Origin of the sequence: Lentzea sp. (assembly GCF_036380075.1) — a bacterium.
In the GTDB taxonomy this organism is placed as follows: domain Bacteria; phylum Actinomycetota; class Actinomycetes; order Mycobacteriales; family Pseudonocardiaceae; genus Lentzea.
Genome location: NZ_DASVFL010000117.1, coordinates 1 through 47,487, shown reverse-complemented (window position 1 = coordinate 47,487; position 47,487 = coordinate 1). Strand labels below are relative to the sequence as shown.

Genomic DNA, 47,487 nt, shown 5'->3' with positions numbered 1-47,487 from the left:
GACGGGTCGACGATGTCGATCTCCAGGAAGATCACGTCGGCCGAGCCGGGCACCGGGTTCATGCCGCGCTGCTCGGTCTCCTTCTCGTCGTACTCCGCCTTGTCGCCCGTCTGGCGGCGGTTCGCGATGAACGTGATCCGGCCGTCGTTCGCGATGGTGTCGGTGACGAACCGCCGGGCCTCGTCGTCGAACTTGATCTTGTCGACGCGCAGCTCCGTCGTGCGGGAGATGCGCGACACCAGCGAGATCACGACGATGCCGAGGATGAAGCCGAACGAGATCGTGATGCCGTCCGGCTTCTCGATGACGTTCTCCACCAGCGCGTACAGCAGCACCAGCGTCAGGACGGTGAAGCCGATCGACGCGCCGCGCTGCTTCTTGCGGAACGCCGACACCGTCACCGCGAACGAGCCGGACACCATCATCGCCAGGATGCCGGTGGCGTACGCGCCGGCCTGCGCGTTCACGTCGGCGTTGAAGATGATCGTGATGATGACGCAGATGACCGTGTAGACGATCACCACGGGACGGACCGCGCGGCCCCACTCCGGCGCCATGCCGTAGGAGGGCAGGTAGCGCGGCACGATGTTGATCAGGCCGGCCATCGCGGACGCGCCGGCGAACCACAGGATCAGGATGCTGCTGATGTCGTAGACCGTGCCGAACACCTCGCCGAGCAGCTCGTGCGCGAGGTACGCCAGCGCACGCCCGTTCGCCGGGCCGCCGGGCGCGAACTTGTCCTGCGGCACCAGCACGGTCGTGATGAACGACGTCGCGATCAGGTAGACCGACATGATCAGCGCGGCCGTCGTGAGGAGCTTGCGGGTGTTGCGCACGCGGCTCTCGAGACGTTCCTCGTCCGTCTTCCCGTCCGCGGCGACCAGCGGCATCATGCTCACGCCGGTCTCGAAGCCGGACAGCCCGAGCACCAGCAGCGGGAACGCGAGGACCGCCGGTCCGACCACCCCGAAGAACCCGTCACCGTGCGAGCCGAGCGCGGAGATCCAGCGGTCGAGGGCGTCCGGCGTCGCGAAGACGTCCACGAGCCCCACCACGGCCACGACCGCGTTGAGCGACAGGAACACCGCCACCAACGGGATCGCGACGCCCACGGCCTCGCTGAAGCCCATCAGGAACACGCCGCCGAGGACGAGCAGCAGCACGATCGTCACGACCAGCTCGGAGCCGTGCAGCGCCTCGGGGACGTACGGGTTCTCCAGCGCGTGCACCGAGGCGTCCGCGGCGGACAGGGTGATCGTGATGATCCACGACGTCGCCACGAACCCGAGCAGCACCAGCACGAAGATCTTGCCGCGCCAGAACGGCAGCAGGTCCTCCAGCATCGCCACCGAGCCCTGGCCGTGCGGGCTCTCCCGCGCCACCCGCCGGTACATCGGCAGCATGCCCAGCAGCGTCAGCGCCACGATCAGCAGCGTCGCCAGCGGCGAGAGCGCCCCGGCGGCCAGCGCGGCGATGCCCGGCAGGTACGAGAGCGTGGAGAAGTAGTCGACGCCCGTCAGCGTCATGACCTTCCACCACGCGTGCGGCTTGGCGTGCGACTCGTGGCTCACGGGACCCGACGGCGCCACGCGGTCCGCGAGCAGCCACCTCCCGACCGGCCCACCCGGTACCGGCTGCCGTTGCGGGCTCGGCACCTCGGCGGGGACGGCGTACTCCGTGCTCATGGCGCAGAGCATGCCACCACGAGGTGATCAAGGTCGGAAGTCGGCCGGGAAACCCGCTTCCTGCACGGACAAACCGGACGGACGCAACATTCCGATCGTGCCCTGGGTGTGCAGGTCGAGGAACATGTCCACAACGTCCGGATCGAACTGTTCGCCCCGCCCTGCCCAGAGTTCGCGGCGGGCGCGGTTCTCGTCCAGCGCCGTCTGGTGTGGACGGTTGGAGCGCATCGCCGCCCACGACACGCAGACGGAGAGAATGCGCGCCTCCGCGCGGATGTCCGCCCCGCGCAGCCCGTCCGGGTACCCGGTGCCGTCGTAGCGCTCGTGCTGCTGCCTGATCACGTGCGCCACGCCCGCGAACCCCGGCACCATCCGCGCGAGCCGGTAGCCGAAGTCCGGGTGCTGGCGCAGCAGCCGCCACTCCTCTTCGGACAGTGCGCCGGGCTTGGTGAGCACCACCTCGGGAATGATGATCTTGCCGATGTCGTGCAGGCGGCCGGCGAGCTGCGCGACCCTGGTCGTCGGCGCGTCCAGCCCGAACTCCCCCGCGGCGACACCGGCCCAGCGCGACACCGACCGGCTGTGGTCGTAGCGGTGCAGCCAGCCGTCCACGCGGTCCGCGACCTGGCAGAGGAACTCCGCCATCGCGCCGTCGGTGTCCGGGTCGACCGCGGGCAGCGGCTCCGGGCCGACCGCGATCCTGTTGCGCCCGGCGGCTTTCGCCGCGTAGAGCGCGCGGTCCGCGATCACCACGATGTCGTCGGGACCGTCGCCGTGCGTCGGGAAGCTCGCCGACCCGACGGACACCGTGACGGACAACGGGATGTCGTCGTTGCCCGGATTGACCGGGATGGGCCTCTCCGCCACGCGTTCGCGCAACCGGTTGGCGATCACGGACAGCCTGCCGGGGCCCGCGTCGGGGACGAGCAGCGCGAACTCCTCGCCGCCGTAGCGCGCGAGGACCTCGCCGGCGCGGGAGGCGGCGCGCAGCCGTGCCGCGACCTCCATCAGCACGTCGTCGCCGGCGGGGTGGCCGTAGTTGTCGTTGATGGACTTGAAGCGGTCGACGTCGATGATGAACACCGCGACCGAGCCGTCGTTGCGCCGCGCGCGGGAGATCTCCAGCGGCAGCTGGGCCTCGAAGAACCGGCGCGTGTGCAGGCCGGTGAGGCTGTCGGTGATCGCGAGCTTGCGTTGGTCGGCGACCAGCCCCGCGAGCCGGGCGATGATCAGCAGCGACAGCAGCGCGCTGCCCGCCGCGATGACCAGGACGTCCTGCGACGACTGGCCGACGTCGTGCACCAGCATCAGGATCGGCGCGGCCAGCGCGGCCGAGGACAGCGCGATGATCCGGCCGCGGCTCAGGCCGACGTCCTTGACGTGCGCCCGGTCGCCGAGCCGGGCCATCGTCGGGTGCAGCGCCGCCGCGCCGATGCACAGGTTGGCCGACAGCCAGATGGCGTCGAGGAAGTTGCCCGCGTGGTAGCTGCCGTCGAGGCGCTGCAGCACGTAGATGGTGTCCGCGGTCAGGATGCCCAGCAGGTTGCACGTCAGCAGGACGAACGCGCGCGGGCGCGGGCCGGCGCCGAAGATCAGGCGCAGCGCCACGACGAACAGCGCGAGGTCCATCATCGGGAAGCCGAGGGACGCGATCTTCACCAGTACCGGTGACGTGAGGCGCGCCTGCGGGCCGATCACGTAGAGCCAGGACGCCATGCCCGCGACGACCGCGAGCACCGCGGCGTCGAGCAGGCTCGGCAGGTCGAGGCCGGGGGTGCGGCGGCGGATCAGCATGATCACGCCCGCCACCATCAACGGGTAATGCCCCAGGTAGAAGATGTCCGCATAGGACGGGTAATCGGTGTGGCCGAAGATGTAGTGCGATGCGTAGAACGTGAGGTCCGCGATCGCGTAAACGACCTGGCTGAGTGCGAGGAACACCCACGGCCGCCGCCATTGCGGCCGGTTGCGCTTGACGCCCGCGAAAGTCGCGATCGCGGCGGAGGCGCTGATCGTGCAGTAGAGCACCACCCGTACCGTTTGACCCGTTGTCCCCGCAGGGCTGACCGGGATCAGGTAGTAGACGCCCAGCAGCAGATGACCTGCCACCAGGTACGTCCACCACGCTCCGGTCCGGCCGGCACGGAAGATGGTCACACGAGACCCCTCGTTCTACGACTTGGTCGAGCCAGGTGATGATGCCCGACTTGGGATGTTCGCGGCACCGCCGTTACTCCAATGAGGTGACCCCCTAATACGGACGCTACCGCAGAACGCTGTTCTGTTTTCCACGCGAAAGAAATCCGAGTGCCGCACTGGCAACCGGGTGCGCGTGGCCCGCGGTGGTCCCCCGTTCGATTTTGGCACGACTTTTCGCTGCTCGACGTGCATTCACACCACCCGGTGTGAATCCGCGCGTTCACACCCGGCTCTGTGGACGTCAGCGAGAGGTGCGCGAGCGGTCAGCGGGCAGCGCGATCGTGGGCGCATGACGTGGTTGCGCAAGCCTTGGGTGGGCCCGTTGGCCTTCGTGGTGGTGGCGTTCGTGGCGTTCTCGCTGCCGCCCTACCTGACCGGTGACCGACTGCAGTCCCGCGTGCAGTCGGACTGGGGACCGCACTATCCCCTGCTCGTGGTGCACGTCGTGTGCGCGTCGGTCGCGATCCTCACGTGCGTGGTGCAGATCTGGCCGTGGTTCCGCACGCGCTTCCCCGCGTGGCACCGCAGGATCGGCCGCGTCTACGTGTGGGCCGGTGTGCTGCCGTCCGGGCTGGCCGGCCTCGTGATCGGCTGGATGACGCCGTTCGGCCCGGTGGCGATGGTGAGCAACGTGCTGCTGGCCGTGCTGTGGCTGACCTTCACGTGGCTGGCGTGGCGCGCGGCCCGGCGGCGACAGTTCCGCGACCACCGCAAGTGGATGGTCCGCAGCTTCGCGCTGACCGTCTCGATCATCACGAACCGGATCTGGGGCGTCGTCGCGTTCCTGCTCGTCGCGGACCGGGTGCCGGAGGCGCAGCTGCCGCAGACGATCGCCGGGATCTCGACGTGGACCGGGTGGGTGGTGCCGCTGCTGGTCTCGCAGTGGTGGCTGGAGCGCAGACCGGCGAAGCGCCGTCCCGCGGTGGAGCAGCGCGAGGCCGTTCCGGTCTGACGGCCCGGCGACTACGGTCGGCTCGCATGAGGCTACTGGTCGCAGTGCTGATGATGGTCGTCCTCGCCCCGGTCGCGTCCGCGTCCCCGGCCGCCCCGCCGACGACGCGGTGCGAGTTCATCCCGACGCCGGAGAACCCGGCCGCCCGCCCGGTCCAGCCGCCGCGGGCCGTCGTGCCCGCCCGCGGCACCGTCAAGATCACCATCGTGACGAACTACGGCGTGGTGCTCGCGGACCTCGACCGCGCCGGCGCGCCGTGCGGGGTGGAGAACTTCGCCCACCTCGCGCGGAGCTGGTTCTACACGATGTCCCAGTGCTGGCGGCTGACGGACACGACGCGCCTGGGCGTGCTGCAGTGCGGTGACATCTACCGCGCCGAGGAGGGCGGGCCCGGCTACCGGTTCGCCGACGAGGTGACGGGGAAGGAGACCTACCCGCGCGGCACCATCGCGTACGGCAACCAGGGGCCCGGAACCAACGGCAGCGAGTTCTTCATCGTGCACTCGTTCGCCAACATCAGCCCCAACTACACCGTGATGGGCCACGTCACCTACGGCATGGACACGCTCGACCGGATCGTGAAGGCCGGGATCGTGCCGCAGCCGGACGGTCTGCTCGACGGTGCGCCGAAGAAGCCCGTCCGGATCCTGCACGTGCTCGCTGGTTAGTGTGTGTCAGTGCGAAAGATCCTGGTCATCGGTATCGGCGCGGGCAACCCCGACCACCTGACGGTGCAGGCCGTGAAGGCGTTGCAGACGGTCGACGTGTACTTCGTGCTGGACAAGGGTTCCGTGAAGCAGGAGCTCGTCGACCTGCGCGCGTCGATCCTCGCCGAGCACGTCACGCGGCCGTACCGCTGGGTCGAGGGCCGGGATCCGGAGCGCGACCGCAACCCCGCCGACTACACCGCGACGATCGACGCCTGGCGCCGTGACCGCGCCGACGTCGTCCTGGGGTTGCTGGCGGAGCTGGGCGAGGACGAGGTCGGCGCCTTCCTGGTGTGGGGCGACCCGTCGCTGTACGACTCGACCCTGGCGATCCTCGACGACCTGCTGGGACGTGGCGAGGAGTTCGAGGTCGAGGTGGTCCCGGGCGTGACGTCGGTGGCGGCGTTGACGGCCGGGCACCGCGTCGCGCTCAACCAGGTCGGCAGGCCGGTGCAGATCACCACCGGCCGCCGCCTCGCCGAGGGCTGGCCGTCCGATGTGGACGACGTGGCCGTGATGCTGGACGCCTCGCACTCGTTCGAGGGCGTCGACCCGGACACGTGGATCTACTGGGGCGCCTACCTCGGGATGCCCGACGAGATCTTGGTGTCCGGCCGCGTCGGCGACGTGGCACGGGAGATCCGCGAGGTGCGCGCGGAGGCCCGTGCGCGCAAGGGCTGGATCATGGACACCTACCTGCTGCGCAGGCGGTCCGGCTAGCTCACGAGCTTCTCGACCGAGCGGACCACCAGGTCGCGGGACGCGATCGGCGTCGAGAACGCCAGGATCGACATGTGCACGACGAGGTTCAGCAGCTCCTCGGCACCGAAGTCCGCCGGCACCCGGCCGTCGCGCTGCGCCTCCTCGATGGCGGCGACCTTCAGGGCGTGCGCCTCGGCCTCCGCCTTGCTGATCTCCTCGAAGCCGCTCTCCAGCCGGTGGTAGCCCGCCAGGCGGAGCAGTTCGGGCTGCCGCGCGTAGGTGTCGTAGAGGCGGCCCGCGAACCCCGGCAGGTCGTCGGGGGTGAGGGGGGTGGCTTCGTGCACCAGTGAGATCTGGATCTTCAGGACCTCGTCGAAGAGCTCCTCCTTGCTGCCGAAGTAGGCGTAGATCATCGCCTTGTTGCACCCGGCCTTGGCGGCGATGCGGTCGACCCGCGCTCCCGCGATGCCGTGCGCGGCGAACTCCGCCAGCGCCGCGTCCAGCAGTTTCGACTTGGTCGCCTCTTTGTCCCTCACCACGAACCCAGCTTAACCAACTGGTTGGTTGACAGCCAGCGCCTGCCGTGCCAGCCTTGGCAACCAACCGGTTAGTTGACAAGACGGGAGACGGACATGAAGGTCGCACTGGTCACGGGAGCGTCGTCGGGCATCGGCGAGACCACCGCCGTCGAGCTGCGGAAAGCCGGCTACACCGTGTACGCGGCTGCCCGCAGGGTGCAGCGGATGGAGGGGCTCGCCGCGCAGGGCATCCGGGTGCTGGAGATGGACGTGACGAGCGACGAGTCGATGGCCGAGGGCGTCGGGAAGATCATCGCGGAGACCGGCCGGATCGACGTGCTCGTCAACAACGCCGGGTACGGGTCGTACGGCGCGGTCGAGGACGTGCCGCTGGACGAGGCGCGGTACCAGTTCGAGGTCAACGTGTTCGGGCTGGCGCGGCTGGTGCAGCTCGTCGCACCGCACATGCGCGAGCAGCGGAGCGGCCGGATCGTGAACGTGTCGTCGATCGGCGGCCGGATCTACGAACCGCTCGGGGCCTGGTACCACTCGACCAAGTTCGCGGTGGAGGGGCTGAGCGACTCGCTGCGGCTGGAGCTCAAGCCGTTCGGGATCGACGTCGTCGTGATCCAGCCCGGCGGCATCAAGACCGAGTGGGGCGGCATCGCCGTCGAGAACATGAGGAAGACCTCCGGCGGCGGCGCCTACGACCGCCAGGTCCGGCAGCTGGCCGGGTTCCACGGGCAGATGAGCCGCGCGAGCGAGCCGAAGGTCATCGCGGACGTCATCACGAGGGCGGCCGAGGCGAAGAGGCCCCGCACGCGGTACTCGGCCGGGTTCGGGGCGAAGCCGATGCTGTTCGCCCGCGGGGTGCTGCCGGACAGGGCGTTCGACGCGCTGTTCCTCGGGTTGATGCGCCGGTTCGGCTGAGCCCGGAACGGAAGATCCGGGCAGGTACCTTCGGTTCAGAACCACCGAGGGGGTCGTGTGCACGAGGGGCTGTCGCCGGAAGCCGAGAAGCTGTACCTGGCGGTGTTGCGCGGGGGCCTTGCGGAGCCCGGCGCGGCGTACGACGAGCTCGAACGGCTCGGGCTGATCCGCGGCGACGAGGTGCGGCCGCCGCGGTCCGCGCTGGCGGCCATCGCGTCCGGCCACGAGACCGCCGCCGTCCGGGCGCGCGAGACCGCCGAGGTGCTGGCCGCCGCCTACGCCGAGCGCGGCGCGAAGGAGGTCGACTTCGTCGAGGTGCTCACGGACGCCCACGAGGTGATCAGCACCTTCGAGGAGATGCAGAGCAGGGCCGAGCGCGAGATCCGGGCGCTCGACCCCGGCTCGTACCTCAGCCCGCAGCCGGAGGCCAGTCCCGCGCAGCCGCCGGCGCTGGCCCGCGGGATCGGGTACCGGGTCGTGTACGACTCCGAGCTCCTGCAGACCGAGCTCGGGTTCGCCTCGGTGCAGGAGAGCATCGCGTTCGGCGAGCAGGCGCGGACGTTCCCCGGGGTGCCGTTGAAGCTCGTCGTCGCCGACTCGGACCGGGCGCTGATCGCGGTGCCGACGGTCACCGGCGGGAACGTCGTGGCCCTGCTCATTCACCCGTCCGTGCTCCTCAGCGCCTTGATCGAGCTGTTCGAGGCGTTCTGGCGGATGTCCGTGTCGATCACGCCGGGCGGCCAGGAGGACACGCAGGAGGAGCCGACGACCGCGACCAGGCGGTTGATGGCACTGCTCAGCGCCGGTCTGACCGACGAGTCGATCGCCCGCGAGCTCGGCGTGAGCGAACGGACCGTGCACCGCCGGGTGAGCCGGTTGCAACAGCTGCTGGGCGCGCAGACCCGGTTCCAGCTCGGCGTGCAGGCGTCACGGCGCGGGTGGCTTTAATCACTCAAAGTCACGAGCACGCGAACCTTCATCACTCCGTGTGCCTCTTTCGTGACGGTTTTCAGACATGGCGACTTTCTGCCACCACCCAGGAGTGTCAATCGAGGCCTTCTCCCTTTCTCCTCTGGTGCAAGCGCGGCCTCCACCGGCCGCGCGGGGGCAGGAAGGGATCCACCAGTGAGGAAGTACTTCAGAGGCGGCATGGCCGCGGTGGCAGGGGTGTTGGTCGCCACCAGCGTCGTGCTCACGCCGACGGCGAGCGCCGCCGCCCAGGCCGACCCGGACACGCAGGCACTCGCGGGCGCGCTGGCCAAGCAGAAGATCACCTGGGAGGAGTGCGCGTTCCCCGGCGTCGCCGAGGAGACCGTCAAGCAGTTCAAGACCGTCAAGGGCCTCGCCTGCGCGACCGTCCAGGTCCCGCGCGACTGGCACGACCCCGCCGACGGCAACACGATCGGCATCCGGGTCTCGAAGACCCAGACCGCGTTCAAGGGCACCAGCCGCCAGGGCATCGCGCTGGTCAACCCCGGTGGCCCCGGCGGCTCCGGCCTGCCGTGGGGTCCCGCGATGGCCCTGCGCGCACCGGTCCTCGCGAGCCAGTACGACTTCATCGGCTTCGACCCGCGCGGCGTCGGCCTCTCCACGCCGCTCACCTGCAGCTACACCGTCCCGGACAGCACCGACGCGAACGTGCTGAACAAGGCGAAGGTCGACGGCTGCCTCGAGAACCCGCTGACCAGGTTCATCACCACCGAGCAGACCGCTTACGACATGGACTTCATCCGTGTCCTGCTCGGCGAGAAGAAGACGAGCTACATCGGCTACTCCTACGGCACGTGGCTGGGCACCTGGTACGCCTCGACGTTCCCGTCGAAGGTCCACCGCATGCTGCTCGACTCGGCCGTCGACGCCTCGCAGTCGACCCTCGAGAACACCTGGGACCTGCAGCCGCGCACGCGCGACCGCCAGTTCCAGGAGGCGCTGCTGCCGTTCATGGCGCGGCACGACGACAAGTACGGCCAGGGCACCGACCCGATGGAGATCCGCCGCAAGTGGGAGAAGGGCGGCGGCACGCGCGAGTTCGTCGGCCAGCTCTTCGTCGCGTGGTTCGTGCTGCCGGCGATGTACGACACGTCGCAGTACCACGCCGCCGCGTCCGCGGTCGCCTCGGTGATCGACGCGACCAACCCCGTGGGCACCGACTCGGAGAAGGTCGAGCAGGTCGTCGCGAAGATGCTGACCTACCCCGGTCTGACGGACGACAACAAGGCGTTCATCGCCAAGGGCAAGCAGAACGCGCTCAACGCGATCGCCAAGAAGGAGCGCGTCGCGGCGAAGTCCACGACCGCCGCCGCCGAGGTCGAGACCTGGGACGCGACGTTCGAGGCGATCCGCTGCCAGGACGGCCAGTGGAACCAGAACCTGCACTACTGGAACTACTGGCTGGCCGACCTGACCGTGAACGCGCCGTTCATCGCGCCGTTCATGGAGACGCCGCTCTGCGCCTACTGGCCGACCACGAACTCGATGCCGAAGCCGGACAAGAAGACGTTCCCGCGTCTGCTGGTCGCGCAGTCGGAGCTCGACGCCGCCACCGCGTACGAGGGCGGTCTGGCCACGGCCAAGGCGCTGCCGAACGCCAAGATGATCAGCGTCGACAACGAGGGCTCGCACGGCCTGTTCCCGTACAACACGGACTGCGTCGACGACCCGATCACGTTCTACTTCCAGACCGGTGCGACCCCGCGCAAGCAGTTCACCGGCTGCCAGGCCGTGCCGCTGCCGGGTGAGGACACGACGTTCGACGTCGGCGGCAAGCTGACCAACGGCAAGGTGAAGATCAAGATGATCACGCCGGCCGTGAAGCAGGCCAACAAGATCGTCAAGGACCTGCTGAGCGGGTCGGCGACGGCTCAGGCCGACGAGTCGGGCATGCCGGCGAACCTGTAACACCTTTCGAGCTGCGGCCCCTGCCACTGCGGTGGTGGGGGCCGTTTCCACGTTTCGCGGACAGTTTCCACGTGCGGCGGCTTTCCTAGCGCTGCCACCACTTCTTCTTGACGACGTCGGTGATCACGCACGTGATGTTGTCCGGGCCGCCGTTGCCGTTCGCCAGCGCGACCAGCTGCCAGGCCGCTTCCGTTCCGTCCGGTGTGGACAGCAGGATCTCGTGGACGTCGCCGAGGTCCGTGTAGTCGGTCAGGCCGTCGCTGCACAGCAGGTAGCGGTCGCCGATCTGCGCCTGGTGCCACGTGAGGTCCGGCTCGTGCGAGTTGCCGGACTGCAGGGCGCGCAGCACGTACGCGCGGCGCGGGTGGACGAGCGCCTCCTGGGGCGTCATGCGGCCCGCGTCGACGAGCGCCTGGACCATGGTGTGGTCGTGCGAGAGCTGGCGGAGGTTGCCGTCCCTGACGACGTACGCGCGGGAGTCGCCGATGTGGGCGAGCTCGAACTCCAGGCCCTCCCAGCGCATCGCGGTGAGCGTTGTGCCGGCGCCCTGCGGCGTCTCGGCGTCGAGCCTGCGCGCGATCTCGGCCACCGCGGGGCCGAGGTCGTCCTGCCACGTGGCGAGGACGTTCACCGCCAGGGCGCTCGCGAGCTCGCCGTGCTCGTGGCCGCCCATGCCGTCCGCCACCGCCTGGAGGTCGGGGCGGACGTAGACCGAGTCCTCGTTGTGCTCGCGGACGAGCCCGGGGTCGGTCGCCACGGCGATACGCAGCTCGTGTGTCATCTCTCCAGTAGATCAGTTGTGAAGTGAGTTCACAAGCAATACGGTTGTGAACATGGATGAGACGGTCAACGCCGGCGACATAGCGCGCCTCGCCGAGGTGGGGCGGGCGGCGGTGTCGAACTGGCGGCGGCGGTTCGAGGACTTCCCGTCGCCGGTCGGCGGGACGGCCTCCAGTCCGTTGTACCTGCTGCGCGACGTCGAGTCATGGCTTCGGCGCAACGGGAAGCCCTTCAAGGTCTCCCCGGCCGAACGGCTGTGGACGCAGCTGCGCACCACCGACGACCTCAAGCTCGGCGAGGCGCTGGCAGGAGTCGAGGCCGACGCGGCGACGTTCGAGTTCCTCCATGCGCGGTACGTGGAAGCGCACTCACGCCTGCTCAACCCGACTCCGCCCGAGGTCGTCGAGGCCGTGCTGGCCACGACCGACGGCGACACCGTGATCGACCCGGCGTGCGGCACCGGCTCCTTGCTGAAGGCCTCGCGGGGGCGCGACAAGATCGGGCAGGAGCTCGACCCGGTGGCCGCGGTGATCGCCAGGCGGCGGATGCCGGACGCGCAGATCATCACCGGCGACTCGTTGCGGCAGAACGGGATCGCGCACCGCGCGGACGCCGTCGTGTGCGATCCGCCGTGGCACGACCGGGCGTGGGGGCACGAGGAGCTCGTCGGCGACGCGCGGTGGACCTACGGTCTGCCCCCGCGCGGCGAGCCGGAGCTGGCGTGGTTGCAGCACTGCCTGTCGCTGGCCAAGCCCGGTGGACTGGTCGCGGTGCTGATGCCGTCGGCGGCGGCGTCGCGCAGGCCGGGCAAGCGGATCCGCGGCAACCTGCTGCGCGCCGGTGCGGTGCGCGGCGTGATGACGGTGCAGCCGGGCCGCGACCTGTGGCTGCTGCGCAACCCGGTCGGCCGCGCGCCGGAACACGTCGCGCTGCTCGACGGCCCCGGCCCGGTCGAGCCGAACACGCGCGTCATCGACCTGCTCGACGACGACGTCGACCTCAGCCCGTCCCGCCGCAGCGGCACCGACGTCTCCGCCTACCTGGCCGCGCAACCGGCGTTCGCCGTCCCGAGCCTCCCCGAGCTGCGCGAGCAGCCCCCGCCGGGGATGACGACGATCGGCGAGCTGGTCCGCGCGGCGCCGGGCGGGCACGTCGTCACGTCGCCGACCGGCGCCGCGTACGAGATCGACCCGGCCCGCCTGGACCCGGACTTCCTGGAGGGCGTGCTGCGCGCGGCGTTCGCCCGCACCCCGACCGGCTCGACGCGGCTCGACGTGCGGCGCACCCAGGTCCCGTCGCTGCCGCTCGACGAGCAGAAGCGCTACGGCGAGGTGTTCGCGCAGCTCAAGGCACTGGAGGCCGGCCTGGAGGACGCGGCGGAGCTGGTGCGGCTGGGCTACTCTGGTCTTCTGAGCGGGCAGATCCGGCCGGCATGACCGCGGCGGATTCACCCGAACGTGACGTCCTGATCCGCCGTCTCGGCCCTCTCGCTATACGAGGAAGCGCGCGGGCCGGCGAACCGGACGTGAACGCCGGCGAACCGGACGTGAACGCGGTGGCGGTTAGGCTGCGCGGGTGCTGATCGCCGACCGCTACGAGATCGACGACCTGCCGCTGGGGCGGGGTGGCATGGGTGCCGTGCACAAGGGCCGGGACCTGCGCCTGGATCGGCGGGTGGCGGTGAAGCTCCTGCGGCTTCCCGGCAGTGACGACGAGGTGGTACAGCGGTTCGCGCGCGAGGCGAGGATCGTGGCCAGGCTCGAGCACCCCGGGGTGCCGGTGCTGTACGACTTCGGGACGTACGAGCAGCGCCTGTTCCAGGTGATGCAGTTCGTCGACGGCGTCACGGTGGCGGACCTGGTGGGCGAGTTCGGCCCGCTGCCCCAGGGGTGGGCGGCGAACATCGCCGCGCAGACCGCCGCGGTGCTGGCCGCGGCCCACGAGCGCGGCATCTGCCACCGCGACCTCAAGCCCACCAACCTGATGCTGTCCCCGGACGGCGCGGTGAAGGTGCTGGACTTCGGACTGGCGCTGTTGCGGGAGAGCGACGTCGCGCCGTTCAGCCGGGCCGGGCAGATCCTCGGCACACCCAGCTACATGGCGCCCGAGCAGATCCAGCGCGGGATCGCCGAGCCGCGCAGCGACCTGTACGCGCTGGGGTGCGTGCTGCACGAGATGCTGACGGGCGAGCAGCTCTTCACCGGGCCGACGGCGTACGCGGTGTTCGACAAGCACGTCCGGGAGGCGCCGCGGCGGGTGCCGGGCGCGCTCGATCCCGTCGTCCAGCGGTTGCTGGCCAAGGATCCCGGCGGGCGGCCCGGCACGGCGGTCGAGGTTTTCGGGGATTTGCAGGGGTTCGCGCAGGATCCGCCGCCGTTGCCCGGTTTCGTGCGCGAGGGGGCGACGGGGGCGTTGTACGCGAGCGTGCAGCTCACGCCGGGATTCGGTTCACCTCATGATCGCCGGTCGCCCACAGGTGCTGCACCGCGTACGAACGCCACGGCCGCCACACCTCCGAGCGCCTGACCAGGGCCGCGGGGGTCGTGGGCAGGCCCAGGGCCTCGGCGGCCAGCTTGATGCCCAGGTCGGTGGGCAGGAACGCGTCCGGGTCGCCCAGGGCGCGCATCAGGATCGTTTCCACCGTCCAGGGACCGAATCCGGGCAGCGACAGCAGCCACGACCGCGTCTCCGCCCGATCGGCACGAGGCGAGAGGTCCAAACCGGACTGCAACGCGTCCAGCAGCGCGGCCATCGTGCGGCGGCGCGACTCCGGCACCGCGAGCACGGCCGGGTCGAACTCCAGCGGGAACAGGAACAGGTCCCCCACCGGCACCCCGGACGCCGCCACGAGACGGCCCGCGTGCGTCCGTGCGGCCTTCGTCGAGACCTGTTGCCCCAGCACGGCGCGGATGGCGAACTCCGCGCCGTCGACCGTGCGCGGCACACGGCGTCCGGGCGCGGCGGCGACCAACGGCGCCATCACCGGGTCTGCTGACAAGCCCGCGTCGACCGCCTCCGGGTCCACGTCGAGGTCGAGCAGGAAGCGGCAAAGGTCCAGAGCAGTGGCCAGATCGCGAGCATCGGACAGCTCCACAGTGCACGCGACGTGGTCGGGCATCGGCCGCAAAGCCGCGATCCCGCAACCGAAAGGCAATCGCAAGGTGCGGCGGTAGACGCCGTCCCTCCACTCCTCCACACCGGGCACCGCCGTGGCGATGAGGTGACCGAACAGGTTGTCGGGGCACAAAGGTGCTTGAAACGACAACCTTTCCGAGAACGTTTCCAGCTGCACGACATCCGAGCATGCCGGGTTTTCGCCGCGGGCGCTGGCGGAAACGGGACATCACATTGGACGGGGCCAACCGGGTGACCTGCTTCGCGGCGCGAAAATCCGTGGCTAGTCTGACCGTTGCGCCGTTGCAACGAGAACAGGTTTCAGCAGGGAAGGGCGGCGTCGCGTGCGATGAGAGCGGCTTGGACGCGGTTGTCGCACCGCAGCTTCGTCAGCAGTCGGCTGACGTGGGCCTTGATGGCCCCCTCCGAGAGGTACATGAGCCGAGCGATGCGCGCGTTCGCCATGCCCTGCGCCAGGTACACCAGCACTTCCTGCTCCCGCCGGGTGAGCAGGCTGATGCGGCCGCGCGCGGCGTCACGGCGTTCCGAGTCGGCGCCGGTGAAGTGGTCGATCAACGCGCGCGTCGCGGACGGCGAGAGCATCGCCTCCCCGGCGGCGACCGCGCGCACCGCGCCGGCCAGCGCGTCGGGTTCGCCGTTCTTGAACAGGAATCCCGCCGCACCCGCCCGCAACGCGGGGAAGAGCATCTCCTCGGTGTGCGGGGTGCACAGCATGATCACCTGCGTGCCGGGCACGTGCCGGCGGATCATGCGCACCGCCGCGAGGCCTTCCATGCCGGGCATCGCCGCGTCCATCAGCAGCACCTGCGGGCGGTGGCGGCGCGCGAGCTCCAGTGCGGCGGCGCCGTCGGCCGCCTCGCCGACGACCGCGACCCCGCCGGACCGCTCCAGCACGCCGCGGACCCCCGTGCGGACCAGGACCTCGGCGTCGGCGATGCCGACGGTGACCGTGCGCGGCTTGTCCACCAGCTGCAGACCTCCGGTCGCCCACGAGGTGCTCGGTGTCAACGTCATGCGTGCTCCCTGTCAGACCGGACCAGTCACCAGTTTGTTCCCGAACGAGGGCCACCGGAAGGCAGGCATAACGACCAGGTCGCGAACCGTCTCGCGCACACAGGGGCGTAACGGGTTGCACGGGCCGGCACACGCCTCCCGACCTGCGCCTCCGCCGGCGCGAGACGCGAACGCCCTGCCGTTACGGCTGGAGGAGAAGGACTCATGACCAGCACCGGACGTTGCGCGCTGTGCGCCGGCGAGCTGCCTGGCTCCGAGCAGCGCAGGTCCTACTGCTCCAACGCGTGCCGCCAGCGGGCCTACCGCCGCCGTGCGACCGTTCCCGCGCCCGTCACCAGGCAGAACCTGCGGGTGCTGTCGAACCTGCCGGCGGCGCGCGACACGTTCGTCGGCCGTCAGCAGGAGCTGTCGAAGCTCGACCAGCTGCTGCGCCGGCACCGTCTCGTGACGCTGGTCGGCAGTGCGGGCGCGGGCAAGACGCGGCTGGCGCTGGAGACGGCGGGGCGGTTGCGGCGCGGGCGGACGGACCGGGTGCTGCTCGTGGAACTCGGCGAGGTCACCGACCCGCAGGACGTCCTGCCGACGCTGGCCCAGGCGCTCGGCGTTCTCGCCCAGCCCGACGAACCGTTGCGCGACACCGTGGTCGAGACGCTCGTCAACATGAAGGTGGTCGTGGTCCTCGACAACTGCGAGCACCTCCTCGACACGTGCGCCGAGCTCACCGACGTGCTGCTGAACCGCTGCCCCGGCGTCCGGGTGCTGGCGACCTCGCGCGAGGCGCTGTGGATCACCGGTGAGGTGAGCTTCCCCGTCGAGGGCCTGTCGGTGCCGTCGACGGACCGCGACCTGGTCGCGACGGCCGCACCGCGGTCCGAGGCGGTGAAGCTGTTCGTGGAACGGGCCCGCGAACGCCAGCCCGAGTTCCGGCTGACGGCCGACAACACCGCCGCGGTGGCGCTGCTGTGCGCACGGCTGGAGGGCATGCCCCTCGCGATCGAACTGGCGGCGCGCTGGGTGCAGCTGCTGCCGGTGGCGGACATCTGCGACCGCATGGACGAGCCGCTGGAGCTGCTGACGCTGGGCTGCCGGAAGTCCCCGGCCCGCCAGCGCTCGTTGCGCGAGGCGATCGACTGGAGCTACCGGCTGCTCGCGCCGGACGAGCAGTTCGCGCTGCGCCGGCTGTCGGTGTTCGACGGCGGGTTCGACCTGGCCGCGGCCACCGAGGTGTGCTCGTCGGAACGGTCGGCCGAACCCGTGCTCGACGTCCTCTCGCGGTTGCGGGCGAAGTCGTTGCTCACCGCCGTGAGCGGCGCGACCCGGTTCCGGCAGCTCGAGTCGATCCGGTTGCACGCCAGGGAGAAGCTGCTGGCGGCCGGTGAGCTCGACATCGCCTACGAGGCGCTGGCCCGCTGGTTCACCGACCTCTCGGACGTGCTGCTCACGGCGCCGCTGTCGGTGCCGGCGGAGGTCCAGCTCAAGCTCGACACCCACGTCGACAGCCTGCTCGGCACCGTGGAGTGGGCGGCCGACCGCGCCGACGAACGGCTGCTGCTGCTCACCACGGCCCTCGCCGACTGCGCGGCCCGCAGCGGGCGACTCGGGCAGGCGCGGGTGATGTTGCGCGACGCGCTGCGGCGACCGTCCACTCGCGACGACTACCGGTGCGTGGCGCTCAACCACGCCGCCCGGTTCGCCGCCGAGCAGGGCGACCACGCCGAGGCCGCCGAGCTGTCCGCCGAGGCGTCGCGGCTGGTGCGCGCGCTCGGGCTGCCGGCGCTGCTGATGAGCTCGCGCAGCACGCTGGCGGCGGTGCAGCAGTCGTCGGGTGAGTGGGAGGCCTCCGCGCAGAACAACACCGAGTGCCTGCGGGTCGCCGAGCTGCTGGGCGAGCCGCTGGCGCGGGCGAAGTGCCTGGTGGACCTGGCGCGCACGTCGCTCTCGCTCGGCAGGCACGAACGCGCCGAGAAGGACGTCATGAAGGCGTTGCCGATCTCGCGCGCGTCGGGCATGCCCGCGCGCATCGCCTCCGCTCTCACCACGCGCGGTGCCGTGGCGTTGGTGCAGAGCGACCTGGACGAGGCCGAGCACGCCTTCCAGGAGGCGCTGCGGATGGACGGGATCAACCCGCTGACCGCGCCGGACGCCCTGGAGGGACTGGCTGTCGTCGCGTTGATGCGCGGTCAGGCCGAGCGCGCTCTGCGGCTCGAGGCGACGGGACGCGCGCTCAGGCGTTCCGTGGGCGTGGTGCCGGATCCGTTCTGGGCGGAGAAGGTCGCCGGGGCCATGCGCACCGCACGGCTGATGCTGCCCGTCGCCCGTGCCGAGGCCGCTTCCACGCCGTTGACCGCCGCGGAGACCGAGGCGTTCATCCAGGACGACGTCTGGCTCGACCGCACGGCCGGCGAGGCGCTGGACGACCACGAGCGGCGAGTGATCGCCCTGCTCGCGTCCGGGTTGACGAACCAGCAGATCGCGAACCGCTTGAACGTTTCCGTGCGGACGGTGGCGTCGCGGCTGCAGCGGCTGCGGGAGAAGCTCGGGCTGCAGAGCCGTGAGGACATCGCGGCGTGGGGTGCGGAACGCGCGATCGGCTGACTGCAAATTGCACGAACCTCTTTGAGGCGGAACGACATCGCGGGATTTCCGATACCGGTTTCGACTACTCCGTTCGAGTGACGGAAGAGGTCTAGACCTTGACCTTCAAGTGGTCTAAACCACAAGGTTCGGTTAACCCCCTGCGACTAGGAGTCCGATGTCCAAGTTCCGATGGCATCTAGCTGCACTCTTCGCGGCGGTCGCCGCGATGGTCCTCGGCATTGTCGTCGTGCCCGCTGCCAGCGGCGCCGGTGGCGTGTCCGCCACGTTCTCCAAGGGTTCGGACTGGGGAACGGGCTTCGAGGGCAAGTACACGATCACGAACAACTCCGCGGCGGCCCTGACGTCGTGGACCGTCGAGTTCACCCTGCCGGCCAACCACCGCGTCACCTCGCTGTGGGACGGCTCGTACACCGCGAGCGGTCAGACCGTCACGGTCAAGAACACCTGGAACGGCAGCGTCGGTGTCGGCGGCTCGGTGAGCTTCGGCTTCAACGGCGCGTACACCGGCACGTTCGGTGCGCCGACCAACTGCAAGCTCAACGGCGCGTCGTGCGAGGCGGGTGGGACGAACCCGACCACCACGACCACGACGTCGACCACCACCAGCACCACGACCACTACCACCACGACGACCACCACCACGGGCAACCCGCCGCCTCCCGGCAAGGTCAACCTGGGTTACTTCGCGGAGTGGGGCGTCTACCCGGCTCGCAACTACCAGGTGAAGAACATCGACACCTCGGGTTCGGCGAGCAAGCTGACGCACATCAACTACGCGTTCGGCAACGTGACCAACGGCCAGTGCACCATCGGTGAGTCGTACCCGGCGCTCGAGAAGGCCATGACGGCCGCCGAGAGCGTGGACGGCGTCGCCGACACGTGGGACCAGCCGGTGCGGGGCAACTTCAACCAGCTGCTCAAGCTGAAGAAGAAGTACCCGAACCTCAAGGTCCTGTACTCGTTCGGTGGCTGGACCTGGTCCGGCGGCTTCGGCCAGGCGGCGCAGAACCCGGCCGCGTTCGCCGACTCCTGCTACAAGCTGCTCGAGGACCCGCGCTGGGCGAACCTGTTCGACGGCATCGACATCGACTGGGAGTACCCGAACGCCTGTGGTCTGTCCTGCGACACGAGCGGTCCGGCGGCCTACAAGAACCTGATGCAGGCGCTGCGTGCCCGCTTCGGCCAGAACTACCTGGTCACCTCGGCGATCACGGCGGACGGCTCCAACGGCGGCAAGATCGACGCCGCTGACTACGGCCCCGCCGCGCAGTACCTCGACTGGTACAACGTCATGACGTACGACTACTTCGGTGCGTGGGCGGCCCAGGGCCCGACGGCTCCGCACTCCCCGCTCACGTCGTACAGCGGCATCCCGACCGCCGGCTTCAACAGCGAGGCCGCGATCTCGAAGCTGCGCAGCAAGGGCGTTCCCGCCAGCAAGCTCCTGCTCGGCATCGGCTTCTACGGCCGCGGCTGGCAGGGCGTGACCCAGGCGGCGCCCGGCGGCACCGCGACCGGCCCGGCTCCCGGCACGTTCGAGCAGGGCATCGAGGACTACAAGGTCCTCAAGACGAAGTGCCCCGCCACGGGCACGATCGCCGGTACGGCCTACGCGTTCTGCAACGGCCAGTGGTGGAGCTACGATACCCCGCAGACGATCACCAGCAAGATCCAGTGGGCCCGCAGCCAGGGTCTCGGTGGAGCGTTCTTCTGGGAGCTCACGGGTGACACCGCGAACGGAGAGTTGATCACCGCGATGAAGAACGCCCTCGGGTAGTTCTTCAGCAACGCCGGGAGGGGAGCTGGTCAGCCCAGCTCCCCTTTCGCATGCCCGGGATCAGCGGAACACCGCGGTCAGCAGCTTGTCGAACGCGTCTTCCAGGTCGCCTTCGACGGGTGCGCTGGTGGCGTTGAGCTCCAGCCGCTTCTTCGTGTCCGGCGTCGTCAGCAGCTGCGACGAGCAGCCGGGGGATGCCACCGCCGTGGCACGGCCGTGGTCCTGGTCAGCTCGGCCTGCTGCGCCGGCTTCAGCAGCTTCCCGCTCGCCAGCGCCGTGACGAACGTGTCGAGGTCCTGCGTCGTCGAGATCATCTTGCTCCGTTCGCGCTCAGTACGGGTGCTTCGCCGCCTTCATGGCCGAGACGAGCATCGGCCGCACCTTCGGCCAGTGCACGTCCGCCTGGCACGAGAACGGCGGCACGAACCCGCCGCACCTGCCCGACGCCGCCCCGATCTCCCAGACGAAGCTCGGCACGCCCAGGTCGTCGTACACCCAGTCGTCCGTGGCGCCGGAGGAGTTGTAGAGCAGCTCGCCGGGCTGGCCCGCGGTGAACCCGGACAGCGACGCCATGTCCTGGGCCATCGCGCGCAGCGCGGCGTCGTTGCCGGTCTTCTGGGTGCTCCAGCCCCACGGGAACAGCACGTAGTCGCCGTAGCTGTGCATGGAGACCACGGCGCCGGTGGTGTCCGGCGCGGCGGCCGCGGTGTCGCCGGGTGCGCGGGTGTCGCGGTAGAGCTTGCGCCACAACGACTCCAGCGCCCGCACCTCGACCTCGGAGTCGGCGCGCGTGCCCTGGTAGGTCTCGCTGCACCGGTTCGTGGACGAGCCGACCTCGCCCCAGTGCGAACCGGCGTTGCGGTTGAGGTCGACGCCGAGCGGGCCGCTCGCGCACGTGCCGTGGGCGTTCTTGCGGTGCAGGACCGGCGTGTCGCCGCCGGACTCCACGATCTCGACGCCGTCGGGGTTCGCGATCGGCACGACCCAGACCTCCAGGTCGTCGAGCAGCGCGGTGAGGTCGGAGCCGACCAGGTCGTCGATGAACCGCCACGCCATGTCGCCGGTGGTGATCTCGCGGGCGTGCAGCTGGCCCATCACGAACAGGCGCGGCTTGGGCGCGGACGGCGTCAACGCGCAGTCACCAGGCCTTTTCTTCGTGATGCAGAGCGCTTTCAGGTCATATCCGCCGCCGCCCTGCGTTTTGCGCCAGGAATCGCCGTAGTCGACGACCGTCGCCAGGCCGGGATGGGCCGCGGCGGTCTCGTCGAGATGGGCGAGCTGCGCGGTGACGGTCCGGTAGCCGCCGTAGTAGGTCGCGTCGCTGAGAGACCGCGGCGTCCATTGCGACGGCGGCCGCACGGACTCCACGGAGGACCGGAAGCCGTCGGCGGCGAGCCTCGCGGCGGTGTGCGGGTCGCCGGCGACGAACAGGTCGTCGCCGTCGCGCTGTTCCAGCACGTCGTAGCCCAGGCCGAGCAACCGTTGGGCCGCCTCGCCCTTGGGCGCGGGCACGCGCAGCACGTGAGTCGCTTGTGGACCGTCGGCCGGTGCTGGTGAGGGGCTCAGCAGGAGCGCGAGACAGGTGATCAGGGCGAGGGCGGACCGCATGATCGACGATCATCGGGCGTTCGGCTGGGCGGCGCCACCTCGTTCGACCGACCGGATGATTACCGTCCGGTTCTTGGGACGCCGAAAGCGGCCACTTGGCGCGATGTGACGAAAATCAATACCATTTGTCCCAGCACCGCAGCGGTTATTGTGCAGTGAAGCCGAAACCGACTCGACGGACAGCGAGGTTCGCACACACCCACACGCGGAAGAAGCGGGAGCTCCAGCCATGGATCATCTCTACAACGACGGTGTCGCTGAGATTTCGTTCCCCTGGCGCGGTTCTGTCGCCGACGACGACGAGGGTCTGGAGCCGACCATCGTCCGCAGCATGGACTGACGAAACCTGGGGGTTCCCGCATGACCGGCCTGTCCACCCTGGTCCAGGGCGCGGGCCCGGCCCTGCTGCTCGTGCACGGCGCGGGAGGCAGCGTCCAGGCCAACTACGGGCCGGTCCTGCCGGCGCTGTCGCGGCACTTCACCGTCGTCGCCCCGGACCTGCCCGGCTCCGGCCGATCACCGGGCGGCACGCGGCCGCTCGAGCTGGAGGCGCTCGCGGACGAGCTGGTGGACGTCGTGACCGGCGCCGGGCACGAGTCGTTCTTCGTCTCCGGCTACTCGATGGGGTGCGCGGTCGCCGTCACGGCGGCCGTCCGCCACCCGGAGCGGGTGCGCGGGCTGGTGCTCAGCGCGCCGTTCGTGAAGCTCGACGCGGCGGCGAGGGCGACGTCCGACCGCTGGGCGGAGCTGCTCGACGGGCCGCCCGAGGAGCTGGCCAGGTTCATCCTCGCGGTGATGTGCAGCGAGCAGTACCTGGCCCGGCTCTCCCCCGCGCAGCTGGAGGGCCTCGCCGAGCTGATCAGCGCGAGCCTGCCGCCCGGCTCCCCCGCCCACCTCGAGCTGCTCACGCGGATCGACCTCACCGGTGCGTTGCCGCGGATCACCCAGCCGACGCTGGTGATCGGCGCGTCGGGCGACCGGCTGCTGTCGCCCGACCTCGGCAAGGAGGTCGCGGGCCTCGTGCCCGGTTCGCGGTACACCGACCTCCCCTGCGGGCACGCGATCGCGGCGGAGTCGGCCGGGCCGTGGGCGCGGCTGATCACCGACTTCCTGGTGTCGGTGTAGTGCGGAGTCGGTGGGCCAGCGCCGTGTGGCGGCGGCCCGCGCCGACCGTCCTGACGGCCTGGCCGATGGCGCGTTTGCTGCCCACCAGCACGACGAGCTTCTTCGCGCGCGTGACGGCGGTGTAGAGCAGGTTGCGCTGCAACATCATCCACGCGCTGGTCGTGACCGGGATGACGACGCACGGGTACTCGCTGCCCTGTGAGCGGTGGATGGTCATGGCGTAGGCGTGGCTGAGCTCGTCCAGCTCGGAGAACTCGTAGTCGACCTCTTCGTCCTCGTCGGTGCGGATCGTCAGCTTCTGCTCGACGGTGTCGAGGGCGATGACGACGCCGAGGGTGCCGTTGAAGACGCCGTTGCGGCCCTTGTCGTAGTTGTTGCGGATCTGCGTGACCTTGTCGCCGAGCTTGAACACCCTGCCGCCGAAGCGCTTCTCCGGCAGGTTGTCCCGCGACGGCGTCAGCGCCTCCTGGAGCACGGTGTTGAGCGCGCCCGCGCCGGCCGGGCCGCGGTGCATCGGGGCGAGCACCTGGATGTCCTTGCGCGGGTCGAGCCGGAACTTGCGCGGGATGCGGTTCGCGACGACGTCGACCGTCATCGCCGCCGCCTCCTCGGCCTCGTCCGTCGCGAAGAGGAAGAAGTCCGGCATCCCCTGCACGATCGGGTAGTAGCCGCTGTTGATGCGGTGGGCGTTCGTGACGACGCCGGACTCCTGGGCCTGCCGGAAGATGTGCGTGAGCCGGACGTTCGGGACCGGGCTGCCCTGCGCCAGGACGTCCCGCAGCACCTCGCCGGCGCCGACGGACGGCAGCTGGTCGACGTCGCCGACGAGCAGCAGGTGGGCGCCCGGCGGGACGGCCTTCACGAGCTTGTTGGCCAGCAGCAGGTCCAGCATCGACGCCTCGTCCACGACGACCAGGTCGGCGTCGAGCGGGTGGTCGCGGTCGTACGCCGCGTCGCCGCCGGGCTTGAGCTCCAGCAGCCGGTGCACCGTGCGGGCCTCGTGGCCGGTCAGCTCGGTGAGGCGCTTGGCGGCACGGCCGGTGGGCGCGGCGAGGACGATCTTGGCGCGTTTGGCCTGGGCGAGCCGGACGATCGAGCGGACGGTGAAGCTCTTGCCGCAGCCGGGTCCGCCGGTGAGGACCGCGACCTTCTTCGTGAGCGCGAGCTTCACGGCGTCGGCCTGGTGCTGTTCGAGCTCGGTGCCGAGCCAGGCGAAGGCCTTGTCCCAGTCGACGCCCTGGAAGCTCGGCATCCGGTCGTCGTCGGTGTGCAGGAGGCGCTTGAGCTGCGCGGCCATCGAGATCTCCGCGCGGTGGAACGGGACGAGGTAGATGGCGATCTCGTCGTCGGGCAGCTCCTCGCGGACGACGCCCTCCTCCTCGACGAGCTCGGCCAGGCAGTCGATGACCAGGCCCGCGTCGACCTGGAGGATCTTGATGGCCTCGGCGATGAGCGCCTGTTCCGGCAGGTAGCAGTTGCCGCCGGTGGTGGCCTCGGACAGCGTGAACTGCAGGCCGGCCTTGACCCGCTGGGGGCTGTCGTGCGGGATGCCGACGGCCTTCGCGATCACGTCGGCGGTCTTGAAGCCGATGCCCCAGACGTCGCTCGCCAGCCGGTACGGCTCCTCCCGGACGACCTCGATGGACTTGTCCGCGTACTGCTTGTAGACGCGGACGGCGAGGCTGGTCGACACGCCGACGCCCTGGAGGAAGACCATGACCTCCTTGATGGCCTTCTGCTCCTCCCAGGCGTCCGCGATGAGCTTGGTGCGCTTGGGGCCGAGCTTCGGGACCTCGATCAGCCGCTCGGGCGTGTGCTCGATGACGTCGAGCGCGGCGACGCCGAAGTGCGTGACGATCTTGTCCGCGAGCACCGGCCCGATGCCCTTGATCAGGCCGGAGCCGAGGTAGCGGCGGATGCCCTGGATCGTCGCGGGCAGGATCGTCGTGTAGTCGTCGACGTGGAACTGCTTGCCGTACTGCGGGTGCGAGCCCCACTGGCCGCGCATCCGGATGGACTCGCCCGGCTGCGCGCCGAGCAGCGCGCCGACCACCGTGACCAGGTCACCTCTGCCCGTGTCGACCTTGGCGACGGTGTAGCCGTTGTCCTCGTTGGCGTAGGTGATCCTCTCCAGGACCGCTTCGAGGACGTTCATGGTGCGAACCTACCTCCAGGTTCTGCACACGATCTTCACAACTTGTCCCGCCGTCCTCCACGACCTACCCATAAAGTCGCCGTCATGACAGGTCAGCGCCGGGTGCTCGTCGTGGAGGACGACATCACGATCGCCGAGTCCGTGGCCGCGCGGCTGCGGGCGGAGGGGTTCGTGGTGGCGGTGGCCCACGACGGCCCGTCGGGGGTGGCCCAGGCGGCGGCGTTCCTGCCCGACCTGGTGGTCCTCGACGTGATGCTGCCGGGGTTCGACGGGCTCGAGGTGTGCCGCCGGATCCAGGCGTCGCGGTCCGTGCCGGTGCTGATGCTGACCGCGCGGGGGGACGAGACGGACCTGCTGGTCGGTCTCGCCGTGGGGGCCGACGACTACCTGACGAAGCCGTTCTCGATGCGCGAGCTGGCGGCCCGTGTGCACGTGCTGCTGCGCCGCGTCTCGCGGGCGGTGTCGTCGCAGTCGCTGGAGCTGGGCGACCTGGTGATCGACCTGGCCGCGCGCCGCGTGCGCAGGGCCGGCGTCGAGGCGCACCTGACGCCCACCGAGTACGACCTGCTGGTGTTCCTCGCCGAACGGCCCTCTGCCGTGCAGGCACGGGAACGCCTGCTCGCGGAGGCCTGCGGCTGGCACGAGGGGGCGTCGTCGCGGACGGTCGACAGCCACGTGAAGGCGCTGCGGCGCAAGCTCGGGGCCGACCTGATCAGGACCGTGCACGGCGTGGGGTACGCGCTGGAGGTGCCCCGGTGAAGAAGTTTCTTGATTTTTTGGACCTGTTGCCGCGCCCGCTGGACTCGGTGCGGTCGATCAAGCTCAAGCTCGGCATCGTGATCGTGGTGTCGGGGTGCGTGTCGTTCGCGTACTTCCGCTACTCGACGGGGTGGCTGCCGCCGCGGACGACCCTGATGGCCCTGGTCCTGGGTCTGTTGACGTCGCAGCTGCTGGCGCACGGCATGACCTCGCCGTTGCGGCAGATGACCGCCGCGGCCAGGTCGATGGCCTCCGGCGACTACTCGCGGTCGGTGCGGGCCACGTCGTCGGACGAGGTCGGCCAGCTCGCGGAGGCGTTCACGGTGATGGCGGCCGACCTGGCTGCCGCCGACCAGCAACGCCGCGAGCTGATCGCGAACGTGTCCCACGAGCTGCGGACTCCGATCTCGGCGTTGCAGGCCGTGCTGGAGAACGTGGTGGACGGGGTGGCTGCCGCCGATGCCGCGACCATGAAGACCGCACTGGCCCAGACCGAGCGGCTCGGCCGGCTGGTGACCGAGCTGCTCGACCTGTCGAAGATCGACGCCGGGGTCCTGTCCCTGAACCGCGAGACGCTGTCGGTGTCATCGCTGGTCGCCGACGTGGTGGCGGAGGCAGCCGTGGCGGCCCCCTCGGCCACGTTCTCGATCGACGTCCCCGGCGACCTCTCCGTCCTCGCCGACGGGGAACGGCTGCACCAGGTGCTGGTGAACCTGGTGGACAACGCGGCCCGGCACGGACCCACCGGGGGGTTGGTGTCCGTGACCGGGTCGTCGTCCGGCTCGTCCGTGGTGCTGGAGGTGCGCGACCAGGGGCCGGGCATCGCCCTGGCCGACCGGTCGCGGATCTTCGAGAGGTTCACCCGCGGGGAGCGGGCGGGAGGTGGCGGGACCGGCCTCGGCCTCGCCATCGCCCGCTGGGTGGTGGACCTGCACGGCGGGACGATCGCCGTCGTGGACCCCGGATCGTGCATCCGGGTGACCCTGCCCCGCTGACCGACCTTCGTTCTTGAGTTCTTGAGCGCACCGCGCCTTCCCGGCCGGTGTGACGGTGACGCACGCCCTTTTCGGGCTTGGGAGAGACGACATGACTGACTCAGAGACCGGTTCGGGGCCCGACTCGCCGCGCGAGTCCGCGCCTGGCGGGGACTCGTCTGGTGGGCGGGTGGAGCGGCGGAAGTACCGGCAGTTCCGGAAGGTGGGGTACCGGCCGGTGGCCGAGGGCCCGGCGGAGGACGCGGTGGAGGTGGATCCCGCCGAGAAGGCGGAGAAGCCGGTCGCCGAGGGCCCGGCGAAGGTGAAGCCCACCGCGGATGGCGACGCAGAGCCGGTCGTCAGCGACGAGCCGCGCCACCTGGCCGCTGACGAGGCAGGCTCTCGCAGGGGTACCCCCGAGCCGGGAACCCCTGCATCTCAACCTACTCAGGGGGTCCGACAAGATCCGCTGACGAGCGGACCGGCGGACAAGGCGGCGAGCAAGCCGGTGGCGACCGGCAAGCCGGTGGCCGAGGCCACCAAGCCCGAAGCCCCCACCCAGGCCGACCCCATCCAGGCCGACCCCACCGCCCCCAAACCCCAACCGGCCCAGGTGGCCACCGCCACCCTCCCCCCGCCCTCACCGTGGCAGGGCCCGCCCCGCCACCCCACCCCGCAGGTCGTCATGTCCGCCCCTGGCGTCCCCTTCATGCCGTGGTGGAAGCCGCCGACGACCGGCGCCCCCGCCCAGGTCCTGCTCATCGGCCTGGTCGCGGGCCTCGCCGGTGCGTTCCTGGCCCCTCCCGGCAACGGCATCGGCTGGTTCCTCGCCGGCCTGTGCGCCGTGGGGGCGGTGCTGTTCCACGCCGGCAGGCCGACGGTCGAGCGGGCGTTGTGGCTGGCGGCGGCGCTGGCGTTCCTCGCCATGGGGTTCCTGCGGGCCGCCGAGTGGATCTTCCCGTTGAGCGTGCTGGCGTCGATGGTCTGCGGGTCGATCGCGATGGCGGGCGGGCGGACGGTCAAGGGGCTCGTGTTCGGCGCGATCGGGGTGGGGCTCGCGAGCATGCGGTCGATCCCCTGGGCCGCCAAGGGGTTGAGCCGGCGCGGGCCGATCGGGGTCCGGCCGTTCCTCTCCGCGGGTGTGGCGGGTTTGCTGCTGCTGGTGTTCGGGTCGTTGCTCGCGGGCGCGGACAAGGGGTTCAACGACTTCCTCGAAGGTCTCGTGCCGGACCTCGAAGTCGGCGTCTACGTGCGGATGGGGTTCTTCGGGGTCGTCGCGGCGCTCGGGGCGCTGGGCGCGTGCTACCTCGTGACGGCGCCGCCGGCGATCAACGAGGACGCCGAGGCGAAGCCGGGAACGTTGCGGCTCAAGGACTACGGGTTGCCGGTGGGCGTGCTCGTGTTGCTGTTCACCGGGTTCGTGGGCACGCAGCTCGCGGTTCTGTTCGGTGGTGAGGCTTATGTGATGAAGACGGCGGGCGTCACGTTCGCGGAGTACGCGAGGTCCGGCTTCTGGCAGCTGCTGTGGGTGACGATCCTGACGCTCGGCGTCATCGCGGGCGTGGCGCGGTTCGCGGTCAAGAAGACCGCGCGGGAACAGTTGTGGCTGCGGGTTCTCCTCGGTTCACTGGCTGTTCTCACGCTCGTCATCGTCGCGAGTGCCTTGAGCCGCATGTGGTTCTACCAGCAGGCGTACGGGTGGACGGTGCTGCGGCTGCTCGTCGCGTCGTGCGAGGTGTGGCTGGCCGTCGTGTACGTGATGGTCATCGCGAGCGGGATCACGTTGCGCGCCAAGTGGTTGCCGAAGGCCATCGTCGCGACCGGTGCCGCGTTCTTCCTCGCCGTGGTGATGCTGAACCCCGAACGGGTGGTCGCCGACTACAACGTGTCGCGGTTCGAGGCGACGAAGAAGATCGACACGGAGTACCTGTCGGAACTGTCGGAGGACGCGGTGCAGGCGCTCGTCCGGTTGCCCGAGCCGCAACGGTCGTGTTCCTTGCGGTGGTTGAAGGATCGCGTCGTCGAGCAGGACTGGCGGGAGTTCAACCTGGCCCGCCACAACGCCCGCAAGTCACTCGAAAGTGTTGCGGTGACTGAGGTCACCTGTGAGTCGACCTACTCGGGACAGCGGTAGTTCGTTAAGCACAGGTAAAGTGGCAGGTCTGCAAGTTCGCCGAGAGGGTGAGAAGTGACGCTCAAGTGACCATTGCGGCTGAACCCGTTGTCCTTCGATCGATGTTCACGGCAGGCGAGGCGCCCACCCCGCGCACGCTCCTGGACATCCTGCGCACGAGTGCCGAACGGCACCCGGAAGCGCTGGCCGTCGACGACGGCACCACCGCGCTGAGTTACCGCGCACTGCTCACGGAAGTACTGGAGCTCAAGGAAAAGCTCGCCGCCGACGGTGTCGGGGTCGGCGACCGGGTCGGCATCCGCGTACCGTCCGGGACCGCCGACCTCTACGTCTCGATCCTCGCGACGCTCGCCGCCGGCGCGGCCTACGTGCCCGTCGACTTCGAGGACCCCGACGAACGGGCCGAGCTCGTCTTCGGCGAGGCGCAGGTGAGCGCCGTGCTCGGCGAGGGTCGTTCCCTTGCGCTGCACGGCACTCCGCTCGGCATGCCCGGCGAGCCCGGCCTCGACAACGACGCGTGGATCATCTTCACGTCCGGGTCGACCGGCAAGCCCAAGGGCGTCGCCGTGACGCACCGCAGCGCCGCCGCGTTCGTGGACGCCGAGGCGGGGCTGTTCCTGCGTGACGAGCCCATCGGGCCGGAAGACCGCGTGCTGGCGGGGCTTTCCGTCGCGTTCGACGCCTCCTGCGAGGAGATGTGGCTCGCGTGGCGGCACGGCGCCTGCCTGGTGCCCGCGCCGAGGTCGTTGGTGCGCACCGGGATGGACCTCGGCCCGTGGCTGGTCGAGCAGGAGATCACCGTCGTCTCCACGGTGCCGACGCTGGCCGCGCTGTGGCCGGTCGAGGCGCTCGACGACGTGCGGCTGCTGATCTTCGGCGGTGAGGCCTGCCCGCCGGAGCTGGCCGAACGGCTCGCCGTGCCCGGCCGCGAGGTCTGGAACACCTACGGGCCGACGGAGGCCACCGTCGTCGCCTGCGCCGCGCGGATGACCGGGGAGGGCCCCGTCCGCATCGGCTTGCCGCTGGACGGCTGGGAGCTCGTCGTCGTCGACCCGCAGGGCGAGGTCGTGCCCATGGGCGAGTCCGGCGAGCTGGTCATCGGCGGCGTCGGCCTGGCCCGCTACCTCGACGTCGCCAAGGACACCGAGAAGTACGCGCCGCTGCCCTCGATGGGCTGGGACCGCGCCTACCGCAGCGGTGACGTGGTCCGCGCCGAGCCGGAGGGCCTCGTCTTCCTGGGCCGCGCGGACGAGCAGATCAAGCTCGGCGGCCGGCGCATCGAGCTGGGCGAGGTGGACGCCGCGCTGGCGGCGCTGCCGGGCATCGCCGGCGCCGCGGCGGCCGTGCGCACGACGCGGGGCGGCAACCAGGTCCTCGTCGGCTACGTGGTGACCGACGGCGAGTTCGACCAGGAAGAGGCCGTCGAGCACCTGCGCGCCGAGCTGCCCGCCGCCCTCGTCCCGCTGATCGCGGTGGTCGAGACGCTGCCCACCCGCACGTCCGGCAAGGTCGACCGCGCCGCCCTGCCGTGGCCGCTGGAGTCGATGGACACCGCTGGCGTGGTGTTCTCGGGGCTCGAAGGCTGGCTCGCGGAGCAGTGGGCCGCCGTGCTCGGCTCCGGGCCCGCGTCCGAGGACGCGAACTTCTTCTCGTCCGGCGGCAGCTCGCTGGGCGCCGCGCAGCTCGTCTCGATGGTCCGCACGCGCTACCCGAGCACGTCGGTGTCGGACGTCTACCAGAACCCGACGCTCTACGAGCTCGCCCGGCGCCTGGAGTCGTACGGGCAGACGGCCGAGGTGCACGAGGTCGCGCCGACGCCGCGCTGGACCGGCCTGGTCCAGACGCTGCTGATGATCCCGCTGCTGACGATCTCCGGCGCGCGCTGGGTCGTCGCGCTGACGGCGCTGTCGAACGTGCTGGGCTGGACCTCCGTCTCGTGGTGGTGGGTCGCGGCCGGCGCCGTGGTGTTCCTGAGCCCCGCCGGGCGCCTGGCGATCTCCGCCGGTGGCGCGCGGCTGCTGCTGCGCGGCCTGAAGCCCGGCGAGTACCCGCGCGGCAGGTCCGTGCACCTGCGGCTGTGGACCGCCGAGATGCTGGCGCAGATGTCGCGGGCCACCGAGCTGTCCGGTTCGTGGGTCACGCACTACGCGCGGGCGCTCGGCGCGAAGATCGGTCCCGGCGTCGACCTGCACTCGTTGCCGCCGGTCACGGGCATGCTGAAGGTCGGCCGCGGCGCCGCCGTCGAGCCCGAGGTCGACCTGTCCGGCTGGTGGCTGGACGGCGACCGGCTGCGCGTCGGCCGCATCCGGATCGGCGCGGGCGCGACCGTCGGGGCGCGCAGCACGCTGTTCCCCGGCGCGAAGATCGGCAAGCGGGCCGAGATCGCTCCCGGTTCCGGTGTCGTCGGCTCCGTGCCGACCGGCCAGCGCTGGGCGGGCGTCCCGGCGATCCGCGAGGGCAAGGCGGCGCGCTCGTTCCCGTCGCGCCGTCCGGAGCGGTCGCGGTTCTGGAACCTGATGTACGGCGTCTCGTCCGGCCTGCTGGCCGCCCTGCCGCTGCTCGCGGCGGCTCCGGCCGTGCTCTACGTGCTGCGCCGGCCGGTGACGCTCACCAGCGCGTTGTGGGACGTCCCCGTCGCCTCGGTGATCTGGTTCGGCTCGTACGCGCTGCTGGTGCTGGTCGCCGTGCGGTTGCTCGGCATCGGCATGCGCGAGGGCCACTACCCCGTGCACAGCCGCGTGGCGTGGCAGGCGTGGACGACCGAGCGGCTGATGAACAACGCCCGCTCGGCCCTGTTCCCGCTGTACGCGTCGCTGTTCACGCCCGTGTGGCTGCGGCTGCTGGGCATGAAGGTCGGCCGTGGCGTCGAGGCGTCCACGGTGGTCGCGCTGCCGAAGATGACCCGCGTGGGCGACGGCGCGTTCCTGGCCGACGACACGATGGTCGCGTCCTACGAGCTCGGCGGCGGCTGGCTGCGCATCGCCACCGCCCGCGTGGGCAAGCGGGCGTTCCTGGGCAACTCGGGCATGACCGCGCCCGGCCGCACGGTACCCAAGGGCGGGCTCGTCGGCGTGCTGTCGGCCGCCCCGAAGCGCGCCAAGGCCGGCTCGTCGTACCTGGGCATGCCGCCGATGAAGCTCCCGCGGGCCGCCGAGGTGGCGGACCAGTCGCGCACGTTCGACCCGCCGAAGCACCTGATGTGGGCGCGGGCGCTGGTCGAGCTGTGCCGGTTCGTCCCGGTGATGCTCAACGTGGCCCTGGTCGTGGGCGTGCTCTTCGCGCTGAAGGAGTTCGGGCTCTGGTGGTCGGGCGTCGTGCTGCTGGGCGCGGGCGTGGCCGCGTGCCTGGTGGCGGTGGTCGCCAAGTGGGTGCTGGTGGGCCGGTTCAAGACCCGTGAGTACCCGCTGTGGTCGGCGTTCGTGTGGCGCAACGAGCTGGCGGACACGTTCGTCGAGGTGCTCGCGGTGCCGTGGCTCATCGGGTTCTCCGGTGGCACGCCGATCATGAACCTGTGGCTGCGCTCGCTCGGCGCGTCCGTCGGCCGCGGCGTGTGGTGCGAGTCGTACTGGCTGCCCGAGGCGGACCTGGTGTCGCTGGGCGCCGGAGCGACGGTCAACCGCGGCTGCGTCGTGCAGACGCACCTGTTCCACGACCGCATCCTGCGGATGGACCGGGTGTCGCTGGCCGCCGGATCCACTTTGGGCCCGCACGGCATCGTGCTGCCCGGAGCGTCCGTCGGCGCGTACACGACGATCGGACCCGCCTCGCTGGTCATGCGCGGAGAGGATGTACCGTCGGGAACCCGTTGGCTGGGCAACCCGATCTCCGCGTGGACATGACTTTCTCCGTACACCATTACGCGTTGGAGCTGGACTACAAGCCGCACTCCGCGCGCCTCTCGGGGCGCGCGGTGCTGCAGGCCTCGTGTCCTGCTCCCCTGTCGTCGTTCTCGCTGTCCTTCGGCTCCCTGCGGATCTCGCGGGTGCTGGTGAACGGCAGACCCGCGCGCTACGGGCACGCCGGCGGCGTCCTGAACGTGCGCGCGGCCGTGCGGGGGGCCTTCTCCGTCGAGGTCCGGTACTCGGGCACGCCCCGTCCGATCTCGACGCCCGAGTGGGGCGACCTGGGCTGGGACGAGCTGACCGACGGCTCGATCGTGGCGTCGCAGCCGATCGGCGCGCCGTCGTGGTTCCCGTGCCTGGACGAGCCGTCGTCCAAGGCCTCCTACCACCTCGAGGTGACCGCGCCCTCGCCGTACACCGTGGTGTGCAACGGTGTCCTGGTCGACGGCAAGATCTCCGGCAGCACGACGCGCTGGACGTACTCGATGGCGTCGCCGATGGCCACCTACCTCGCGACCGTCCAGATCGGACAGTACGTCGAGGCGTTACCGGGCGTCTGGGCGCCGCCCCGGCTCAAGCGGCTGGTGGCGCACGACTTCGCGCGGCAGAACCAGATGATCTCGCTGTTCTCGTCGCTGTTCGGCCCCTACCCGTTCGCCGGCTACTCGGTCGTGGTGACCGACGACGCGCTGGACGTTCCCGTCGAGGCGCAGGGCCTGTCGACGTTCGGGGCGAACCACGTCGACGGCCGCCGCGGTTCCGAACGGCTGGTGGCGCACGAGCTGGCGCACCAGTGGTTCGGCAACTCCGTCGGGCTGGCCGCGTGGGAGCACATCTGGCTCAACGAGGGCTTCGCCTCGTACTCGGAATGGCTGTGGTCCGAGGCCTCCGGTGGCCGGTCGACGGACGCGTGCGCGGCCGGTGCGCGCGACCTGCTGCGGCGCCTGCCCCAGAACATCGTCATCGGCCGGCCGGAGCGGGACGAGTGGTTCGACGACCGCGTCTACAAGCGCGGGGCGCTGACGTTGCACGCGCTGCGCCGGGAGATGGGCGACGACTCGTTCTTCGCGCTGCTGCGGGAGTGGTGCGCGCGCAACCGGCACGGCGTCGTGACGACCGACGACTTCCTGGCGCTGGCCGGGCACCGCGACCTGCTCACGCGCTGGCTGTTCAAGCCGGAACTGCCCCGCTGACCCACTTCCAGACCAGCGGCGGACGGCCGCCCTTCGGCAACGCCGCGGCGTGCTCGCTGGTGCGTTCGAGGCCGGGCACGCGGTCCATCGTGCGGCCCAGGTTGGCCGGGTAGGGGCGGTCGCCGGTCAGCGACTCGGTCACGTCGAGCGCCTGCGCGGTGGTGAACTCCGGCCCGAGCAGGCCCGCGGTGAACGCCACGTCGCGCCACAGCCGGTCGGCCAGCAGCGGCCGGCAGTCGGCGACGATCCGGTCGTGGTCGAACGCCAGCGGGGGCACGGCGTCGAGCCGGTGCCAGACGGCCTGGTCACCGGACGGACCGGCCACCGTGGCCCACAGCGCGATCGACAGCGTCGGGCCGCGCGGGTCGCGCGACGGCTCGTCGAACGTGGCGAGCTGGCCCGTCCCGGTCACAGACTCCTCCGCGAGGCCCAGCTTGCCGGTGACGGCCCTGGTGGTCGCGTCCCGCAACCGCTCCCCCCTGCCCAGCAGGACACCGGGCAGGGCCAGGTCGCCCGCGAAGGGCTCCTGCGCGCGGGCCGCGACCCCGATGAGCACCGCGCGCGCCTCCGGGTCAAACCGGAGCACGATCACGTCCACCGACACCAAAGTCGACTCGATCATGTCGTGGATTCTCCCGCACCTCGTAGTCCGCCCTGGTCGGGCCCGTGGCGGCGACGAGGACGCCGACGCCGAGCAGACCCTCCAGGTAGGCGATGGGATCAGGCATGTCCGCCAGCTCGCCGCCGGCGGCGACCTTCAGGCCGGTGGCGTCCAGGTGCGTGACCGCCAAGCCGTCGATACCCCCACAGCAATCGACGGAGTAGCGGAGCAGGTCGGCGTCGAGGTGCCCGGCCCGCCACGCGCCCTGGAACTCGCCCGTGCCGTTGTGCCGCTCCGGGAACCTCGCGAGCACGGCCGGGTCCTCGGTCGGCAACGGGCCGGCGCCGTGCCTGGTCTGGTACGTCCTGGTCACGCCGAGGACCCGTGCGGAACGGCCTTGCAGCAGCTCACGGGCGTTGCGCGGCACGACGGTCGACCAGGTGGTGTGCGGGTGGAAGCCGTACGTCTCGTCCAACAGGACGCCCTGGGCGCCCTCGAAGACGAGCCGTCCCGAGTCGGCCAGCCGTCCCGCCTCGTCACCGGTCGTGATCCGGACGGCGTCCGCGAACGCGCGGTAGAGCTCGACCAGCCCGTCCACCTCCGGCCCGGCGCCGATCAGCGGCTCGTAGAACCGGGCGAGCGCGTCCAGCTTCCGCCGCAGCGCCCGCGGGTCCAGGCAGTCGCCGACGGTCGGCGCCGGTCCCGGCTCGCCGAGCACCTCCTGCTCCTCGACCACGTCCCCGAGCTTGTGACCGTCCAGCAGCCCGTACCAGACGGTCTCGCCGATCCCCTTGCCGCACGAGCCGTGCCGGTCGGCGCCCCTGGCGTTCTCGCGGGCCCGGTTCGCGGCCACGTGGAACGGCGTGGTGAGCAGCGCCCCGGCGTCGACCGACAGCAGCGACAGCGGGTCGGCGACGCCGATGGCCTCCAGCTCGCGCGACTCGGTCGCCAGCGCGATCGGTTCGACGAGCACGAACCGGGACAGCCAGGTCGGCACGCCCGCGAGCGTGCCCGACCCGAACTGGCTGAAGGTGTGGTGCCGGCCGTCGACGACCACGTTGTGCGCGGCCTGCGCTCCCCCGTTGAACCGCACGACGGCCGACACCGGCCCGTCCGCGCACAGCGCGTCGACGACGGCCCCCTTGCCCTCGTCGCCGAACCCGAGCCCGACGACGATGACGTGGTCCCGGTCCATGTCAGTTCAGCTTCACGTCGTCGGGACCGTCGATGCCCAGCGGAGCGGCGACGACCGCGCGCGAGGTGCCGCCGACCGTGGCCAGCGCCTTGCCGACGGCCTCGCTCTCGGTGACCGACCCGATCTCGGCGAGGTCTGCCAGGGCCTGGTCGAGGTCCACGACGCTCTCCTCCACGCCGATCGTGGCGGCGATCAGCTCGCACACGGCGCCGGGGTCGTCGAGCTTGAGGAAGTTCTGCCCGAGGATCGCCCGCCAGTGCTCACCGATGCTGTCGTCGTGGAAGTACGACGACTGGTTGGGCAGGATGAAGTAGACGTGCCACTTCTTGGCGAGCTCGCGGTACACCGACACCGGGTCGATGTCCTGGGCGACCTCGTCCCCGATCACGCGGCGGATGTGCCGGGCCTCCAGCCGCGGCTTGTTCAGCTCGTCGCCGATGATGAACAGGTAGCCCTTGCGGCCGCGCTTCTGCCACGCGTCGGTGACCACGTGCCGCGCGATGAAGTACGCGGCCAGCTCGTACGACTCGCTCTTCTGCCCGCCGCCGTTGCCCTCGAGGAAGATGTCGCGCAGCTGCTCGTCCATGCGGTTGTCCGACTCGAACTGCCCGACCTGCAACGGCACCCGGTCGCTGTCGGCGTCCCCGATGCCGCCGAACAGCAGCTGCGGGTCGGCGAGGTATCCCTTGCGCTGCAACAGCCCGTGCAGCTTGCCGAGCTTGCCCTGCATGATCCGCGGCACCGCGCCCATCGACCCCGTGACGTCGAACAGCACGGCGATCGGTGTCGAGTCGGCGTGGTCGGGCGAGTCGCGGCACTCGCGGTACCGCACGTTCAGCGGGTCGAGCGCCGGAGCGGCCTTCCAGCCCGCCGCGGGCGTCGACTTCATCGAGGCCGTGTAACCGAAGTCCGCGATCCCCTTGGCCGCGCGGAAGGTCTTCGCCGCCGCGTAGGCGTTGTCGTCCCACCTGCCGTGTCCCATGGTCATTCTCCTGTCTTGGTCGGAAGGGCGAACGGGCGGAAGACCCGTGGCCCGTAGAGGTCTTCGAGCAGCTCGTCGTACTCGCTGATCAGGTCGGCGGCGTCGGGCCGCCTCGACGGCTGGTCCTGCCGGCAGCCCTGCGCGAACGCGCGCTGCCGTTTCTCCTTCGGTGCCAGCAGGTCCAGCATCAGCGTGTGTGCCATGTGGACGTCCAGCGCCGCCGTGACCGGAAGTTCTCCGGAGACCTCCGGCGGATAGGCGATGGCCTGGCTCGTCGCGAGCAGCTTCTGCCCCTGCTCCACCGCGAACGACCAGCCGGCCAGCACGATCCCGTGCTGCTCCGGGTGCACCAGGACGTTGTCGGCGGTGACGGCGCCGTGCACCAGCCCGGCCTGGTGCGCACCGGCCAACGCCTTCAGCAGCCTGCGGTGCATCCACGCGTAGTCGCGTCCGTCGAGCCCGTCCGGGTAGGCGCGCTTGACGTCGGCGAGCGTGACGAAGCCTTCTCGCAGCGGGTCGAGCACCGTGAAGGCGCGTGAGCCCTTGGCGACGTCGCCCGACGTGTCGAGCAGCCGGGGGTAGAAGGGGCGCAGCCACTGGGCGGTGTCGGTGAAGCGTTCGAGCTGCCGCAGCGCCTGCCACTCGCCGTGCAGCAACGGGTTGAGCGCCGGGTTGCGCACCACCTTGACCACGCAGGGCCCGTCCGCCTCGTACAGGTTGGCGACGCTGCCCCTCGCGAACGGCTCGCCGATGCGGTAGACGGCGGTCTTGGTCCTGAGCTCGACCGTCGTGCTGTGGGTCCACTCGTGGTGCAACCGGGTCAGGTTCGCCGACGCCGCGCGGGCTCGTGTGTCGCCAGGGCCGACGACGTCGGGGTGCAGGACGGAGGCCAGCGCGTGGTACAGGCGCCGTGCCTGCCTGCGCTTGTCCGGGTCGGTGGTGCGCGGGCCGAACAGGTCTTCTGCCGATGCGGCCCGTTCCACCCGGTCCAGGGCCTCCGTCGTCGTGAGCATGGTTTGAGTCTAAGTAACTCAAACTGCGGATGCAAGCAGGATTTGGTCGGAGTGACTCAAACTACGTCCGACGGTGGCCCGTGAGCGGGCTCATGGTGTTCCTCCCCGCGCACCACGGGTACCCGTCCTCGACCCCGAGAGGAGGAAACGTGCTGTTCGTCGTCATGGGCTGCTCCGTGGCCGTCGCTCTGCTCGTGGTGGAGGTGATCCACCGGCTGGTGCGCCGCTTCACCCACAGCGGGAAGATGTACCGGCCCGGCCAGGTGTTCGGAGCGCTCCTGGCCGCCCAGATAAGCCTCAGCGCCTACCCGGTCGACGTGCCGGCCGCGTCGCACGCGCTGGGCATCGCGTTGATCCTCGCCGGGTCGTGGCTGCTGGCGGCGCTCATCAGCACCCTCGTGGACATCTCGCTGTCGCGCATCCGCACGGACGTCACGGACAACCGGCACGCGCGGCGCGTGCACACCCAGATCACCTTGGTGCGACGGCTGACGTTGGTGGTCATCGGCGTGCTGGCGATCGGCGCGATCCTGATGACGTTCCCCGGTGCGCGGGCGGTCGGGTCCACTGTGCTGGCCTCCGCGGCGGTCATCGGTGCTGTCGCGGCGTTCAGCGCGCAGTCGTTGCTGGGCAACCTCATCTCCGGGCTGCAGATCGCGTTCAGCGACGCGGTGCGGCTCGACGACGTGGTCGTGGTCGAGGGCGAGTGGGGGCGGGTCGAGGACATCACGCTGACGTACGTGGTGCTGCACCTGTGGGACGACCGGCGGCTGGTGCTGCCCACGTCGTACTTCCTCAAGACGCCGTTCGAGAACTGGACGCGCACGCAGTCCGCGTTGCTCGGGACCGTCGAGCTCGATCTCGACTGGACGGTGCCGGTCGAGGCGATGCGGCAGGAGATGCGGTCCATGCTGGAGGGCAGCGACCTGTGGGACGGGCGGGTGTCCGTGCTGCAGGTGACGCAGGCGACGCAGGGGTTCGTGCGGGTGCGTGCGCTGGTGAGCGCCGCCGACGCCGGCAAGCTGTGGGACCTGCGGTGCCTCACCCGCGAGCACCTGGTGGACTGGGTGAACCGCCAGCACTCGAGTGCGCTGCCGCAGATCCGCACCCGCGCCGTCACCGGCGTCAAGAGGCTGCAACCCGCGTCCGACCAGCACACGGACGCGCGGGTGTTCGGGGAGAGCGCGGACGGGACGCTGCGGGAGCAAGCGTTTGCGGGGCCCAAGCAGTAGGACGCTCGAAATCGGGTGCAACCGTCCGCGGGCGCCGTTCCGTCCTCCGGTCATGAGAAGACCGCTCGCCGTCGTGTTTTGCGCGCTGGCTCTCGGTGGCTGTGGTACGAACGGGACCGGAACCGTGTCGTCTGCGGAAGGTGCCGTCGTGTCATCAGCCACACCGGACAAGAACCGGGTCGAGCAGGCGAAGCGCGACGGCCACCTCACAGTGCCACTGATGATCTCCGTGCAGCCGGGACGCGACGAGGAGGTCGAGCAGGCACTGACGAGGCTGGGCGCGACCGTCGAGGCGCGTGATCCCAGAATCGGCTACCTGCGCGCCGAGATGCCGGTCGACAAGGTGGAAGACGCGTATCTGATCACCGGCGTGTCCAAGGTGGACGTGGACGAGCCGCCCGGCAACAGGCTGCCGGAACCGTAGAAAGCCCCAGGACCTCGTGGGTCCTGGGGCTTTCCGCGTCTTGCCGGACTGCTAGCTGACTGCCTGGACGATCACGGCGCCGGTGCCGACAACGGTGTTGTCGGACGTGCGCACCTCGAGCTCACCGCGCAGCACGCGGCCGGCACCGGGCTGGCCCAGCGGCGTGATGACGCCCGTCGCGTTCCACGTCGCACCGGCGGCGCGGTCGGCGTTGGTGTCCGACACCGTGAGGGTGCCGAGGCTCGACGAGGTGAAGACGTCGAAGTAGTCGAACTCCGTGGTGCCCGCGGGCACCGAGTAGCCGTCCACCAGGGCGACCCACTGACCGGCGGCCGGGTTCGAGATGGTCACCGACTCCTCGGAGTCCGCGTCCGCCGACGTGCCGGCGGCCACGCAGCTGCCCGTCGTGCAGTTGTAGACGACCAGGTCGAGGTCGGCACCCTGGTCGGCGGTGTTGCCGATCGTGACGGTGAGCCGCGTCGAGCCGGGCAGCACGGTGATCGGGTACTGCTGCTGCGCGAGGTTCGCGATCGACGGGCGGGCCGTCTTCGCGCTGCCGACCGCACCCGCCGCGAGCCGGCCGTTGAAGCTGGCCTGCGTGTTCGAGACGGTGTAGCTGCGCTCGACCGGGGTGCCCAGCGCCGCGGACGGGATGACGTCCGGGTTCGGGCTGATGGTCGTGCCCAGCACGGACGCGGTCACCGAGTACGGCGCCACGTCGGCGTCGGAGGTGCGGCGCGCCTCGATCACGATCTCCCACACACCGGCCATCGGGCTGGCCACCGTGCGGCTGGTGGGCGAGCCACCGGCACAGCCGGCACCGGCGTCCGGGTTGTAGCAGTTGGTCGACGTGTTCGAGTCGAAGCCGACGCCCTGCGGGGTGTAGCGCAGGAAGCGGACCTGGCCCTTGCCGGCCTCGGTGCCACCGGCCTTCAGGTCGACCTTCAGCGCGGTCGTGCCCTTGGGCACGTTCACGAAGAGGCTGGTCGACTGGTTGCGGGCGATCGTGCCGGACTTCGTGACCGAGAACTTGTTGGCGGCGTTGAAGTTCTCCGCCGCGAACACCGCGTTCAGGGTCTGCGCGTCGACGCCGGGGGTCTCCGGGTTGTCGAGCTGGAGCACGGCGCTGTGCGCGCCCGCCGTCTTGGCCTTGATCTTGACGGGGAACAGCACCGGCGTGTTCAGCGGCAGGCGGACCTTCTTCGCCGCCGTGAACGTGCCGTCGTTGCCCTTCCAGGACACGTTGTAGGTCTCGTCGTCGTGGCCCGTGGTGCGGGTCAGCGTGTAGGTGCGGGTGTACTCCTGGCCCGCCGTCACGCCTTCGCGGTCGTGGATGCCGACACCGACGTTCGGGGTGGCCAGCAGTCCGCTGAGGACGGTGTTGACCTGGACGGCCGTCGTGACCTTGTCCGGCACGGAGTGCTTGTCCAGCAGCTTCCACGCGGCGTTGGTGTTGAACAGACCGGCACCCTGCTCGTAGGCACCGAGGCTGTCGACGTAGTTCGCGCTGCGCTGGATCGCGTAGCGCAGCTCGGCGCTGGTCGGCTTCTGGCCGTTGTGCGTGGCCTTGAACGCGCTCACGAGCAGCGCGGCGGCACCGGTCGCCTGCGGGGCGGCCATCGAGGTGCCGTTGAACTGCGAGTAGCCGGCGGGGAGGGTGTAGGTGCCCGCCACCGGGCCACCCGGCTGCCAGCGCGGCGTGGTGGAGATCGCCGAACCGGGCGCGACGATGTTCGGCTTGAAGCCGCCGTCCTCGGCCGGGCCGCGCGACGAGAAGCCGTGCAGGTTCTGCTTCTGCGCGGTCTTCGAGCCGTAGTTGGAGAGCCAGGTCTCCTTGGTGATGTACGAGCCGACGCTCACCGCGTCCGTGGCGACCGACGGGTCACCGACGGTGTTGGAGCCCGCGCCCGAGTTGCCCGCCGAGATGAACAGCTGGACGTTGTACTCGTTGATCGTGCGGTTGTAGAGCTCCGCACGGGCGTTGTTGCCGTCGTTGAGCGCCGGGAGGCCACCGATGGAGATGTTCACGACGTCGGCGCCGTTGCGCGCGGCGTAGAGGACACCGTCGATGAGGCCGGAGCTGGTGCAGGACGGCGTGGAGAGGCACGCCTTGATGGCCATCAGCTTCGCACCGGGCGCGGCACCGGCCATCTTGCCGTCGAACAGCTTGTTGGCCGAGGTGATGCCGGCGACGTGCGTGCCGTGCGCGGCACCCGCGATGCCCAGGTTGACGTACGGGGTGCCCGCGTTGTCGTAGATCGAGCGGTCGGTCTGCACGACGAACGCGACGCGGTCGATCACGGGGGTCGCGGGGTTGTCGGTGCCGAAGAAGCCGACGTCCTGCTTGACCTTGTAGTCGATCATGCGCTTGTTGTTGGTGAAGTTGCCGTCACCGTCGGTGTCGACGAAGACTTCCTTCGTCGTGATGTCCTGGAGGACGCCGAACGTGTCGGTGCGGTCGCCGTCGCGGTTGATGTCACCGCCGGTCTCGGACGCCGCGGTGCCGAGGTCGCCCGCGGTCTCGGCGAAGAGGCCGAACGAGTACGGGCCGCCGGTCGCCGGAGCGGTCCACTCGCGACCGCCGTTGGTGAACTTGCCGACGACGCCGGTCTTGGTCATGGTGACCCAGGTGCCGTCGCCGGAGTTCGTGGCGTTCGCGTTGTACCAGTCGATGATCTTGCGCTCACCGGTGCTGGTCGTCTGCAGGGCCGGGGTGTCGAGGTCGATGCCGGAGTCGATCACGGCGATCGTGGTGCCGCGGCCGTCCCACTTCGGGTGCGCGGTGGCGAACTGCGCCGCCTGCGTGTCCTGCGTCGGCATGTACGGGTTCGTGCGCGGGGTCTTCGAGTCCGGCGCCTTCTGCGGGGCCGGCTGCTCCATGCCCTGCGGACGCGGGTCGTCGAGCGCGATGAGCCCGTCGACGTCCACGGTGCTGACCGAGGCCAGCTTGGCGGCCTTCTCCGCGTTCTCGCGCGGGATGGTCACCTTGACGTAGTCGACGTCCTTCTCGGTCTTCTGGACCGTGGCGCCGAGCGCCTTGAGGTCGTTGACCGCGGCGTCGGTCTTGCCGTCCTCGGCGGCGACGAGCAGGTCGACGGTCGGCTTGCCCTCGCGGGCGGCCTGGTCGACGAGCTCGCGGTCCTTCTTGTCCAGCTGCTTGTCAGCCGCCGGCTTCTGCTGAGGTGCGTTCTGCGCGATTGCAGGGGTGGCGGCGAAGCCGAACCCGGCAGTGCCCAACACCGCGGTCAGCAAGACCGTTCCGGTGCGGCGTCTCCAGTTCTTCACGGCGCATGTGCCCTTCGTGGGGTAAAGAGTGCTCAGAAGCACATCTCTTCGCCTGACGAGGGGCAATCGTCTGCCCGGAGCATTCCGCAGATCCACATTGGACTGTTCAGCGTCTTGTCCGAGCAGCGTTTTAGTGCTGCGCGTTCTATTTTCTCGTTAGAACGAGCAGACGCCCTCCAGTCAAGAGCTGATGGAGGGGAATGTCAAGGCTGCGTCAACGGTGAACGGTGTTGGTGTGTAACAGGATCCCGTCACCGGACGATGGACCGTTCACCATTTCCGCGCAACAGCGAACGCAATCGCGACCGGACCCGTGCGCCGAGACCGCGGGCGGCCACGACCGCTTTCGGCTGCGCGCCGCACCGAGGGCAGCCGGCGCGATGTGTTTTCAGCGCCTCGCGGAGTTCCGTCACGTACGCCTGGGCCCGTTCGGGCACGACGTCCTTTTTGATCGACAGCAGGCTCAGCTCGGTGAGCGTCTCCTTGCCCCCGTCGTGCGCGACCACGGGTGCGATGGTGTGGAACGCGACGAGGTTCCGCCTCCTGCTGAGCACGACGTCGCGGACGTCGCACCACTCGATCGTGGTCTGGCGGTCGAGGCTGTTCGACGTGATGCCCTGCGCGGTCAGCCTGGTGCCCATGCCCAGACCGCGCCACGCGACGGTGCCGCCCATGAGGAACCACAGGCCGCCGAAGACATAGCCGTACCAGGGGCCGCCCGCCATCGCGAGCGGTCCGCAGGCGGCCACGGCGGCGCCGAGGCTGAACAGGACCCATCTCCACCTGGTGTGCATCTCCCCATCCTGTTTACCCGAATCGGGCGTTCTACTCCTCAACGCGCCCGCGGCCGCGCTCGTTGAGCGTTCCGCGGGACTGGAGGCTGATCAGGCGCTACCTTGCGCGCATGGACCTCAAGCCGGTCGCCGACGAGCTCTACGGGCTGCCCCCGAAGGAGTTCACCGCCGCCCGCAACGCCGCCGCCAAGCAGGCGGGCGACAAGGACCTCGCCAAGGCCATCGCGGACCTGCGCCGGCCCACCGTGGGGGCCTGGGCGGTCAACAGGCTGGTCAGGGACGCCCCGGACGGCCTGGAGGAGGCGCTGTGCCTGTCCACCGCGCAGCTGACCATGCGCGAGCTGGGCCGCAGGCGCAAGGAGCTGATGGAGGCCCTGGTCTACCGCACGCTGGAGCTGACCGGGCCGCTCGCCGACGACGCCGTCACACAGGTCCGCAGCACGCTGACCGCCGCGATGGCCGACCCCGACTCGGCCGCGCAGGTGCGGCAGGGGCACCTCACGAAGGCGCTGGAGTACTCGGGCTTCGGGTTCGCCCTGCCCGCGCCGGAGCCCGCGGGCGACGACGGCGAGGACGCCCTGGCCCGCAAGCGGCGCGAGCGGCAGGAGCGCAAGCGCGCGGAGGCCCAGCAGGCGCTGGACGAGGCGGAGCAGGCCCTCGGGGAGGCCCAGGCCGACCAGGTGGCGGCGCAGCGGGCGTTCGACCGGGCCGCCGAACGGCTGGAGGACGCCAAGCGGGTCACCTCGGCGGCGGAGAAGGCGCGCAAGGCCGCGGAACGCAAGCTCAGCGATCTGAACTAGACCTGTCGAGGGGTCCCCACTCTGCGGAGTGCTGGGAGCCGACCAGCTCGGAGCACTCCAGCAACGCGCTGTCGGCCACCCACGCCAGCGGCTCGGTGCACCGGACCAGCGGCTCGTTGTCCGGCCCGCGACCCACCTCGACACCGCGCAATACCCACGCGCGCACGCCCGGACCCCGCAGGTCGCGCAGGTGGCGGTAGTCGAACAGGCGACGCGCCACCCACAGCTCGTGGGAGCGGTCGTCCCACCAGGGCTCGACGCGCAACGGGCTCGCGGACAGGCCCGGCAGCTCCACGCCGGTCAGCGAGTCGCGCGACCTCGAGGCGGCGTCGGCGTCAGGCCCCTTCGACCAGCGCACGTAGACGTCGTCGGCGACGAGGCCGACGAGCTCGGCGAGGTTCGTGATCGTCGGGAGTCTGACTGCCACGCGAAGGGACGTACCCGGCGGTTTCTGAAGGAAACCTGAAGGAGTTGAGCCTGGTCACACCCGGACACGACCGGAACACGACAGTGCGGTTGTACGTTCAACGAGTGGTTGGCCGCAGGCGCTCGAGCTGCGCGCCGGGGCGGTCCGGCACCCCCAGGCCGGACGAGCCCCTCCGCAGGCGTCGCGTGCTCGCGCCGCGGTCAACCCGCCGTCGACCGGCACTCCGGAAACCCCCTCCCGGTGGTGGCGGTCGGCGGCACCTCCGGCCCGGCGCGGTGCAACGGGTTCTCGCAGGTTGGACGTGGTTGATAATCCCGCGCCGTGCGGCTGTGCTGGAGGCATGACGCAGATCGGTGTTCTGGTCGGCAACCCGCGGCCCGCCTCGCGCACTCTGCAGGCGGCCCTGGCCCTGCGCGAGGCGCTCGCCGCCGCACTGGGCGTGCCCGTCGACGGTCCCGTGGTGGACGCGGCGACGCTGGCACCGCAGGTCTTCACGGAGCCGGACGCGGTCAAGGCGGCCCTGGAGGCGTTGGGGCGGGCCGAGGTGCTGGTCGTGGCCAGCCCGACGTACAAGGCCGCGTACACCGGTCTGCTCAAGGCCGTGCTGGACCAGGCGCCCTCGGGCTGGCTCCGGGGCAAGGTCGTCGTGCCGCTGCAGATCGCCGCGTCCGACCGGCACGCGCTCGCCGTCGAGGTGCACCTGCGGCCCGTGCTGACCGAGCTGGGTGCGCTGGTGCCGCAGGCGTTGTTCCTCAACGAGGCCTCGCTCCCCGCTCACGTCACCGACTTCGCGCTCGACTCCGACGTGCTCAAGGCGTTGGTCCGATGAGGGAACAGCTGCGCGACGCGTTGCGGCACCACGCCCAGGCCGTCACGATCGTGACGGCGACCGGACCCGAAGGTCCTGTCGGCACAACGGTGTCGTCGTTCACGTCCGTCTCGTTCGAGCCGCCGCTGGTCGTCGTGTGGATCGGCGAGGGCGCCTCGGTGTGGCCGGTGCTGCGGACGGCCCCGTTGTTCGCCGTGCACCTGCTGGACGCCGCCCAGACCGGCTTGGCCGACCTCTTCGCAACGAAGGGCGTCGACCGGTTCGGTCCGGACACGCGGTGGCAGCAGGACGACGACGGCGTGCCGTGGCTGCTGGAGGCACCGGTCCGGTTGCGGTGCAGGACCTCCCGCCGGATCGCGGTCGGCGACCACGTCGCGCTGGTCGGCGAACCGCTCGACATCACGCACACCGACCTGCCCGCGCCCCTGGTGCGACACCAGGGGCGTTACACCTCAGTCGCCTAACAAGCGCAGGACCTCCCGCGCCAGCACGTCGTTCTGCCGGAACGCGGGAGCGTTCGTCCTCGGCCGCGCGAACGCCGCGTAGGCCTTGCCGGTGACGTAGGGCCCGACCGCGAACCGGACCGGGTCCACGTCGCCGCGTTCGTCGATCAGCCGTCCCAGCGGGTCGACCCTCACCAGACCGGCCGCGTCCTCGGTGATGTCGCCGACCGCGCGCAACGACCGCAGCACCGGGTCCGCCGTGCGCGACAGCGAGTGCGTGGGCAGGCGCGCCTCGACCAAGCCGTTGGCGCGCACCACTTCCGGCGTCGTCGCGCTGCCGGCCAGGAACGCGCCCTCGACGGCCTCCACCCACATGTCGGCGCCGAGGAACCGCACGATCCCCGCGCGGGACAACGCGAGCAGCTCCTCCAGGCGGTCCGGCGGCGGTCCGGAGGCCAGGTAGCTGAAGTAGCCGTGCCACCAGCCGTCGAACGGCATGAGGCCCGCCAGCTGGCCGTAGACCGACAGCAGGGCCAGGAACGCGCCCAGGTCCGCGCTGTAGCGGGGATCCGACCGGCGCGCGACGTCCGCCTCGACGTAGGCGCGCAGGTGCTCCTGGAACTCCTCGGCCGTGCCGAACGTGACGCCGGTCAGCGGGCGGTCGAGGCGTTCGAAGTCCACGCGGTCGGCCGGGTCGGGCACCGCCAGCTCCTCCAGCGCGCGCATTTCGTCGCTGTACCAAGGCAACGCGGCGAAGGAGACGGCGAACTCGGTGAACGGCATCCGCACCAGACCGGGGTGGCCGGTGAACAGCTCGTGGTAGTGGCCCCAGGCGATCTCCTTGGCCATCGCCGGCCACACGTCCCGCCGGAAGTCCAGGTCCTCGCGGCCCCTGAACGCGTCCGCGACGAAGAAGTTCGGCAGCGCCGGCCGCGTTCCCTGCAACCGGTAGCCGGTCTTCGAGTGGTACGGCACCCCGCGCCGCGACCCCACGTACAGCGTCGGCTCCGCACCGGACGGCACGTACGTGAGCTGACCGCCCGAGCGCTCGTACCGGCCGCCGCGCCCCTCGGTCAGCAGCACCATCAGGTCGATGAACGCGAGCCCGAACCCGCGCAGCACCACGTCCCCGGTGACGGCCGACAGGTCCGCGTCGGCCGAGTACAGCGGGGGCACGTAGACGAGCCCGTGCTCCGACGCGTGCTCGGCGAGCTTGCGGTGCTCGGGTTCGAGGTCGGCGTCGAGGTGCCCAAGAGCCAGCACGAGCACGTCGGCGTCGAGCGACTCGCCGTTGTCGAGCCAGACCCAGTTGCCGACGACCTTCAACGCCTTCGCGCGATGCACGGTCACCGAGATGTTCGGAGGCAGAGATTTCGCTGCGTGGTCGAAGAACCACGCGAGGTACCTGCTCTGCACCTGACGGGACGGGAACGACACCGGATCGATATCGGTCCACTCCGCGAGCGACGGTCCCGGCCGGACCGGGCCCTCGCCGTCGAAGGACTCGTCGGTGAAGACCGTCACGTCCTCGGCCATGGAGTTCATGCGCAGCAACGGGGACTGCTCGTGCCGCCACACCCGGCCCGCACCGGGCGGGAACGGGTCGACGACGTGCACGGCGAAGGAGAGGGTGGGCGACTGGGCGGCGATGCGTTCCAGCAGGCCCGCGGTGCGAGGGCCGCCGCCGATGACGACGAGTGTGCGCATGCGCGTCTTTCCGTTGATGGGCAACGAGAAACGAGCCGCGCCCCTCAACGCGAACACCACCACAGTACCC

At 70.5% G+C, this 47,487-nt stretch carries 39 protein-coding genes; 21 read left to right on the top strand and 18 right to left on the bottom strand.

The genetic code is table 11. From position 1 onward, the window contains the following. The coding region (locus VF330_RS15330) for an amino acid transporter (protein ID WP_330852258.1) at window positions 1-1,685 on the bottom strand (1,685 nt) is incomplete at its 3' end. 27 nt (window positions 1,686-1,712) lie between these two features. After that, window positions 1,713-3,842 (bottom strand): diguanylate cyclase, encoded by a 2,130-nt coding sequence (locus VF330_RS15325; protein WP_330852257.1) that lies wholly within the window; start codon window positions 3,840-3,842, stop codon window positions 1,713-1,715. A 331-nt stretch (window positions 3,843-4,173) separates the two neighbouring features. On the opposite strand from VF330_RS15325, the gene VF330_RS15320 reads away from it, so the two are divergent. From VF330_RS15320 to cobF, 3 genes are read left to right on the top strand one after another with little or no spacing between them, the layout of a single operon-like run. Then, window positions 4,174-4,836 carry a DUF2306 domain-containing protein gene (locus VF330_RS15320; RefSeq protein ID WP_330852256.1) on the top strand — a complete coding sequence of 221 codons (663 nt, stop codon included), beginning with the start codon at window positions 4,174-4,176 and terminating at the stop codon, window positions 4,834-4,836. 26 nt (window positions 4,837-4,862) lie between these two features. Next, a complete protein-coding gene (locus VF330_RS15315) occupies window positions 4,863-5,504 on the top strand; it encodes a peptidylprolyl isomerase (protein WP_330852255.1) in 642 nt (213 codons plus the stop codon). A gap of 9 nt (window positions 5,505-5,513) precedes the next feature. Beyond that, window positions 5,514-6,263: a precorrin-6A synthase (deacetylating) gene (cobF, locus tag VF330_RS15310; RefSeq protein WP_330852254.1), complete on the top strand. Its 750-nt coding sequence runs from the start codon at window positions 5,514-5,516 to the stop codon at window positions 6,261-6,263. Here cobF and VF330_RS15305 read toward each other — a convergent pair. Then, the gene (locus VF330_RS15305) at window positions 6,260-6,784 is read right to left on the bottom strand and encodes a TetR/AcrR family transcriptional regulator (protein ID WP_330852253.1); all 525 of its coding nucleotides are present in this window, start codon (window positions 6,782-6,784) and stop codon (window positions 6,260-6,262) included. The two genes, cobF and VF330_RS15305, sit on opposite strands and share 4 nt — an antisense overlap. Window positions 6,785-6,877: 93 nt before the next feature. Between VF330_RS15305 and VF330_RS15300 the strand changes: the two genes are divergently transcribed. From VF330_RS15300 to VF330_RS15290, 3 genes are all read left to right on the top strand, one after another. Continuing rightward, a complete protein-coding gene (locus VF330_RS15300) occupies window positions 6,878-7,693 on the top strand; it encodes an oxidoreductase (RefSeq protein ID WP_330852252.1) in 816 nt (271 codons plus the stop codon). 57 nt (window positions 7,694-7,750) lie between these two features. After that, on the top strand, window positions 7,751-8,641 hold the full coding sequence (locus VF330_RS15295) for a helix-turn-helix transcriptional regulator (RefSeq protein ID WP_330852251.1): 891 nt from the start codon (window positions 7,751-7,753) through the stop codon (window positions 8,639-8,641). A 177-nt stretch (window positions 8,642-8,818) separates the two neighbouring features. Then, window positions 8,819-10,591, top strand: a complete 1,773-nt coding sequence (locus VF330_RS15290) for an alpha/beta hydrolase (RefSeq protein ID WP_330852250.1) — start codon at window positions 8,819-8,821, stop codon at window positions 10,589-10,591. 85 nt (window positions 10,592-10,676) lie between these two features. Here VF330_RS15290 and VF330_RS15285 read toward each other — a convergent pair whose 3' ends face one another. Beyond that, complete coding sequence (locus VF330_RS15285; RefSeq protein ID WP_330852249.1) at window positions 10,677-11,372, bottom strand: PP2C family protein-serine/threonine phosphatase; 696 nt, start codon at window positions 11,370-11,372, stop codon at window positions 10,677-10,679. Window positions 11,373-11,424: 52 nt separating this feature from the next. Between VF330_RS15285 and VF330_RS15280 the strand changes: the two genes are divergently transcribed. Next, window positions 11,425-12,807, top strand: a complete 1,383-nt coding sequence (locus tag VF330_RS15280; RefSeq protein WP_330852248.1) for an N-6 DNA methylase — start codon at window positions 11,425-11,427, stop codon at window positions 12,805-12,807. A gap of 139 nt (window positions 12,808-12,946) precedes the next feature. Then, on the top strand, window positions 12,947-13,897 hold the full coding sequence (locus VF330_RS15275) for a serine/threonine-protein kinase (RefSeq protein ID WP_330852247.1): 951 nt from the start codon (window positions 12,947-12,949) through the stop codon (window positions 13,895-13,897). Here the strand turns inward: VF330_RS15275 and VF330_RS15270 are convergent. Continuing rightward, window positions 13,803-14,663 carry a DNA-3-methyladenine glycosylase family protein gene (locus VF330_RS15270; protein ID WP_330852246.1) on the bottom strand — a complete coding sequence of 287 codons (861 nt, stop codon included), beginning with the start codon at window positions 14,661-14,663 and terminating at the stop codon, window positions 13,803-13,805. The two genes, VF330_RS15275 and VF330_RS15270, sit on opposite strands and share 95 nt — an antisense overlap. A gap of 143 nt (window positions 14,664-14,806) precedes the next feature. After that, window positions 14,807-15,520 carry a response regulator transcription factor gene (locus tag VF330_RS15265; RefSeq protein WP_330852245.1) on the bottom strand — a complete coding sequence of 238 codons (714 nt, stop codon included), beginning with the start codon at window positions 15,518-15,520 and terminating at the stop codon, window positions 14,807-14,809. A gap of 204 nt (window positions 15,521-15,724) precedes the next feature. On the opposite strand from VF330_RS15265, the gene VF330_RS15260 reads away from it, so the two are divergent. Further along, window positions 15,725-18,115 (top strand): ATP-binding protein, encoded by a 2,391-nt coding sequence (locus tag VF330_RS15260; RefSeq protein ID WP_330852244.1) that lies wholly within the window; start codon window positions 15,725-15,727, stop codon window positions 18,113-18,115. Between the two features lie 157 nt (window positions 18,116-18,272). Further along, window positions 18,273-19,895, top strand: a complete 1,623-nt coding sequence (locus tag VF330_RS15255) for a glycosyl hydrolase family 18 protein (RefSeq protein WP_330852243.1) — start codon at window positions 18,273-18,275, stop codon at window positions 19,893-19,895. 60 nt (window positions 19,896-19,955) lie between these two features. On the opposite strand, the gene VF330_RS15250 is transcribed toward VF330_RS15255, so the two are convergent. Genes VF330_RS15250 through VF330_RS15240 form a run of 3 tightly spaced genes read right to left on the bottom strand, consistent with a single transcriptional unit; the run spans window position 19,956 to window position 21,503 of the window. Continuing rightward, window positions 19,956-20,096 (bottom strand): hypothetical protein, encoded by a 141-nt coding sequence (locus VF330_RS15250; protein WP_330852242.1) that lies wholly within the window; start codon window positions 20,094-20,096, stop codon window positions 19,956-19,958. Continuing rightward, window positions 20,063-20,209, bottom strand: coding sequence for a hypothetical protein (locus tag VF330_RS15245; RefSeq protein WP_330852241.1), 147 nt, complete (start codon window positions 20,207-20,209; stop codon window positions 20,063-20,065). The genes VF330_RS15250 and VF330_RS15245 overlap by 34 nt, the downstream gene beginning before the upstream one ends. Window positions 20,210-20,225: 16 nt before the next feature. Next, a complete protein-coding gene (locus tag VF330_RS15240; protein ID WP_330852240.1) occupies window positions 20,226-21,503 on the bottom strand; it encodes a M14 family zinc carboxypeptidase in 1,278 nt (425 codons plus the stop codon). 360 nt (window positions 21,504-21,863) lie between these two features. Here VF330_RS15240 and VF330_RS15235 point away from each other — a divergent pair, with 360 nt between their 5' ends. Then, a complete protein-coding gene (locus VF330_RS15235) occupies window positions 21,864-22,628 on the top strand; it encodes an alpha/beta fold hydrolase (RefSeq protein ID WP_330852239.1) in 765 nt (254 codons plus the stop codon). On the opposite strand, the gene VF330_RS15230 is transcribed toward VF330_RS15235, so the two are convergent. Continuing rightward, window positions 22,603-24,783 (bottom strand): ATP-dependent RecD-like DNA helicase, encoded by a 2,181-nt coding sequence (locus VF330_RS15230; RefSeq protein WP_330852238.1) that lies wholly within the window; start codon window positions 24,781-24,783, stop codon window positions 22,603-22,605. The genes VF330_RS15235 and VF330_RS15230 overlap by 26 nt on opposite strands. Before the next feature lie 84 nt (window positions 24,784-24,867). On the opposite strand from VF330_RS15230, the gene VF330_RS15225 reads away from it, so the two are divergent. From VF330_RS15225 to VF330_RS15205, 5 genes are all read left to right on the top strand, one after another. Continuing rightward, window positions 24,868-25,542 carry a response regulator transcription factor gene (locus VF330_RS15225; RefSeq protein WP_330852237.1) on the top strand — a complete coding sequence of 225 codons (675 nt, stop codon included), beginning with the start codon at window positions 24,868-24,870 and terminating at the stop codon, window positions 25,540-25,542. After that, on the top strand, window positions 25,539-26,537 hold the full coding sequence (locus VF330_RS15220) for a HAMP domain-containing sensor histidine kinase (RefSeq protein ID WP_330852236.1): 999 nt from the start codon (window positions 25,539-25,541) through the stop codon (window positions 26,535-26,537). The genes VF330_RS15225 and VF330_RS15220 overlap by 4 nt, the downstream gene beginning before the upstream one ends. A 91-nt stretch (window positions 26,538-26,628) precedes the next feature. After that, the gene (locus tag VF330_RS15215) at window positions 26,629-28,650 is read left to right on the top strand and encodes a DUF4153 domain-containing protein (RefSeq protein WP_330852235.1); all 2,022 of its coding nucleotides are present in this window, start codon (window positions 26,629-26,631) and stop codon (window positions 28,648-28,650) included. A 101-nt stretch (window positions 28,651-28,751) separates the two neighbouring features. After that, window positions 28,752-32,489 (top strand): Pls/PosA family non-ribosomal peptide synthetase, encoded by a 3,738-nt coding sequence (locus VF330_RS15210; protein WP_330852234.1) that lies wholly within the window; start codon window positions 28,752-28,754, stop codon window positions 32,487-32,489. 23 nt (window positions 32,490-32,512) lie between these two features. Then, complete coding sequence (locus VF330_RS15205) at window positions 32,513-33,685, top strand: M1 family metallopeptidase (RefSeq protein ID WP_330852233.1); 1,173 nt, start codon at window positions 32,513-32,515, stop codon at window positions 33,683-33,685. Here VF330_RS15205 and VF330_RS15200 read toward each other — a convergent pair. From VF330_RS15200 to VF330_RS15185, 4 genes are read right to left on the bottom strand one after another with little or no spacing between them, the layout of a single operon-like run. Then, window positions 33,663-34,307, bottom strand: coding sequence for an NUDIX hydrolase (locus tag VF330_RS15200; RefSeq protein WP_330852232.1), 645 nt, complete (start codon window positions 34,305-34,307; stop codon window positions 33,663-33,665). The two genes, VF330_RS15205 and VF330_RS15200, sit on opposite strands and share 23 nt — an antisense overlap. Next, window positions 34,258-35,481, bottom strand: coding sequence for an adenylosuccinate synthetase (locus VF330_RS15195; RefSeq protein WP_330852230.1), 1,224 nt, complete (start codon window positions 35,479-35,481; stop codon window positions 34,258-34,260). The genes VF330_RS15200 and VF330_RS15195 overlap by 50 nt, the downstream gene beginning before the upstream one ends. A gap of 1 nt (window position 35,482) precedes the next feature. Continuing rightward, a complete protein-coding gene (locus VF330_RS15190; protein WP_330852229.1) occupies window positions 35,483-36,463 on the bottom strand; it encodes a hypothetical protein in 981 nt (326 codons plus the stop codon). 2 nt (window positions 36,464-36,465) lie between these two features. After that, window positions 36,466-37,476: an adenylate cyclase gene (locus tag VF330_RS15185; protein WP_330852228.1), complete on the bottom strand. Its 1,011-nt coding sequence runs from the start codon at window positions 37,474-37,476 to the stop codon at window positions 36,466-36,468. Window positions 37,477-37,625: 149 nt separating this feature from the next. Here VF330_RS15185 and VF330_RS15180 point away from each other — a divergent pair, with 149 nt between their 5' ends. Together VF330_RS15180 and VF330_RS15175 are read left to right on the top strand one after the other, a co-directional pair. Next, the gene (locus tag VF330_RS15180; protein ID WP_330852227.1) at window positions 37,626-38,708 is read left to right on the top strand and encodes a mechanosensitive ion channel family protein; all 1,083 of its coding nucleotides are present in this window, start codon (window positions 37,626-37,628) and stop codon (window positions 38,706-38,708) included. A gap of 148 nt (window positions 38,709-38,856) precedes the next feature. Then, window positions 38,857-39,132: a hypothetical protein gene (locus VF330_RS15175; protein WP_330852226.1), complete on the top strand. Its 276-nt coding sequence runs from the start codon at window positions 38,857-38,859 to the stop codon at window positions 39,130-39,132. A 51-nt stretch (window positions 39,133-39,183) separates the two neighbouring features. Here the strand turns inward: VF330_RS15175 and VF330_RS15170 are convergent, their stop codons facing one another. Together VF330_RS15170 and VF330_RS15165 are read right to left on the bottom strand one after the other, a co-directional pair. Next, complete coding sequence (locus VF330_RS15170; protein ID WP_330852225.1) at window positions 39,184-42,372, bottom strand: S8 family serine peptidase; 3,189 nt, start codon at window positions 42,370-42,372, stop codon at window positions 39,184-39,186. A gap of 296 nt (window positions 42,373-42,668) precedes the next feature. Further along, window positions 42,669-43,211 (bottom strand): hypothetical protein, encoded by a 543-nt coding sequence (locus tag VF330_RS15165; protein ID WP_330852224.1) that lies wholly within the window; start codon window positions 43,209-43,211, stop codon window positions 42,669-42,671. A gap of 110 nt (window positions 43,212-43,321) precedes the next feature. Between VF330_RS15165 and VF330_RS15160 the strand changes: the two genes are divergently transcribed. Then, window positions 43,322-44,011 carry a hypothetical protein gene (locus VF330_RS15160; protein WP_330852223.1) on the top strand — a complete coding sequence of 230 codons (690 nt, stop codon included), beginning with the start codon at window positions 43,322-43,324 and terminating at the stop codon, window positions 44,009-44,011. On the opposite strand, the gene VF330_RS15155 is transcribed toward VF330_RS15160, so the two are convergent. Next, window positions 43,995-44,438 (bottom strand): DUF6098 family protein, encoded by a 444-nt coding sequence (locus VF330_RS15155; protein WP_330852222.1) that lies wholly within the window; start codon window positions 44,436-44,438, stop codon window positions 43,995-43,997. The two genes, VF330_RS15160 and VF330_RS15155, sit on opposite strands and share 17 nt — an antisense overlap. Window positions 44,439-44,778: 340 nt before the next feature. Between VF330_RS15155 and VF330_RS15150 the strand changes: the two genes are divergently transcribed. Both VF330_RS15150 and VF330_RS15145 read left to right on the top strand, forming a co-directional pair. After that, entirely contained in the window at window positions 44,779-45,267 is a 489-nt protein-coding gene (locus VF330_RS15150) for an NAD(P)H-dependent oxidoreductase (RefSeq protein WP_330852221.1), read from the top strand. Next, window positions 45,264-45,731 carry a flavin reductase family protein gene (locus VF330_RS15145; RefSeq protein WP_330852220.1) on the top strand — a complete coding sequence of 156 codons (468 nt, stop codon included), beginning with the start codon at window positions 45,264-45,266 and terminating at the stop codon, window positions 45,729-45,731. Before VF330_RS15150 ends, VF330_RS15145 begins: the two co-directional genes overlap by 4 nt. On the opposite strand, the gene VF330_RS15140 is transcribed toward VF330_RS15145, so the two are convergent. Beyond that, on the bottom strand, window positions 45,720-47,480 hold the full coding sequence (locus VF330_RS15140; protein ID WP_414675379.1) for an FAD/NAD(P)-binding protein: 1,761 nt from the start codon (window positions 47,478-47,480) through the stop codon (window positions 45,720-45,722). The genes VF330_RS15145 and VF330_RS15140 overlap by 12 nt on opposite strands. Between the last annotated feature and the right edge of the window lie 7 nt (window positions 47,481-47,487).

Coding starts and splice junctions, on each gene's coding strand:
- VF330_RS15320 (WP_330852256.1), top strand. CDS start 4,174: ATGACGTGGTTGCGCAAGCCTTGGGTGGGCCCGTTGGCCTTCGTGGTG.
- VF330_RS15315 (WP_330852255.1), top strand. CDS start 4,863: ATGAGGCTACTGGTCGCAGTGCTGATGATGGTCGTCCTCGCCCCGGTC.
- VF330_RS15300 (WP_330852252.1), top strand. CDS start 6,878: ATGAAGGTCGCACTGGTCACGGGAGCGTCGTCGGGCATCGGCGAGACC.
- VF330_RS15285 (WP_330852249.1), bottom strand. CDS start 11,372: ATGACACACGAGCTGCGTATCGCCGTGGCGACCGACCCCGGGCTCGTC.
- VF330_RS15280 (WP_330852248.1), top strand. CDS start 11,425: ATGGATGAGACGGTCAACGCCGGCGACATAGCGCGCCTCGCCGAGGTG.
- VF330_RS15265 (WP_330852245.1), bottom strand. CDS start 15,520: ATGACGTTGACACCGAGCACCTCGTGGGCGACCGGAGGTCTGCAGCTG.
- VF330_RS15260 (WP_330852244.1), top strand. CDS start 15,725: ATGACCAGCACCGGACGTTGCGCGCTGTGCGCCGGCGAGCTGCCTGGC.
- VF330_RS15255 (WP_330852243.1), top strand. CDS start 18,273: ATGTCCAAGTTCCGATGGCATCTAGCTGCACTCTTCGCGGCGGTCGCC.
- VF330_RS15245 (WP_330852241.1), bottom strand. CDS start 20,209: ATGATCTCGACGACGCAGGACCTCGACACGTTCGTCACGGCGCTGGCG.
- VF330_RS15240 (WP_330852240.1), bottom strand. CDS start 21,503: ATGCGGTCCGCCCTCGCCCTGATCACCTGTCTCGCGCTCCTGCTGAGC.
- VF330_RS15235 (WP_330852239.1), top strand. CDS start 21,864: ATGACCGGCCTGTCCACCCTGGTCCAGGGCGCGGGCCCGGCCCTGCTG.
- VF330_RS15230 (WP_330852238.1), bottom strand. CDS start 24,783: ATGAACGTCCTCGAAGCGGTCCTGGAGAGGATCACCTACGCCAACGAG.
- VF330_RS15225 (WP_330852237.1), top strand. CDS start 24,868: ATGACAGGTCAGCGCCGGGTGCTCGTCGTGGAGGACGACATCACGATC.
- VF330_RS15215 (WP_330852235.1), top strand. CDS start 26,629: ATGACTGACTCAGAGACCGGTTCGGGGCCCGACTCGCCGCGCGAGTCC.
- VF330_RS15210 (WP_330852234.1), top strand. CDS start 28,752: ATGTTCACGGCAGGCGAGGCGCCCACCCCGCGCACGCTCCTGGACATC.
- VF330_RS15200 (WP_330852232.1), bottom strand. CDS start 34,307: ATGATCGAGTCGACTTTGGTGTCGGTGGACGTGATCGTGCTCCGGTTT.
- VF330_RS15195 (WP_330852230.1), bottom strand. CDS start 35,481: ATGGACCGGGACCACGTCATCGTCGTCGGGCTCGGGTTCGGCGACGAG.
- VF330_RS15190 (WP_330852229.1), bottom strand. CDS start 36,463: ATGGGACACGGCAGGTGGGACGACAACGCCTACGCGGCGGCGAAGACC.
- VF330_RS15185 (WP_330852228.1), bottom strand. CDS start 37,476: ATGCTCACGACGACGGAGGCCCTGGACCGGGTGGAACGGGCCGCATCG.
- VF330_RS15165 (WP_330852224.1), bottom strand. CDS start 43,211: ATGCACACCAGGTGGAGATGGGTCCTGTTCAGCCTCGGCGCCGCCGTG.
- VF330_RS15160 (WP_330852223.1), top strand. CDS start 43,322: ATGGACCTCAAGCCGGTCGCCGACGAGCTCTACGGGCTGCCCCCGAAG.
- VF330_RS15150 (WP_330852221.1), top strand. CDS start 44,779: ATGACGCAGATCGGTGTTCTGGTCGGCAACCCGCGGCCCGCCTCGCGC.
- VF330_RS15145 (WP_330852220.1), top strand. CDS start 45,264: ATGAGGGAACAGCTGCGCGACGCGTTGCGGCACCACGCCCAGGCCGTC.